54 protein-coding genes (1 of these 54 running past the window's edge) are annotated in these 57,671 nt (G+C 53.0%); 7 read left to right on the top strand and 47 right to left on the bottom strand.

All coding sequences use genetic code 11. The annotated features are described in order from the left end of the window. The 40 genes from MCM46_17535 to radC all read right to left on the bottom strand — a co-directional run. Positions 1-575, bottom strand: partial view of an NTP transferase domain-containing protein gene (locus tag MCM46_17535; GenBank protein ID MCG3113614.1) — the 5' portion only. Its footprint begins 139 nt before the window's first position; the window shows 575 of its 714 coding nt (coding positions 1-575); it begins with the start codon at positions 573-575; its stop codon lies beyond the left edge, outside the window. Positions 576-588: 13 nt separating this feature from the next. Continuing rightward, complete coding sequence (locus MCM46_17530) at positions 589-1,587, bottom strand: NAD-dependent 4,6-dehydratase LegB (protein ID MCG3113613.1); 999 nt, start codon at positions 1,585-1,587, stop codon at positions 589-591. A gap of 15 nt (positions 1,588-1,602) precedes the next feature. Further along, positions 1,603-4,491 carry a discoidin domain-containing protein gene (locus tag MCM46_17525; GenBank protein MCG3113612.1) on the bottom strand — a complete coding sequence of 963 codons (2,889 nt, stop codon included), beginning with the start codon at positions 4,489-4,491 and terminating at the stop codon, positions 1,603-1,605. 64 nt (positions 4,492-4,555) lie between these two features. Further along, on the bottom strand, positions 4,556-6,880 hold the full coding sequence (locus MCM46_17520; protein MCG3113611.1) for a methyltransferase domain-containing protein: 2,325 nt from the start codon (positions 6,878-6,880) through the stop codon (positions 4,556-4,558). Then, complete coding sequence (locus MCM46_17515; protein MCG3113610.1) at positions 6,874-8,316, bottom strand: ABC transporter ATP-binding protein; 1,443 nt, start codon at positions 8,314-8,316, stop codon at positions 6,874-6,876. The genes MCM46_17520 and MCM46_17515 overlap by 7 nt, the downstream gene beginning before the upstream one ends. Further along, positions 8,270-9,100 (bottom strand): ABC transporter permease, encoded by an 831-nt coding sequence (locus tag MCM46_17510; GenBank protein ID MCG3113609.1) that lies wholly within the window; start codon positions 9,098-9,100, stop codon positions 8,270-8,272. The genes MCM46_17515 and MCM46_17510 overlap by 47 nt, the downstream gene beginning before the upstream one ends. Positions 9,101-9,133: 33 nt before the next feature. Beyond that, positions 9,134-11,134, bottom strand: coding sequence for a hypothetical protein (locus MCM46_17505; protein ID MCG3113608.1), 2,001 nt, complete (start codon positions 11,132-11,134; stop codon positions 9,134-9,136). A gap of 134 nt (positions 11,135-11,268) precedes the next feature. Next, positions 11,269-12,252 (bottom strand): GDP-L-fucose synthase, encoded by a 984-nt coding sequence (locus tag MCM46_17500; protein MCG3113607.1) that lies wholly within the window; start codon positions 12,250-12,252, stop codon positions 11,269-11,271. A 155-nt stretch (positions 12,253-12,407) separates the two neighbouring features. Beyond that, on the bottom strand, positions 12,408-13,400 hold the full coding sequence (locus tag MCM46_17495) for a GDP-mannose 4,6-dehydratase (protein MCG3113606.1): 993 nt from the start codon (positions 13,398-13,400) through the stop codon (positions 12,408-12,410). Further along, a complete protein-coding gene (gene gmd, locus MCM46_17490; protein MCG3113605.1) occupies positions 13,366-14,340 on the bottom strand; it encodes a GDP-mannose 4,6-dehydratase in 975 nt (324 codons plus the stop codon). The genes MCM46_17495 and gmd overlap by 35 nt, the downstream gene beginning before the upstream one ends. A 28-nt stretch (positions 14,341-14,368) precedes the next feature. Further along, a complete protein-coding gene (locus tag MCM46_17485) occupies positions 14,369-15,712 on the bottom strand; it encodes a phosphomannomutase/phosphoglucomutase (GenBank protein MCG3113604.1) in 1,344 nt (447 codons plus the stop codon). Between the two features lie 2 nt (positions 15,713-15,714). Then, on the bottom strand, positions 15,715-17,136 hold the full coding sequence (locus tag MCM46_17480; GenBank protein MCG3113603.1) for a mannose-1-phosphate guanylyltransferase/mannose-6-phosphate isomerase: 1,422 nt from the start codon (positions 17,134-17,136) through the stop codon (positions 15,715-15,717). Between the two features lie 363 nt (positions 17,137-17,499). Further along, on the bottom strand, positions 17,500-18,162 hold the full coding sequence (locus MCM46_17475; protein ID MCG3113602.1) for a class I SAM-dependent methyltransferase: 663 nt from the start codon (positions 18,160-18,162) through the stop codon (positions 17,500-17,502). Continuing rightward, complete coding sequence (locus MCM46_17470) at positions 18,147-19,034, bottom strand: lipopolysaccharide kinase InaA family protein (GenBank protein MCG3113601.1); 888 nt, start codon at positions 19,032-19,034, stop codon at positions 18,147-18,149. Before MCM46_17470 ends, MCM46_17475 begins: the two co-directional genes overlap by 16 nt. 20 nt (positions 19,035-19,054) lie before the next feature. Beyond that, complete coding sequence (locus tag MCM46_17465; protein MCG3113600.1) at positions 19,055-19,600, bottom strand: isoprenylcysteine carboxylmethyltransferase family protein; 546 nt, start codon at positions 19,598-19,600, stop codon at positions 19,055-19,057. Continuing rightward, positions 19,581-20,348, bottom strand: coding sequence for a glycosyltransferase family 2 protein (locus tag MCM46_17460; protein ID MCG3113599.1), 768 nt, complete (start codon positions 20,346-20,348; stop codon positions 19,581-19,583). The genes MCM46_17465 and MCM46_17460 overlap by 20 nt, the downstream gene beginning before the upstream one ends. A gap of 36 nt (positions 20,349-20,384) precedes the next feature. After that, the gene (locus tag MCM46_17455; protein MCG3113598.1) at positions 20,385-21,548 is read right to left on the bottom strand and encodes a glycosyltransferase; all 1,164 of its coding nucleotides are present in this window, start codon (positions 21,546-21,548) and stop codon (positions 20,385-20,387) included. Continuing rightward, entirely contained in the window at positions 21,541-22,527 is a 987-nt protein-coding gene (locus MCM46_17450) for a glycosyltransferase (protein ID MCG3113597.1), read from the bottom strand. The genes MCM46_17455 and MCM46_17450 overlap by 8 nt, the downstream gene beginning before the upstream one ends. Before the next feature lie 24 nt (positions 22,528-22,551). Beyond that, positions 22,552-23,904: an O-antigen ligase family protein gene (locus tag MCM46_17445; protein ID MCG3113596.1), complete on the bottom strand. Its 1,353-nt coding sequence runs from the start codon at positions 23,902-23,904 to the stop codon at positions 22,552-22,554. 74 nt (positions 23,905-23,978) lie between these two features. Beyond that, complete coding sequence (locus MCM46_17440; protein MCG3113595.1) at positions 23,979-24,701, bottom strand: class I SAM-dependent methyltransferase; 723 nt, start codon at positions 24,699-24,701, stop codon at positions 23,979-23,981. A gap of 9 nt (positions 24,702-24,710) precedes the next feature. Next, complete coding sequence (locus MCM46_17435) at positions 24,711-25,844, bottom strand: glycosyltransferase family 4 protein (GenBank protein ID MCG3113594.1); 1,134 nt, start codon at positions 25,842-25,844, stop codon at positions 24,711-24,713. Between the two features lie 8 nt (positions 25,845-25,852). After that, entirely contained in the window at positions 25,853-26,569 is a 717-nt protein-coding gene (locus tag MCM46_17430; GenBank protein ID MCG3113593.1) for a lipopolysaccharide kinase InaA family protein, read from the bottom strand. Between the two features lie 125 nt (positions 26,570-26,694). Next, a complete protein-coding gene (gene rfaQ / locus MCM46_17425; GenBank protein ID MCG3113592.1) occupies positions 26,695-27,864 on the bottom strand; it encodes a putative lipopolysaccharide heptosyltransferase III in 1,170 nt (389 codons plus the stop codon). A gap of 151 nt (positions 27,865-28,015) precedes the next feature. Continuing rightward, the gene (locus MCM46_17420; GenBank protein MCG3113591.1) at positions 28,016-28,183 is read right to left on the bottom strand and encodes a Trm112 family protein; all 168 of its coding nucleotides are present in this window, start codon (positions 28,181-28,183) and stop codon (positions 28,016-28,018) included. Continuing rightward, complete coding sequence (gene waaF / locus MCM46_17415; protein MCG3113590.1) at positions 28,170-29,219, bottom strand: lipopolysaccharide heptosyltransferase II; 1,050 nt, start codon at positions 29,217-29,219, stop codon at positions 28,170-28,172. Before waaF (MCM46_17415) ends, MCM46_17420 begins: the two co-directional genes overlap by 14 nt. Beyond that, complete coding sequence (gene waaF, locus MCM46_17410; GenBank protein ID MCG3113589.1) at positions 29,216-30,817, bottom strand: lipopolysaccharide heptosyltransferase II; 1,602 nt, start codon at positions 30,815-30,817, stop codon at positions 29,216-29,218. Before waaF (MCM46_17410) ends, waaF (MCM46_17415) begins: the two co-directional genes overlap by 4 nt. Before the next feature lie 97 nt (positions 30,818-30,914). After that, positions 30,915-31,793 (bottom strand): lysophospholipid acyltransferase family protein, encoded by an 879-nt coding sequence (locus tag MCM46_17405; GenBank protein ID MCG3113588.1) that lies wholly within the window; start codon positions 31,791-31,793, stop codon positions 30,915-30,917. Between the two features lie 8 nt (positions 31,794-31,801). Further along, positions 31,802-32,938, bottom strand: coding sequence for a tetraacyldisaccharide 4'-kinase (lpxK, locus tag MCM46_17400; GenBank protein ID MCG3113587.1), 1,137 nt, complete (start codon positions 32,936-32,938; stop codon positions 31,802-31,804). Next, positions 32,923-34,218: a 3-deoxy-D-manno-octulosonic acid transferase gene (locus MCM46_17395; GenBank protein MCG3113586.1), complete on the bottom strand. Its 1,296-nt coding sequence runs from the start codon at positions 34,216-34,218 to the stop codon at positions 32,923-32,925. The genes lpxK and MCM46_17395 overlap by 16 nt, the downstream gene beginning before the upstream one ends. 20 nt (positions 34,219-34,238) lie before the next feature. Continuing rightward, the gene (locus MCM46_17390) at positions 34,239-35,972 is read right to left on the bottom strand and encodes an ABC transporter ATP-binding protein/permease (GenBank protein ID MCG3113585.1); all 1,734 of its coding nucleotides are present in this window, start codon (positions 35,970-35,972) and stop codon (positions 34,239-34,241) included. 76 nt (positions 35,973-36,048) lie between these two features. Then, positions 36,049-37,209, bottom strand: a complete 1,161-nt coding sequence (gene lpxB / locus MCM46_17385; GenBank protein ID MCG3113584.1) for a lipid-A-disaccharide synthase — start codon at positions 37,207-37,209, stop codon at positions 36,049-36,051. 11 nt (positions 37,210-37,220) lie between these two features. Next, on the bottom strand, positions 37,221-38,168 hold the full coding sequence (locus MCM46_17380; GenBank protein MCG3113583.1) for a Gfo/Idh/MocA family oxidoreductase: 948 nt from the start codon (positions 38,166-38,168) through the stop codon (positions 37,221-37,223). A gap of 80 nt (positions 38,169-38,248) precedes the next feature. Beyond that, a complete protein-coding gene (gene lpxI / locus MCM46_17375; protein ID MCG3113582.1) occupies positions 38,249-39,070 on the bottom strand; it encodes a UDP-2,3-diacylglucosamine diphosphatase LpxI in 822 nt (273 codons plus the stop codon). Positions 39,071-39,129: 59 nt separating this feature from the next. Then, complete coding sequence (gene lpxA / locus MCM46_17370) at positions 39,130-39,903, bottom strand: acyl-ACP--UDP-N-acetylglucosamine O-acyltransferase (protein ID MCG3113581.1); 774 nt, start codon at positions 39,901-39,903, stop codon at positions 39,130-39,132. Further along, positions 39,900-40,370 (bottom strand): 3-hydroxyacyl-ACP dehydratase FabZ, encoded by a 471-nt coding sequence (gene fabZ, locus MCM46_17365; protein MCG3113580.1) that lies wholly within the window; start codon positions 40,368-40,370, stop codon positions 39,900-39,902. The genes lpxA and fabZ overlap by 4 nt, the downstream gene beginning before the upstream one ends. Beyond that, positions 40,370-41,419, bottom strand: coding sequence for a UDP-3-O-(3-hydroxymyristoyl)glucosamine N-acyltransferase (gene lpxD, locus MCM46_17360; protein ID MCG3113579.1), 1,050 nt, complete (start codon positions 41,417-41,419; stop codon positions 40,370-40,372). The genes fabZ and lpxD overlap by 1 nt, the downstream gene beginning before the upstream one ends. Positions 41,420-41,528: 109 nt before the next feature. Then, the gene (locus MCM46_17355; protein MCG3113578.1) at positions 41,529-42,062 is read right to left on the bottom strand and encodes an OmpH family outer membrane protein; all 534 of its coding nucleotides are present in this window, start codon (positions 42,060-42,062) and stop codon (positions 41,529-41,531) included. Between the two features lie 63 nt (positions 42,063-42,125). After that, positions 42,126-44,456, bottom strand: coding sequence for an outer membrane protein assembly factor BamA (bamA, locus tag MCM46_17350; protein MCG3113577.1), 2,331 nt, complete (start codon positions 44,454-44,456; stop codon positions 42,126-42,128). Between the two features lie 273 nt (positions 44,457-44,729). Beyond that, positions 44,730-46,451 (bottom strand): DNA polymerase/3'-5' exonuclease PolX, encoded by a 1,722-nt coding sequence (polX, locus tag MCM46_17345; protein MCG3113576.1) that lies wholly within the window; start codon positions 46,449-46,451, stop codon positions 44,730-44,732. A 223-nt stretch (positions 46,452-46,674) separates the two neighbouring features. After that, positions 46,675-47,394, bottom strand: coding sequence for a DNA repair protein RadC (gene radC / locus MCM46_17340; GenBank protein ID MCG3113575.1), 720 nt, complete (start codon positions 47,392-47,394; stop codon positions 46,675-46,677). Between the two features lie 200 nt (positions 47,395-47,594). Between radC and MCM46_17335 the strand changes: the two genes are divergently transcribed. Then, positions 47,595-47,777 carry a hypothetical protein gene (locus tag MCM46_17335; protein ID MCG3113574.1) on the top strand — a complete coding sequence of 61 codons (183 nt, stop codon included), beginning with the start codon at positions 47,595-47,597 and terminating at the stop codon, positions 47,775-47,777. Between the two features lie 32 nt (positions 47,778-47,809). On the opposite strand, the gene MCM46_17330 is transcribed toward MCM46_17335, so the two are convergent. Next, the gene (locus tag MCM46_17330) at positions 47,810-48,394 is read right to left on the bottom strand and encodes a hypothetical protein (protein ID MCG3113573.1); all 585 of its coding nucleotides are present in this window, start codon (positions 48,392-48,394) and stop codon (positions 47,810-47,812) included. A gap of 78 nt (positions 48,395-48,472) precedes the next feature. Here MCM46_17330 and rsmD point away from each other — a divergent pair, with 78 nt between their 5' ends. The 4 genes from rsmD (at position 48,473) to MCM46_17310 (ending at position 51,175) form a co-directional block, all read left to right on the top strand. Beyond that, positions 48,473-49,060 carry a 16S rRNA (guanine(966)-N(2))-methyltransferase RsmD gene (gene rsmD / locus MCM46_17325; GenBank protein MCG3113572.1) on the top strand — a complete coding sequence of 196 codons (588 nt, stop codon included), beginning with the start codon at positions 48,473-48,475 and terminating at the stop codon, positions 49,058-49,060. After that, on the top strand, positions 49,047-49,571 hold the full coding sequence (coaD, locus tag MCM46_17320) for a pantetheine-phosphate adenylyltransferase (GenBank protein MCG3113571.1): 525 nt from the start codon (positions 49,047-49,049) through the stop codon (positions 49,569-49,571). Before rsmD ends, coaD begins: the two co-directional genes overlap by 14 nt. Positions 49,572-49,582: 11 nt before the next feature. Next, a complete protein-coding gene (locus tag MCM46_17315) occupies positions 49,583-50,776 on the top strand; it encodes a pyridoxal phosphate-dependent aminotransferase (protein MCG3113570.1) in 1,194 nt (397 codons plus the stop codon). Between the two features lie 75 nt (positions 50,777-50,851). Then, on the top strand, positions 50,852-51,175 hold the full coding sequence (locus MCM46_17310; protein ID MCG3113569.1) for a transcriptional regulator: 324 nt from the start codon (positions 50,852-50,854) through the stop codon (positions 51,173-51,175). A 51-nt stretch (positions 51,176-51,226) separates the two neighbouring features. On the opposite strand, the gene MCM46_17305 is transcribed toward MCM46_17310, so the two are convergent. The 6 genes from MCM46_17305 to tpx all read right to left on the bottom strand — a co-directional run bounded on the left by MCM46_17305 (position 51,227) and on the right by tpx (position 56,557). After that, a complete protein-coding gene (locus MCM46_17305) occupies positions 51,227-51,700 on the bottom strand; it encodes a DUF5666 domain-containing protein (protein MCG3113568.1) in 474 nt (157 codons plus the stop codon). Between the two features lie 77 nt (positions 51,701-51,777). Then, a complete protein-coding gene (locus MCM46_17300) occupies positions 51,778-53,190 on the bottom strand; it encodes a sigma-54 dependent transcriptional regulator (GenBank protein MCG3113567.1) in 1,413 nt (470 codons plus the stop codon). Beyond that, a complete protein-coding gene (locus tag MCM46_17295) occupies positions 53,187-54,674 on the bottom strand; it encodes an ATP-binding protein (GenBank protein ID MCG3113566.1) in 1,488 nt (495 codons plus the stop codon). Before MCM46_17295 ends, MCM46_17300 begins: the two co-directional genes overlap by 4 nt. A 2-nt stretch (positions 54,675-54,676) precedes the next feature. Further along, complete coding sequence (locus tag MCM46_17290) at positions 54,677-55,312, bottom strand: threonylcarbamoyl-AMP synthase (GenBank protein MCG3113565.1); 636 nt, start codon at positions 55,310-55,312, stop codon at positions 54,677-54,679. Next, positions 55,290-55,799, bottom strand: coding sequence for a 5-(carboxyamino)imidazole ribonucleotide mutase (gene purE, locus MCM46_17285; protein MCG3113564.1), 510 nt, complete (start codon positions 55,797-55,799; stop codon positions 55,290-55,292). Before purE ends, MCM46_17290 begins: the two co-directional genes overlap by 23 nt. 149 nt (positions 55,800-55,948) lie before the next feature. Continuing rightward, on the bottom strand, positions 55,949-56,557 hold the full coding sequence (gene tpx / locus MCM46_17280) for a thiol peroxidase (protein ID MCG3113563.1): 609 nt from the start codon (positions 56,555-56,557) through the stop codon (positions 55,949-55,951). 369 nt (positions 56,558-56,926) lie between these two features. Between tpx and MCM46_17275 the strand changes: the two genes are divergently transcribed. Both MCM46_17275 and MCM46_17270 read left to right on the top strand, forming a co-directional pair. Next, positions 56,927-57,316 (top strand): CBS domain-containing protein, encoded by a 390-nt coding sequence (locus tag MCM46_17275; protein ID MCG3113562.1) that lies wholly within the window; start codon positions 56,927-56,929, stop codon positions 57,314-57,316. Between the two features lie 26 nt (positions 57,317-57,342). Further along, a complete protein-coding gene (locus MCM46_17270) occupies positions 57,343-57,624 on the top strand; it encodes a hypothetical protein (GenBank protein ID MCG3113561.1) in 282 nt (93 codons plus the stop codon). Positions 57,625-57,671 lie beyond the last annotated feature (47 nt).

Here is a 57,671-nt window from a genome sequence, read left to right as displayed (position 1 = left end):
ACCATCAAATTATCAAAACCATATGGTTTCCCTCGCGGCAAAATATCAATCACGGAGCGGTTCATGCAATAGATCCCCATACTGACATCAAAATCAAATTTCGGTTTCTCCTGAAACTCGGTCAAATGCCCCGCTTGATCGTATTTCAATACGCCGAAATCGATTTTAACCTGTCTATGATATGCAGAGACGGAAATCTGATTTCCTTTCCGAACGTGCGTTTCAAAAAATGACCGGTAATTAAGGTCGCACAAGATATCCCCATTCATTACGAGGAAACTCTCCGGCAGATCCTTCACCAGGGTTAGTGGGCCGATCGTGCTCAGTTCGCCCTCTTCAAGCGAGTAATCAAGCTTCACGCCTAGACGTGATCCGTCACCAAAATAAGCCATAATCAGATTAGACAGGTGATTCACGGCAAGCGTAACGTGGGTAAATCCCGAACGGGCCAGCTGCATGATTACAATTTCCAGAATGGAGTACTTTCCACCCAATGGCACAAGCGGCTTAGGAATAAGTGCCGTATAAGGGCGCAGTCGGGTTCCCTTTCCACCAGCCAGGATGATCGCTCTCATGATCGTTTCCTCTTTAAATGTTGTACAGCCAAGCCTTATAACGAGTGAGATTGTCGGGTTGTTTGAACCAACGAATGGTGTCTCTCAATCCCGCCTTCAGGTCATGGCCCGGCCGCCACGAGGTAAGCGTGGTAATCCGGGTGTTATCGCCCATGAGTCGGTATACTTCAGAGGCTTCCGGGCGGAGCCTCTCCTCGTCGGCAACAATTTTTGCTTCGGGGTTCAGATCGGCAATCAAGATCTGCGCCACATCGCCGATTGAATGCTCTTCACCGGTCGCGATATTGATTTCCTGTCCGATTGCGGCGTCCGCCCCGGCCAATGCGATGAACCCTTGGACCGTATCCTTAACATAGTTGAAATCACGGGTGGGCGTCAGATTTCCAAGCCGCAATTCGATTTGTCCCGATAGCAATTGGGTAATCACGGTCGGAATGACCGCTCTTGCGGACTGACGGGGTCCATACGTATTAAACGGGCGGACGATCACAACGGGCGTTTCAAAGGAACGATAGAACGACTCGGCCAAGCGGTCGGCGCCGATCTTGGTGGCGCTGTATGGCGATTGGCCTTGGAACGGGTGTTTTTCATCTATGGGAGCGTATTGTGCGGTGCCGTAAACCTCGGAGGTGGAAGTTACCAAGACGCGCTCGGTCCCTTGCTGACGCGCCGCTTGCAGCACATTCAGCGTCCCCTTGATGTTGGTATCGACGTATGAATCGGGCGAATGATACGAAAAGGGTATAGCGATCAGGGCCGCCAGGTGAAAGACGACGTCGTACCCTTTCATCGCTTGCGAAACGCCATTTGGATCGCGAATGTCCCCGGAGAAAACATCGAGAGACTTTAACTTCTCCGCTGACAATGTATCCAGCCAACCCCAGCTATTGAAAGAGTTATAAAAAACAAATGCCCTGACATCACAGCCGCGATCCAGCAACGCCTCCACTAAATGGCTGCCGATGAATCCATCAGCCCCGGTCACCAGTACTTTTTTGTTCTTGAGCTCCATTACACCCCCAATGACTCAGCTTATTTCTCCCGGCCGACTTTCCATTGACCGAGGCCACCGTAACTTTCGCCAGACGCCGGTCCGGAATTCAGTCGGCATTAAGGCCCACAGGAAAATCAGCCCGTATATGGTATAAAGAATCCAGAATCCAGTCAAGGGCCAGTGCCGGTATCTGATCTCAAGCAGATTGCGTCCGGCGGGGACTGAAAGGGTGCGTAATCCATCCTGCTCGACCCATTTCACCCGTTTTCCGTTTAGATAATATCTGAGTCTTGGATTATGCCAAAACAGGTACTGTACAGTGGTCGGCGAGGATGATTCGAGGTCGAGGCGTAGATAGCTCGCATGATCGGTTGCAAATTCCCTCACTTTCAAGTCGGATAGTTTTACGGAAGCGGGCACAGAAGCCGCGACCGGCACCTGAGCAGAACGAAAAACCTCCACCTCCGCAAGGCTCAGGAAGCCTTGGTCGGTAGACGTCCCACTCAGTTGAACGCGAATATATCTGCCGCGCACTCCCCCTGTCTTTATCGTGCCCTTAGGATTGGGGGTAAAATTCACTTTGCTCCAGGTTGCTGGCCTCGTCCGCAGTTCGGAGGCTGTATCGCTCGGTAAAAAGGGGATTTCCGAAATAAATATCCAGTAATTGTTGAGCCGAAATCCGCAACAATCGGTTCTATTCCAAACTCGTATGCTGTCGATTGGCTCGACAGCGCCTAAGTCGATTTCAAGCCAGGAATGAGATTCACCTCCGGTATGGGTAACCGAGCCGAGGTTATAGTCCCCATTCGTATTACCGTCGACCGCCAGCCTTGCCTCCCCTCCGCCATTGCTACTCTGCCTGGCAGGTTTCCCCAGAGCGATATTTTCCAGCTTATTCGGTTCATTTCCGTTTGGAAAAGCCCTGAAATATCCGTTGTCGAAAATGATGGAGTCAGATGACGCCACTTTTACCGCCCGGGTGTGCAGAGGGAGGACCACGGCGTCGTTCGGGAGCCTGTACAATTCATCGGTTTTTATATTTGTAAACAGAGCGCCTAAAGCGCCGATCCCAAGGTCCGACTCGCGCGCAACGACAAAATCGGCGCCCGAATTCTCTATGACTTCCCAATCCGGGCTGACGGCGACCTCTCCCATAACCGGCATTCTTCGCATGTAGTCGGCCCGGGCGGAAAGATAGAAGGTAAAACCGCCGTAGGACGACAGTCGCAGATCTTTCAATACATAATAGGGGAAGACCTTTGGAAATGTCTCCACCCCGCCTTTGGTCCACATGGGGGTGATGTCGACATACTTTATGACCTCCTTGTCGTCAAAGCGTTTGAGGTATGAGACGAACCGCGCTTTCTCCCCTTCATCTAAAATAACTCCTTGCCGTTTCCGTTGTTCCTCGAAGGTACTTCCGCCGACAGAGAAGTCATACATGCGGTCGAGGGGGGGAAGACAAAATAGCACAATTGCGACGCCGTAGACGAACGCTTCGTCGGGGATTAAAAGCGTAAAAGCGAATAAACACGCCAGAAGCAGCTCAAAGATCAGATAGTTGTTCAGCCCCATTTCCTTCGCCAAGACAGGATTACGGCTCACGATGTATGCAGCCACGAGGGTGGCAACCACAAGGATGGTCAGAACAACTCTTAACGCAACCGGAGGGCGCACTTGGACTAACGCTTTAAGCATCAGGGCAACCATCACAGCAAATAGCAGATACGTGGGGAGCAAAAAGCGCTGATAAATATGCATCTTCCCCACCTGGGGAACCAGATAATAAACCAAGTCGCTAACCACGCTGTAATGACCGAAGATCGCCAAAACAGCCGCAAAGTAAACGAAAGCGGAAACTTTGAATATTTTCCAATCCCGCGCGGTCAGCGCGGTCATTGTCTTGGGACTGAGAATAAAAATAGCGGCGGTCGTGATGGCAATAAGACCCCAGGCCAAAGAAAACTCATAGCTCGGTCCCGGAACGTCAAAATGAGAGGAAATGAGCCTCAGAAAAGTTTGCGGCAGCTCCGCCAGTTGATACGCACTATAAAAAAGCGATACTACATTAACACTCGTTGTTTCCTTATGAAATTTATAAACTGCATATAAATAAGGCGACACGATCAGCGATGCGCAAAGATAGGGAGTAGCGGCAAAAAATAACGCACGCACCCGTTCATCAAGTGAGATTGAATCATCGATCACAAGTAGCTTCGCCGCGACCAAACCGGCCGACAGAGCCAGACAGGCAACGCCGAGAGGCATATACCCTCCCATAAAACCGATCACGACAGGCAAACAGGCGAATACGAGCCGCCGGAGATTGGGTCCCTCACTATAGGCCAAAGCACTGTATGCGGCCCAGGGAATAATCGTTGCACAAAGGAGAAACGATGGTTGTGTAAGCGAATTCATCATGTATAGGCTGAATGCGAATATGGCGGCAATCAGTGCGGCGGGGCCGAATTCAAAAGAAAAGAAACGGGTGAACAGTTTTAAAGAAAAATAGCACGCAAGAAAGGAATGTGCCGCAAACATCAACACCAAAAAGCGGCCGAGATCTTGCCGCGTCGTTGTTTCCGGCGCCGCCAGCAAACTGTAGATCACGACAAATGGATGATAGGCGAAGAAGTTGGGGCTCAGAAAAAAGTCGGAACTGCCGTTATATGAGGAGAAGTCGATCGCCGTGAAATTAAATGAATGGATCAGCATCTGTGTTTTGGCCAATGCCGGTAAATACCAACCGAGGGTGTCTCCCCCATAGAGAAACCCAGCGTCGACCGACCCGTTCCTTAATGCTGGCAGGTAAAAAATTGCCGTCATTGCAATGGCAAGCGCAAAACTTCTGTTCCGCTTAATGAGCGCAATGAGCGCAGTCACTGCGGCGATTGACATTTCAACGGCTGCATGTTTGATCAAAGCAAATCCTTGTTATTATTCTGATACCCATCTATTGGGCCCATGCCTGGAACTTTATAGTCCATTACAGCTTATTAAAAAATATTTTCAACTTATTTTTGATTCTATAGCGGAAAGAATTCCGTATCTCTTCGAGCATCTTGCTGCGGTCGACCAGGGTTTGCCGCGTTTCAACCAATTCCCGCGTCAGATCCGACACCCCTTTGCTGCTCTGTTCCAGCAGCGCAGTTCGTTCCAAGAGAATCTCCCGCGTCTCGACCAGTTCCCGCGTCCGTTCCACCAGTTGCCGACGGCATTCAATCAAATCCTGGGTGACGACGGAATACTCCGTCTGGAAACAGTTTTCCAAAGCGGCAGGATCCAGTTCTCCTCCCCGTCGAAGAAGATGCAGCCCGTTGGCACAGCGGGCGATGTTGTCCCATGCCACGGTGTACTCACGAACCCCATCCCCATGGTTAAACCGGTTCGGAAATGATCGATTGATTAAAATGTCATCAAGAGATGCGGACAATAAAATGTTCCCGCAATCAACGCCGCGCTCCCAATACGATCGAGCTTCTTCTTTATCGCTCAGTGAGTATGCAATCTTTCCGGCATTGAACCAAGCCTCCGTGGTCTTGGTGGCCAAATGGATTCCAAATCCACGCACATCCAAGCCGGCGCATTTCACGAATGTAGCCTTTGCCCGCTCCAGATGGCCCCCCCTCTGGAGAAGCTTCGCTTTAACAAAAAGAAGAGAGACCTGCCAACGCAACCCCATGGGGCCTTCCGGCGGATCGGCGACAACGACATCGATGCAGCCGATGATCTCTCGTACCGCAAGCGCCTCCGCAAAACACCGCTCAAGAACGCGATACGCCTTTACGGAAAGCGCTGCGGCATAATCGCTCGAATTCTTCGGCGAAACCGACATCACTTCAGAGGCCAGTTTTTCCAGGGCATCCACACGCTTCAATCGATACCCTACATTCACCATGGCGTGCATCAACCATGGATTTTGGTATGACTCAGCGTAACGAATCGACGCATGTCCGGCATGAGCAATATTATGAAACATACGCTCTTGGTAATCTTGAGTTGTACCCAACGGCGATTTCATTGCCACCATCAACCACCATTCGCAATCCGCTGGAACCTGCTCGGTAATGGCCACCTTTCGAAATGATCTAGGCCGTGTCTCCCACTGATTCCCGTTGTGGGAGTTTTTACACCGGCTTGCCGTCTGGGCAAAAGCTTCCTCCAAAACAAAATGCGACGCAAGTTCACCCTGTAATCTCGTCCAGTCATACACGTGAAGGTGATAAGGGTTCGGATCTCTTCCGGTTTCATCACTCCAATTGTTGGGAACGCTTACGATAATTCGGCCACCAGGAGAAAGGAGGCGGTGGAATTCCTTCAAAAGGGCTGGAGGATCTGCGACGTGTTCTAGTGTCTCAAAAGATACGATGACATCGAAGGAACCATCCTTATAAGATGAAAGAGCATCGGGCAATATGCCCCAGAGATACTCCACTTGTCCGTTCTCATATGCAAACGATTGGGTCGCGTAGTTGACTGCGTATTCACTACCATCAAACCCCACAATCTTTTCGGCTTGTGTCATATACTGAATAACATGGCTGCCATAGCCGAGACCGCATGCCGCATCCAGGACACGATCACCAGGTTTAATGTAGTCACATGCCCACTGATATCGAATTACGTGAGCATCCGAACGCTCCCCGGAATCGCGCAACATGTCCATATGCAAGCCACGCTCTTCATTTAGGGATGCCAACGGATAGCTTATTAAAACCTTTTCTGGAGTTTTTTCTAAAGGAATTACAATCTGCCATCCATCTTGATTCAGTGACTCATAGTCGTTAATCCTGTAATAACCGGGATGCTTACGAAAGCCGGCTTCAAAACACCTCGCCTCCCACCACGCTCGTTTCTCAACCGTTAAATGCCAATGATCATCCCGATCCCGGATCGTCGCAAGCTTAAGAAAAACATAGCGCCCTGCAACACGGCGAATTTCCTGAAGTGCTTTCGGCACATCCTCAGGCGTAAGGTGCTCCATACAATCAGTGGTTACCACAGTATGAAAGGAGCTATCTCTAAATGGGATATAGAGAACTGATCCAAGACTAAATCGTCCAGGCATCCTTTTTTGGCAACGCGACACGACAACCCTCGATACATCCAGACCATACGCGTCTAGACCACGACGCAACAGTGCAGCTACTAAAGCCCCTTCTCCTGAACCAATATCAAGAATGCTGCCGAAACCACAAATCATGACAATTTGATCTGCTGTTAGTTCAAGATTGCCACTGGATTCACCGATACGATCCCTCCGGGTCCAGTAATTATCATACTCTGCGCTATAATTAGGTTCAGTCACCATGTCGCCTTCATTTTGAGGTCAACCACACCGCCGAAAAAATGCTCATTCTTCTTCATTAGAACTTGAAAGAAAGCTGCTTCATCCACCCAATGTAACACGCGCTGTGATATATAATCCGGCGTTTCTTCAAATGAAACTGCAGCCTGCACCTCGTAAAGATTGGTTCCCAGGCTACAGGCGCATTCGAATAAAACGTTAAATTGCTCGCACGCTTTGATTTGTCGGCTCCAAAAAACTGGCTCTACCGAATTGGCCGCCAGAATACTTATATCCTGATTGAGTGTGCCCCACGAGTAAATCTTGACTCCTTCTTTATTGCGGAGTCTTATGGCGATATTCAATTTATCAATGTCCGCCTGCGCTTCGCATACGATTCTGATGCGCAATCGCTCTCCTGGGTAATATACTAAGCACGGATTACCTTCGGAATCTAGTGTTTCCACTCGTATGATCTTCACTATGCCTTCGCCAAATGAAAGACGATCAGGTCGCGCACCAATTGCATTTTGTATTGAACAGGGATCAACTGCGACTGACGCCTGCGAAGCGCTGCCCACCTCTAAAGATTCTGTGGCTTTTACAGCGCGCCTTCGTGCCGCTATATCCTTTACGGCGGCGCTGAAATACACGGACTCCTCATCGTGTAATAGCCGACGATATTCAAGTATCACCTCCGAAGATAGCCCCCATTCGACGGCTACCCCCCTATTCAAGAGGAGTGCACGACTGGTCAATGTTCTGACGCTTTCCTGATCGTGAGACACAAATAATAATGTCGTACCATTATTGACCAATTTTTCAAGTTGTTGAAAACACCGCTTCTGGAATAACGCGTCACCAACTGCAAGCGCCTCGTCGACGATCAAGATGTCAGGTTCAACCTGCACTTGAACGGCAAAGGCAAGACGAACAAGCATGCCGCTGGAATAAGTCTTGACCGGCTGATCCAAATGCTCACCAATATCCGCAAATGCGGCAATCGCGTCAAATTTAATGTCCATTTGCTCTTTGCTGAATCCAAGCAACGCACCATTGAGATAAACATTCTCACGCCCGGAGAATTCGGGATTAAAGCCGGAACCCAATTCCAGCAAGGCGGCAATTCGTCCATTCGTCGTCACTGTACCCGTTGTCGGCGCAAGTGTCCCCGTAATGATTTGCAGTAACGTGCTTTTCCCGCTGCCGTTTCGTCCGATGATGCCGACGGACTCTCCCTTCCTGACCTCAAAAGAGATGTTCTTGAGCGCCCAGAATTCACGGAAATACCGTTTCGGATCCATTCCGATGAAATGTTGAAGCTTGGGAAAGATAAACTGTTTTAGCTGATCGCGAGGAGAATCGTAGAGTTCAAAGCGCTTGGAAATTTCTTCTACTCGGATGACGACATCATTAAAGGACATTGGCAAATCCCTTTCTGGTTTTTTGGAACCAGGCATACCCCATCCAAGCCACGAGGATCGAAATCAAGCTGTAAACTGTCAAACCGGCCCAATTCGGTAATTGGCCAAAAATAAGAACCGAGCGGGCCTGCTCAATGATAAATGTGAGCGGGTTAATCATCAGCCAGGGACGCAAGTCTTCAGGCAAAGCCGAAGTCGGGTAAAAAACAGGGGAAAAGAATATCATAACCGTCATTGCAAATCCAATCGCTTGCCCTACATCCCGCAAAAATACGCTCAAAGATGCAAGGACCCAAGCGAAACCTAATGTGAGCGCGACGAAGGGAAGTAACACCAACGGCATGAAAATAGCTGTCCAGTAAAAGGAACCATTGAGGATGATGAGAGCGATAGACAGTACAAATAGATTGACCAGACTATGGAATAACGCAGCTCCCATGCTGATAACCGGCAGGATTTCCAGGGGAAAGACAATCTTTTTGACGTAGCTGACATTATTAAGAATCAATCCCGGAGCGCGGTTGAGAACTTCAGAAAACAGACTATGCACGATCATGCCCACAAACAGCACTACGGCGAACTTAGTTTTTGTTTCTTCCCCACCGATACCCCAACGGGCTTTGAACACAACAGAGAAAACAAATGTGTACATCACCAGCATGAATATCGGATTAAAAAGGGACCACAGCAGTCCAATGGCAGAACCTTTGTAGCGACCGACCACTTCACGTTTTATCATTTGAAAAATGAGCTGACGATTACGCTGTAAACTGCTGACCAATGAAATTAGAGAAATAGGGGGTGCAACGTGGGGATTCATGTATTTTCCATTACAAGATCTAAACCACCGGCTTTACTCAGTCAACTTCTTTCTGAGCTTCCTTTTCAAAACAATGAGCCGTGCCGCCAGGCCCTCCCTGCGTAGTATTCGAGCCTGAGCGATAACCAAGCGTAGCAGTTGCGCGAGGCCCCGTCTGCGCTGTGCGCGTGCCTGAGCTACGATCAAACGCAATAATTGCATGATGCGCCAAGATACGCTAACCGGAGGGGGTAAAGGCGGCAGGATCGTCTCATAACCGGTGTATGTAGCGAAAGCGGATGGTGAGAAATCGCTGATGACGGCATTCTCTTGCCCCTCATTCCAAGGACCGGAAGGAAACTCATCCTCGAGATCAATAACGACGGTTGATGGGACTTCCTGGCTGATTACGCTCTCACCCACTAAAACAGCAAGCGTCTTTCTATCCAGATGAGGCAGCGCCAGACCCAAATCTTTTGGGAACCCTAGAACCCTGAAAATGAAACGTGCATAACCATTCGGTGCAGATGGATTAAGATGCCGGAAATCAATCCTCTCGTGGACGCTATGAATCGGTTGATCTCCATGTTTCAAAATGGCAGCCGTTGCTGCACAGTTCTTGTCCGGGTTCCGTGCCAAACTTCCCGCAAGGACTTGAAGATGATTGGAAAATATTTTCTCATTCGGCGCGACGAATACCACGGCATCCGTTTGTGGGGTCCGCTTCAAGACCTCGCCGATGATCTCGCCGACTCTGCGTCTCGATCTAATCTCCCGACTACGATCATAGGTAAAGAAATCGACCTCCAGCACATCAATCGGCATTCTCAATTTTGAAAGAACCGCTTTAATGCAAGACTGGTTTTCGCTCGCCGCAGTTTTGTCGATAATTAGGATTGGAGAAAAATCGGTGTATTCCTGAGTAACCACGCTGGCGATATGCGCATTAAGAATGGCATCCGAATATTCCGGCATTAGAAGGTTTAAACGAACGTTGATTCTCCTCTCCTCTGGACATTGACGATTAAGGAGCTTAAGCTTCCGATCTGAAAATCCGAGATACAGATCCTTCAGATTTTTCTTAAAAGTGAACTTCGTTCTAAATATATCCTGTGCTTTCGCTACCATTCCGAGGGCTTCATCGTGATTCTTTTTTGCCCAAGCAAGATGTTTTAATATGTCATCGCAGATTCTGTCGGCGGACCATCGGGTGTCAATGTATAGCAAAGAGTCGCCGAAAAACTTCTTAGAGAAGTTATTTTCATCGCAAATGACAAGCGCTCCGGCAGCCACGCTCTCGAACAAACGGCTCGACATCAGCTCGGAGTCCTTGTGCGCTTGCGATGACAAAACCAGCGCGATACCAGCTTTGGCGATTTCATCCATCATCGAAACACCGTCAAATGGAATCTCCCGGACATAGCTGTCATATCCGTCCCAGACCTTCACGCCCTGGAATATCCTCGGGCCGTAAATCCGGAGAACGCCAGTATGATCTAAGGATTTTAGCAAATCCTGATGGCGGGATCTCCCGCCACCGAGAGCCTCCCAGTTTATTCCAGCATAGAAAAGTTTATGGTCTCCCAGTGACGGCGGATGAACAATATCCGCGACTGAATGATATAGGTTGAAGAGAGGGGACAGATGCGTTGCGGCCCTTCGCACCATACGGCCGACATGGTCGTCGGCAGCAGGAGAACCGCAGCTTACAAAATCATCATGTGTCAGCAGATTCCGCGAGCAGCGTTGATAACCCCATTCGTGATAAAACTGGATGGGATTCCACAGTGCCACAAATGAAAAAACATCATAGAGTTTTGGCGTGTCATAATGAAGATGAAAAACGAAATCGACATCTTTTTTTGTTATAACGTTGGCTGGAGTCTCCAAGAGACGACCATCTGCATAAATCTCAATGCATTCCAGGCCGAGAGCGGCCGCCGCGATTTTCAGACGCGCGATTACCTCATCTTCCGCAGTCTTGATCTCAGGCCACAGCTTTACTACCGCGAAGCGCCCAACGAGCCCCGCAGGCAAAACAAAATCCTCAACCATGCTTTATGTACCGCCAATGATTATTCAAGAAACCCACTCGCCATCAATAACGAGCGCAGTCGCAGTCCTTCCGCATGCTTTGTGCGGGCATGCAACGTGACTGGGGCAACAGATTAGTGTTAAGAGGATCGGTGTTAGAGTCGCCCACCAAGCTGAGGAGTTTCGAGCCGTGCCAGAAAATCATTATAGGCATTCTGCAATCCGGTCTTTTCGTCGACCTTGGGGCGCCAGCCGAGTGCCTGGATGCGGGAACTGTCAAGGAGCTTTCTCATCGTTCCGTTCGGCTTCGACTTATCATAGACAATGCGCCCCTCAAAACCGATCACTTCGGCAATCAAATGGGCCAATTCCGCAATGGATAGATCATGACCGCATCCCACATTGAACACATCGTCCTTCACCGAGGCGGCCATCAGGCATTTCATAGCGTCGGCCAAATCGTCCACATACAATACTTCCCGTCTCGGTGTTCCGTCGCCCCAGACAACCAATTCTTTTTTTCCGGCCAGTTTCGCCTCATGGGCCCGGCGGAGGATGCCGGCAACGACATGGCCATGCTGGGGATGATAATTGTCACCCGGACCGTATAAATTGGGGGGGATCACTGAAATGAAGTTGCATCCGTACTGCTTGCGATATGCCCGGCAGAGCTCTATTCCCGCAATTTTGGCAATCGCATACGAACGAATGTTCTCCTCCAGTGGACCGGTCATCAGCGCCTCCTCGGAGATGGGCTGGGCCGCGATGGTCGGATAGGTACAATTCGATGCAACGAAAACCAGCTTCTCGGCTCCAAAGTGGTGCGCGGCGTGAATCACATTCGTTTGGATCATCAAATTACTGTATAGAAAATCAGCGGGAAAAGTGGTATTCGCATAAATACCCCCAACCTTCGCCCCGACATGAAAAATGAGCTCCGGTCGATTCTTGTCCATCCAATCGTAAACGGATTTTTGGCTGCATAAATCAAGTTCTTGACGCGAGGCGAGCAATAAATGAGCTCCCTCTTTGCTAAAATTTCGAGCCAGAGCAGACCCAAGCATCCCACGATGGCCCGTAATCCACACTCTTTTTCCACTAAATGGGAATATACCATTTCCAGTATATATTTCAGGCATTAATTCACCTTTTTCAATTTATGGCACCTGAAGATCACTGCGACTTGCATTCGAAATGTGTATCGAGTAAACATGAAGCGACAATGGAACCAGACACAGATATTGATAAGCCGACTCTCATCTGAGCCTCTATCGATGCGTAAAGTAAATCAATTTCACACACGGATTTTTTCTCTCCAATAGTCCAATAAATCCCGAAGCGTCTGCTCCATTGGAATCTCGGATTTCCAGCCAAACTCCTTTTTCAATTTTGAGGCGTCGCAAAGCATAAAGGGGATATCATTCGGGCGGACACGAACCTGCTGTTGTTGCAGCTCAATCCCTTTGACCCTGCTTTCACCAATCAAGATCTTCACCAGCTCCCCGATCTTCCATGCCTTATTACTGCCGATATTGTATACCTCTCCGCCCCTGGCATTTTCAAGAATAATCCGATAAGCCCTTACTACATCGCGTACATCGGTGAAATCCCGCCGTGTTTCAAGATCACCGACATGAAGGACCGGCTTACAAAGCCCCTTTTCGATTTCGACGATCTGCTTTGCAAAGCTCGAGCATACAAACTGCTCGGATTGTCGCGGACCGATGTGATTGAACGGACGGACACGGATCACATCCATTTGATAGGTGGTCGCGTACTGGTATGCCAACAGGTCTGAACAAGCCTTTGTCACACCATAGGGACTGATCGGTTTGAGGGGATATTCTTCAATTACAGGCAAACGATCTTCCGGCACATGGCCGTATACCTCACCTGATCCAACAATTAAAATCTTCGGAGTCAACCCCGTCGACCGAACGGCCTCGAGCAGATTCAATGTTCCACAAAAATTTACTTCATAAACCGATCTCGGATTAGTGTCGGCATCTGGAACAAAAGCTGATCCGGCCAGGTGATAAAGATATTTTGGTTTAACCCCAAGTAGGATTTGTTCAACAGTTCTAGAATTTCGGATATCCCCAGGCAAAACCTCGATTTGCGATTCGATTCGTAAGAGATTCGACACCTCTCGCGTTAAGGCAATCCCGGAGACTTGATACCCCTCGTCTACCAGCAAGTCGGAAAGATGACTTCCAACAAATCCGTTAATACCGGTAACAAGAACGCTGGACCTACCTCCGGGCGACCTGTCTTTTGACTTTTTCAAGATCGGCCTCGACCATCATCCGAATCATTTCTTCAAAAGAAACTTTCGGCTCCCATCCTAATTGGGTCCGGGCTTTTGTCGCCCCACCCAATAGATGGTTCACCTCTGCTGGTCTGAATAAGGTCTTGTCGATTACGACAAAATCATTGTAGTCCAGACCGACATGGGTAAACGCCAACTGGGCGAGTTTTCTCACCGAATGCTTGATCCCGGTAGCAACAACATAATCATCCGCCTTCTCCTGCTGAAGCATTCTCCACATGGCCTCAACATAATCACCGGCAAACCCCCAATCCCGCTCTGCATCCAGATTGCCCATTTGAAGTTCTTTGACCATCCCCAGTTTTATTTTTGCAACTGTATTCGTCACTTTTCGCGTCACAAACTCCAGTCCCCTGCGAGGGGATTCATGATTAAATAAGATTCCCGAACAGGCAAAAATATTATAGCTCTCACGATAGTTCACTGTGATCCAATGGCCATAGACCTTCGCCACACCGTAAGGACTTCTGGGGTAAAAAGGGGTTTTTTCCGTTTGTGGTATCTCTTGAACCTTTCCGAACATCTCCGATGAAGAAGCCTGATAAAACTTTGCGTCGGGTTTATTTTTTCGAATCGCTTCTAGAATACGCGTCACTCCAACACCTGTAATTTCAGTAGTTAAAACAGGCTGGTTCCAGGAGGTTGGAACAAATGATTGTGCAGCAAGATTGTAAACCTCATCCGGCATAATGCCTTTAATTGCTTCATCGAGAGAGGATTGATCGGTCAGGTCTCCCTGTACAAAATGAAGTTGATCGCGGATGTGCTCCACGCGTTCGTAATTTTCGACGCTAGAACGTCGAACCATTCCGTAGACCTTGTACCCCTTTTGTAAGAGCAACTCTGCTAGATATGATCCATCTTGTCCAGTAATTCCTGTAATTAATGCTTTTTTCATTATTTTTCCTAATAACAGATTAATTCTTTTAGTTGTTGACCTTTGCTAAAATCCCATCAATATATTCTTGCATTTTGGTCAATCGGGCTTGACTGCTCGCCTCAAATCGGAGTACCAATGCCGGCTGGGTATTTGAAGCCCGGATGAGGCCCCATCCATCCTCAAACAAAATCCGGATGCCATCGATATCAACCGTTTTGTATTTGCCGGAGAAATATTCTCGGCACTTTTCGACCACTGCAAACTTCCGGTCATCCGGACAATCAACACGGATCTCCGGCGTCGCATATGTCTTTGGCAGATCCGAAAAATAAGAAGACAGCGTCTGTTCACTATTCACAAGAATCTCCACCAATCGACATCCCGCATAAATCGCATCATCATACCCAAAATACCGATCCGCAAAGAAGAGATGGCCGCTCATCTCCCCGGCCAACAGCGCCCCGGTTTCCTTCATTTTGGATTTGATCAAAGAGTGCCCGGTTTTCCACATGATCCCGTTTCCGCCGAGCCGCGCAATTTCATCATAGAGGACTTGAGAAGCCTTGACTTCGGAGATAATGATCGCGCCCGGACTTCTTTTGAGAATATCCGTCGCGAAGAGAAGCGTAAGCTTATCCCCCCAGATAATCTCACCCTTCTCATCGACCGCACCCAACCGGTCGCCATCTCCATCAAACGCAATCCCGACATCCGCCCGTTCCTTTCGAACGCATGCAATAAGATCGGCAATGTTCTCGGGAACGGTCGGATCGGGATGATGGTTCGGAAATCGTCCATCCGGCTCGCAATAAAGCGGAATTACTTCGCATCCCAGCTGTTCAAATATCTGAGGAGCAATCAGGGCCGCCGCCGCATTTCCGCAGTCAACCACCACTTTTTTTGATCGGAGGGAACCGAAGTGCTTCACGAAATAGCGGAGGTAAGTAGCCAGAAAATCAGGCTCGAAGGTCAATTCCCCCTTCCCCCGGTCGAAATCGCCGCTCTCCGCCATCGTGCGGACTTGCTGGATCTCGGCGCCGTAGAGGGTTCCCTTTCCGCGGCAGAGTTTGAATCCGTTAAATTCGGCTGGATTGTGGCTGGCGGTGATCATGACCCCGCCGTCGACTTGCAAGTTGAAGAGAGAAAAATAGAGGACCGGTGTCGGACAGGCGCCGATATCGACGACATCGATACCGGTCGAGAGGAGTCCCGCCAACAATGCTTCCCGAAGCGAAGGGCTGCTGAGCCGAATATCATAGCCGAGCGAGATCTTTTTTCCGCCGGATCGGCGGATCAGCGTGCCAAAGGCCTTCCCGATCTCTTCGGCCACCTTCTCGGTCAGGACAGTTCCGTAAACCCCTCGGATGTCATACTCTCTAAAGATCGACATGGTTAGCCCTTTTTGGCCTCCACTCGCCCGTAATCATCCTGATACCGGACGATGTCGTCTTCTCCGAGATAATTCCCGCTCTGCACCTCGATGATCTGGAGCGGCTCATCGCCCGGATTCTCCAGCCGATGCTTCACCCCCATCGGGACAAAGGTGCTCTGGTTGGCCTGAATGGTATAAACACTCTCCCCGCAGGTGACCCGCGCCGTTCCCGCGACCACAACCCAATGCTCGCTCCGCTTATGATGCATTTGAAGGGAAAGACGCGCCCGAGGATTGACCAGAATCCGCTTGATTTTGTAATCGCGTCCCTCTTCCAGAACGGTGTAGCTCCCCCAGGCGCGGATGACCGTTCTGTGAACGCGGTGTTCATCGCCGTTGCGGCCTTTCAGCGCCTCAACGACCTTCTTGACCTCCTGCGCCTTATCCTTCGAGCAGATGAGGGTTGCATCCTCCGTATCGGCCACGACAATGTCTTTCAGGCCGACCACCGCAATAACCCGCTTTTGTCCGTAGATGATGCTGTTGGAGCTGTCGATGTTGACGACATTTCCCGTGAGGATGTTCCCATTGCCGTCTCGTTGGATCACTTCATCGAGCGCGCTCCAGGAGCCGACATCTTCCCACCCCATGTCGGTGGAGATCACGGCGAGGCGATCCGACTTCTCCAAAACGGCATAGTCGATCGAGATGGAGGGAAGCGTCGGATAAACGCGTGCAAGCACTTCCGCTTCCTCCGCCGTTCCGATCTTCTCTTCAATTTCCTTCAAACCCTCCGACAGCTCAGGAACAAACTGCTTGATCTCCGCCAAAATCGTTGAGATCTTCCAGAGGAAGATCCCCGTATTCCAGAAGTGATCTTCTCTTTTTAAATACTGTTCGGCGGTTTCACGGTTCGGTTTTTCAACGAAGCGCTGTACGGTCGATGCACCGGGATGATTCGGAAAAGGTTTTCCCTTTTGGATATAGCCATAGCCGGTCTCGGGGCGGGTCGGCTTGGCGCCCAAGGTCACGAGATAGCCTTCGTTGGCAAGACCTTCTCCCAAACGAAGCGCCTCAACGAAAATGTGCGGCTCCCTGATAAAGTGATCCGCGGAGAGGACCACCATGACGCCATCTTCAAAGCGTTTGCGTAAATAAGTTGCCGCCAGACCGATCGCCGCCGCCGTGTTCCTCCCCATCGGCTCATAGATAAAGTGAGGCCCCTCTTGGGAAGGGTTCAGCTGAAATTTGATCTGCTCCGCCTGGGAAGGGTTGGTGGCAATATATGTCTGATTGGAAGGGATCAGGTCGGTAATCCGGGCCAGGGTGGCCTGAATAAGACTATGATTGCCGAAGATCTTTAAGAGCTGCTTTGGGTATTCTTCCCGGCTGAGCGGCCAAAAGCGCGTTCCACTACCCCCTGCCAGTATCACTCCGTACATGTTGCCCTCAATCTCAAGAAACGAATATAAATCGAATGTGACCTAACCCAGCCTTGCAATCTTAAAAATAATAAAAGATATATCTGTAAAAAGAGAGGATCTCGTTGGTATTGAATCTAATTTATGCCCTGGAGAAATAGATGGGGCTTTAGAGAAATCTAAGTCATATACGTATATCAAAATGAGATGAACAATGCAAGGATATCTTACAGTTCGGGATAAATTTTGACGGGCGTGGCCGGTCGCTTGAAACAACGATTTCAGACGTTGCAACAGGAGGGTAACAGTCGATTCTTTTCAGAACTACGTAGGGATAAATGGCCCAAGAGGGTATCCATGCGTCCGAAGACAAATTCTAAGTCGCTAGATTTTGCTGCAAAGCAACAACATATTATCAGAGAAAAGACGGGAAACGGGAAAAACCCGATGGATCCGAAGCCCGGCCCGCTCGATCTCTTGAAAGACCTCCTCCTTCGTCAGTCGCTTCTTTCCGCCGCTCCCGACACCGATCTTGGTTCCGATGTTCCGCCAAAATGCCTTATAGGGGTTTCGATAGGTGTGGTCGATGATCAACCATTGCCGACTGACTCTCGCCATCTCTTTCAAGGCATTCTGTTTCACATCGGGGGGGAGGTGGGGCAGAAAGCGGATCGAGAGGAAACAATCGACACTTTTATCCCTGAACGGAAGGATCTCCGCATCGGATCGGATGTGGCCGAGGACCCTGTCATTCCCCTTCACCTTCTCCTGCGACTTCGCCATCATCTGCGCCGAAATATCGGAGCCGATCCAACGGAACCCCAATCCGGAGAGAAAGGAGCCGAACCGGCCGGTCCCACAGGGGAGATCGATAATGGTGCTCCCGGGCTCGAGAAAGGCAAGCGCTTTCATGAGCGTTTGGTGCGTCTGTTTATTTTTGAACTGCGCCCAGAGCGTCTGATACCGGGCGCCGTCATAATGACCGGCATAGGCCGCATCCTGGTAACGCATTTTTGCCGGATATCTTTTATCTACCTCTCTCTGCATATTTCTCCTTTCCGATTCCTTCTCTCCCCTCTCTTCCTTCTTTCGACGGCGCACCGATAAATTGCACTCATCAATGACCTTTTGTCGATGTGGAGACCGGGTGAAGCATTTAAATAATGGTTGATAAAATAAATCGCATCCCGCATCGATAGGATCTCCAAAACCGATCCAAAGATGCTCCCAAGATCGTCGACCCGGGCGCTCGCCGCCAAGGAGCTTTTTCTCAAACGGACCGACTCTAGATCGACAAAAAACAAGCTTTCATTTTCCCCTTCAGGGACAATGAGAACGTTGCTCGCCTTCAGGTCTCCATATGAAACCCCTCGCTCATGAATCGACGCCAAGAGGGAGGCCAGTCGGATGATCAGCCCCCTCCGCTTCGTTGAACCCTGAATATCCGAGGGATTCTTGCTTGGATCCCGCGAGAGGTATCTTTTCTGAAGGGGCTCTGCGGAACCGATGAACCTCACCAATAGATACGATTGAAGCAGAAAACCGTATCTTCTCTTTTCCAAAAAAGCAATCGGGAAGGGGGTTGGAAACCCTTGTTCGAGAAAATAGTGGGCCGCCTCCCATGATTTCCTGGCGCGGGACCGGACGAACCAATTCCGTATCCACTTTTTAAATCTGATTTTCCGTGTGAAATCATCTACCTTAACAAAAAGAGACTCCTTCGTCCCGCCGCGTTCAATCTCGGCAATCAGATAGAGCCGATCTTCCCGCTCTTTTAAGATGGGAAAGCGCCGCTCAACCACCGCTTCGGGTAAATCATTTAAGAAGGCAATAAAATCACTCTGAAAGTAATTTGTGTCGACCGCTCCCCGTAGCAGGCCGTTTTCGAAGGAGATGGGAGTTCCCCTCAGTAAACTCACTTCTCTTTTTTCTTCTCCCTTTAGACTTTATAAGTCATCAGCAGCAAAAGAAGGAGGATCCCCAACCAGGTCCGATGCTCGCGGTGCTTCAGCACCAGTTTCCAATCGAAATCGATTTCGGACTTTCTCCAACCGGTCCAACGGGGGAAAAAACGGGGAACGGCTGCAACATATTCCGCAAAGCGTTCTCCAAATTTTGCCGAGAGTCTTGCCTCTTCCCGCTGAATCGTCGACCGGTAGATCAGTGTAAAAAAGACGAAGAAAAAGAAAATAAGGCTCAAATCGCGCCCCATTAAGACAAAACCGAATCCCATGATTCCATTTCCAAGATAGAGCGGGTTTCGGGTCAAGGCGTACGGCCCCGTCGTCGCCAATTCTTCATTCTTTCGGATGTAACCCGACGACCAAATCCGAATCGCCTCCCCGAGGAGGACGAAAGGAACCCCCGCTGCAATGGAAAGGAACGTCGGTTTCGACAGAAACCAAAAGGCCCCTCCAATGAGTAGACTGACGACAATCCGATTCCGGCCGAGGATCGTTCCGACTTCACCGATTCTGTTTTTCACGTACTCCCATCTTGTAAAGTTTTGCGTATTTTGAAAACGTATAAACGCTGTAAAGACGCCCCAAGAGCAGGCCGTCTATCCCATCCCGAAAACCCTGCCGGAGGAAAACCATCTTTATGAAAGTGGCCCAAGGACGAAGAAAGAGATCAATGCCGTTGGCCCGCTTTCCCTGCTCGAACATCTCTTCCGCGGCCAATGTCGAATAGCGGTCCATCCGATCGAAATAATCCTCCATCGAGCGATAGGTATAATGCTCCAGAGGGGATTCAAGGGTGCCGACCGGTCCAGTGAGACGGATAGACTCATGCACCTTTCTTTCACCGAAACGTCCGCTTTCCCTTTTGAAAAGCCGGAGCACATGGTCGGGAGACCACCCCCCATGCCGAATCCAACGTCCCAAAAAGAAATTCTTTCTTGGAATCAAATAACCGGCATAGGGAGCGGACGCGCCAAGCGCGTGTTTGATTTCCTCCTGAAGCGCCTTAGGAACCCGCTCGTCGGCATCGACGCTCAAGATCCACCGATGGCTCGCTTGATCGATCGCCCAGTTCTTTTGAGCCGCATATCCGGACCACGCATGATGGAAGACCTTTTCGGTGTATTTCCGCGCAATTTCAACCGTTCGATCGGTGCTCCCGGAGTCGACCACCACGATCTCATCGGCCCAGGCAAGGCTCTGGAGGCAGGCATCGATCTCTCCCTCTTCATCTCGCGTGATTACTGTAACAGATACTTTTTCCCGATCCATCGCCCCGCTTCGATCATTCCGTCCTCTCTCCGCTTCTCATGAAAAAACGAAGCCCTTCGCCGACAGGAGTTCCTTATAAAGGGTTTCATACTCCTGAACAATCCGTTGAACCGAAAGCTGACCGACCACCCTCCGGCGGGCCGCCTTCCCCAGAGATTGGCTGAGCGTTCCATCTCGCAAGAGCTGAACCATTCCCTCTTTCAACGCCTTCGGATCGTCCGATCTGACAAGAAGCGCCTCGACCCGATCGGTGATGATTTCCCGGACCCCTTCATAATCGGTCGAGACAATCGGCAGTCCGGCCGCCATCGCCTCGATGACAGCGGCCGGTTGCCCTTCCCACAGAGAGGAGAAAACAAAAAGATCAAATGCCCTGAGACAATCCGGAACATCCCGGCGGGTTCCCAGAAAGAGAACCGCCTTTTCCAATCCCCACTTCCGAACCGTCTGCTCCAGGCTCTCTCGGAGAGGACCCTCTCCGACCAGGACCAATCGAAGATCGGGCCATCCCCCCTCATCCAAAAGAAGTTGGAAAGCATTCAAGAGGTTTTGGTGTCCCTTTGCAATCGATAAACGCCCCACCGTTCCGATGACCACCGTTTGCTCCGGGAGGGAGAGCTTCCTCCGGGCCTCCTCCTTTGAAATCTGATTTTCAAAGAGAAGCGGATCAACCCCATTTGGAATCACCTTGACCTTGGCCGGCGGGATACGATCGAAGCGAAGGAGGTCTTCCTTCACCCGTTCGGAAATCGCGATAACCCGATCGGACCAGCGAGCCAAGAAGCGATTGATCCAGAAGCGATGATGAAGCTTTCTCCGATAGACATTGTGAACCGAAGCGATTACCACAGGAACCTTCGCCCACCGGGCGGCGATCCGGCCGTAGAGGCTCGCATGGTACTCATGCATCCGGACGATGTCGATCCTTCGCTCCTTCATCAACCGGTAAAGCTTCCAAACAAGGATCGGATCAAACCGGTGGCCGCGCATCCGATCGAGCTCGATTACTTCGATGTCGTATTGCTCGATCTCTCTTCCGACGACATTCTTATCGCGAAGGCAGCAGACGATCGGCCGGAACTCCTCCTTGGAGTAGCGGATGACCAGCTCTTTGAGGCGCTGTTCGATTCCCCCCACCGGAAGGGTCACAATAAGATGTAATATGTTGAGCGGTCTTTTAAGAGGCTTCCGATCAGACATGAGATGTTCCCCTGATGATTTGAAACATCTGTTCGAGCCGCTTCTGGTAAGTATGTTCTCGCCGCACACGGGCTTGACCGGCGCGCGCAATCGCCTCTCTCTCCGACGCCCTGGGAAGGTAGTAACGGATTTTGTCGATCATCTCCTCCTCCCCCCGGAAGGTGACGATCTCCTTATCGGGAATCAAGACCGTCTCGATCCCCTCGACCGCTTCACAGAGATAAAATGCGCCGCAACCGACCGCGGTATACATTCTGGCACTCATCGAAAGGCGAACATCAAGATCCCGATCAAAGGCGAGTAAGATCTTAGAGGAGCGGGCCACTTTCGCGAACTCCGGTCCGTAGACAAAACGCCCCCCATAGGCACGGCCCAACTGGGAAAGGAAAATCGGGAGATTCACCCACTTGCGTCCCAGTTTTGGGCCCCACCACTTCAGGTGGAATCCTTCCCGAAGGACCCGCTTCAATCTGTATCGCCGGGGGAGATAATTGTTCGACGAATCGATATTCCCCACAAAAGCAACATCGGCCCCGTAAAATCGACGGTCCGACTCGTTTATTTCGCCGACCTCGAAAAAAGAGGGCTCAAACCCTTGAGAGAGCCAGGCGACCTGCCGAGCCCCCTTCTCTTTCCATTTTGGAATCAGCCCCTCTGCCATCGTAAAACAGAAATCGACCGAACGAATCAGGGGGAACAGCCAATCGGGCATATCGATATCGGGATGCCAAAGAATCGTATAGATCCCTCTTTTCTTAAGCGCCTCGATCCATTCGACGTTGAAGCCGGTTCCTTTCAAGATCAACGCCGATTTCGGCTTTTCCTCGTCGATCTTCCTAAGAAATGCCGCTTCCGAAGCCCCTTCCTGACGGGGATCGAAAGATGATGCCGCAAAACCGATCTTCCCCGCCGCATGAAGAAGGTAATGGGCGGTATTCCATGGTTTTCTAAAACTCCCGATGATGATGACACGTTCCATGTTCTTATTCTCAATACCGAGGCGCTACTTCATCTCCGGTAGGTCGTGCAAGGCAACCTGAGAAGGGGAGGTCTTGGAGGTAAGACCCCCGGTTCGATAAAGAATGGCCATGGCGATAGCGATCATGGCCCATAATGGAAGGGCCCAATTTCCGACATTGTTTCTATCCAGCATGGCATGAACAAAATACTCACCCACCATCCCGCTCATCAGGATGATCAAAATTTCCCGATCCCACCCTGCCGCCATCGAATAAATGGCCCGTATGATTAGGACCAATGTTCCAATAAAGATCCAGAGAAACAAGAGCGTTCCGACAAGACCTGTTTGGATCAAGAGCGAGAGGAAGAGATTGTGCTCGTGCTGCACCGTCGGTTCGTCTTCCGGCGGATGCTCCCGGCCCTCCTCATAAACCTTCGTGAAGATATTTAGGCCATATCCATATCCCAAAAGGGGGCGTTCCTTGATCTGTTTAATCGCTACATCCCAGATCGGTGTCCGACCGCTCATTGTATTTATCTGTGTCTCAAGTCGAGCAAAGCGCTCCGCCACTGGGTCCGGCCCAAAAGTAAAGAGAGAAAAGAGAAACAAAACCAAGGCGGAAAAGGTCAACTTCCGGTTCTGATGCATCCCCCAAATGAGGAATGCCACCACCGCTCCCGCCCAGGTGGCCCTGGAGAGGGTCATAAAAATGCCGAAGAGCCCCAAAATAATGAGAAGGAACGTCACCCCTTTCCAAATCTGTTTCTTTGCCATGGAAAAGGTTAAGAGGAGGAAGGGAAAAGATCCTCCGAGAATCTTCCCCATGATATTGTGATGCTCATTGGCAAAGGCCGTAATTCCCCCTGCGACGTTGTATTCGCCCAGTTGATAATTATAGAATCCAATCCCGATTGTGATCAGAAAAGAAGCGGCAAAGGCAACAGCCAACCGTCTTGTTTTCTGGATCGTCTGAAAATTATTCAAGATCACCAAATAGAGGACGGCCGCTTTGATGAATGATCCTCGAATCCCCGAGACCGTCTCCATTCGATCAATCGAATAAAGAACGGAGGCGACGACCACAACCGCATAAAGAAAAAGCGGCCGATCGATCGGGGTGCGGACCAACGAAAAATCACGCCGAACCAGCATCTTGAGAAGCCACAACATCAGCGGAATATAAAGGGCCATCCACTTCAGAATGGAAATCGTGCTCGTCGGAACGATAAAAGACTTGATCGGAAACAAAAGAATAAAGAGAAGGATCCCCCCTTCGATGAAAAGATCGAGCCAGTAGATCCATCCCTCTTCCGCTACCGCCGACGATCTGGCAAGGCGATCCATTTGGATCCGCTCCGGCGCGCTCTTGAAGGAATCCTCCCCGTTCAGGTACATCTACTATTCCCCTCTCTTAATCGGAAACGCCGGGCTCGATCCAAGTTCTCTCGAGCTGGAGATAAAAAACCGGATCAGACATGAAGCATTTTTCCATATTTATTGTAGATACGAAACAGCATCTTGTGTTTGTTCAGATCAAGGAGGTTTCCCAAATCGGCCTCCTTGCTTCCAACCCAGATCCCCCCTGATCGCCGATAATCGGTCAGCAGGATTTGGTGTTTGAATAGGCTGAAGGGAGCATGATAGTGCCTTCGATTCGCGTCGTGTAGAATGACCACCCCGTTTTCCTCGAGAAGCTGTTCCGCCTTCTTCAGGCAATGGGCCCTTGCCCTTCCATCGACCAAGATGAAATCAAATTTCCCAAGCGTCGCAGGGAATTCGACGTAATCTTTCAGATCGTCGTAGGCGCCGTCCTTTTCAGGATCGGTCCAAGGAAAGCGATTCGGGGCGACATGATGGATTTCAATGTTCTTATTTTGATTGAGCCGACCGATATGGCTCGACCAATCCTTCTCATGCTCTATCGACACCCACTTCGTCTCCTCCGTGAGGAATTTCGAAAAATAAAGGGTGCTGAAGCCGGTGCCCCACTCCAGACATTTTTTCGGCCGCAGACTCCGAAGGACCTCTTCGATAATATCGATTTCCCGATACCGTCCCCAAGGCTTGATGATCGACTTCCGGAAAATCTTTCGGAGAAATTTATATCGGTACTCTTTAGAAATTTGTTTCAAAAAGCAGCCGACCACCCGGGCGGAGAGCGCCTCTTTTTCATTCACTTGATTCAAAACCATCCCCTTTCCTTATCCGGCACGAACATCGAGCTCTCGATAGAGCGCCTCCCATTGCCCTAAGATTCGATCGGGATGGAAGGCCTCCGCCGCGCGGCGGGCCGCCCTCCGGAGGGTTTCCGGATCGGGGTGTTCGATGAGCCGCCTGATCTTGGAAGAAATCTCCTCGGGATCGGTCGGATCATCGAGCAGATCCCCGTTGACCCCGCATTCAATCGCCTCCGCACCGCCGCAACGCCGATGGGTGATCACCGGCAAACCGCTCGCCAGCGCCTCTAAATGAACCTGGCCGAACGGCTCATAGAGGGTCGGAAAAACAAACAGGTCGGCCGCGGCATAAAAGGGATCGACCGGGGCGACCGGCCCGAAGAAACAAACCTGATCCTGAAGGTGAAGGTGATCGACCCGGCGTTGATATTTCCCAATGTCTCCTTTACCCACGATCCATAATTTCACCGGAAGATCCCTGAGCCGGGCGACGGCCTCGATCAGAGGGCCGACCCCTTTGCGCTCAAAACCCGATCCGACAAAGAGAATGACTTTTTCCTGCTCCTTGATCTCTTTTTCAACCCGCAGCGATCGCCCGGTTGTCTCGCGTCGTTTGGGATGAAACCGCTCCAGATCGACCGAATTGTAAATCACCGTGACCCTCTCCGGGGGAACCCCATAGTGCCGGAGAATCTCCTCCCGTACCCCCTTCGAGATCGCCACAATCTTCTTCGAATGCTTCATCAGCCGCCCCTCGATCCAGAGCATCAACCAATGAAAGGGGTTGAATGCGATGGAGAGCCTCTTGAAAAAGGAGGCCCCCTTTTTTCGGCGCAGAAGCCATTCACGATGGCATCCATCCCCGGCGCGATAGAGATCGTGGGAAAGGGTCCGTTCGTGACTCTGCACCAAGTCGAATCGATTCCGCCGGCAGACCCGGGAAACACCGAGGGTAAAGGTCAATGTGCTGAAAAACGAACCGAAACGCAACATCGGAACCGGGTGAAAAAAAATCTTCGGATCTCTCTCTCCGATCCACTCCGCCGCGATGAGATGCACCTCGAAACCGCGCGCCACCAAATGGTTGATGAAGTCTCCCGTGAAGCGCTCCGCCCCGCCATGCGAGACATACCTTTTTCGAATGATCGCGATTCTCACGCTTCACCTCATCGCAAAAACGCGACATTCCTTCCGGGAAGCTTTCTCTGCCTCTGAAGCGAGGCCCTTTGCAACGAGGCGACGAGCGTCCTTCGGATCGGAAACAAACCCGGATTCTCTCCAAGATAGGCCTTGAAAAAATAGGCCCGATCCCTCGAAGAAATCGATCCAAGACGGAGATCGTTCAGATCCCTCAGATCATGCAGGCGCCGCGAGTTTGGGAGCGACTGAAACCGTCGCGCTCCCTCATTGTCCAAGAGATAGAAACCCCACTTCGCATTTGACGATGGTCCCCAAAGTAAGAGATTGCCTAAATGAAGATCGCCGTGGTAAATCCCCTTGGCATGTAATGACCCAATCAGACGCCCCAGCCGCGTAAAAAAATCTCTCCTGGAAACACCGAGGCTCTCCAATGATACATCAAACGGCTCCTTCAAAAACATCTTCAGCGAAACCGCCTCGACCCCCTCTGTGACGAAGAACGATTTCTGAATGAAGCCGAAGGAGCGTTTCTCTCCCACGATCACCACAGGGGGGGTTTGAAATCCCTCCTCCAGAAGCATCTCGGCGTTCTCCCAGGCAAACTTGGCCTTCGCCTTGAGAAACGGGGATTTCAACAGATGCCGCCAGCGGTTGTAAAGAAAGAATTTGATAAAGAGATCCCTCTCCCCGCCATGGAGCCTGAAGACCGCCGTCCCTGGGGCGGTCGGAACCCTTTCTGCCACGGGATCGCGCTCGAGACGTTGGAGATCAAGTCGCTCGAGCAATTCGATTCTGTCGTAATCCTCGCGGACCCACAACCGGGTTCCATCGCTCTTTTTTTCGACATATGTGAGGCCGGATCGCATTTTTAGTGAAGCAGGTGGAGCGCCCTTTGATGCGATCTCCCTCGCTCCTCCAGAGCTGCTTCGATCTCCGAAATCACTTCCGCCGGGAGCAACTCCTCCAAACAGAGGCTCCGCTTTAAGCCGGGACATCCGGCCAGGCCGCATGGGAGACACGGTTTTGCCTTTGCAATCACCCGATGCCCCTCTCCCCACGGTCCCCACAATTCATAATAGGTCGGCCCGAAGAGGGCCACCACGGGGGTTCCGACCGCCGCCGCAAGATGCATCACGGAGGAATCGATCCCGAAGAAAAGGGTCGCAACCCGGCTGATCGCCGCCGCCTCTCTTAAGGTCGTCCGCCCCGATAAATCGATCGGGGGACGGCGCATCAGAGAGACGATCTTTTCCGCCCGTTCCCGCTCCTCCCGGCCCGGTCCCCCGGTGAGAACAATGTCCATTCCCCGCTCTGAAAAATAATCGAGCACCTCGCCCACCGCTTCGTCCCGCCAGCATTTATATGCCGCGTGGGAGGTCGGGTGGACATGAAGCAGCGGACGGGAAGGATCTCTTCCCGCTTTCTCGAGCCGATCTTGGACCGATCGAACCTCCTCCTCCCGCAGGACCATCTCCAGCGCGCTCAACTTCGGCTGGAATCCGATCCGCCGGACGGCGTCGAGGTCCCTCTCCACCATATGAGTGTGTGGGTTGTTCAACAGGTAAGTATGGGTATAGAAGACCGATTTTCCCCAAAACTGCTTTGATCGATTTCTCAGCGGCAACGGACCGACACGATATCGCGCGCGGCTCAAAAACGACAAAACCCCGCCGCGCATTCCGGTCCCCAAATGAACCGCCAGATTGTACCCCCCCTCCTGCACCTCTCTGATGTATTGTCGCTCGCGGCGGAGTCGAGCCCCCCCTCGTTGATCCTTCCATTCCTTAAGGTAAGGGTGGAAGCGATCGATATTCGGGTTTGCCTCCAAAACCGGCAGGGTTTCTGAAAACCCCGCCACGCCGATCTGCGCGTCCGGAAAGGCATCCCTCAGCGCCCGGATCGCCGGCGTCGCCAAGATCATATCCCCAATCTGCTTGAACTTAATGACCAGAATCCTCCGGACCGTGCCCCTGAGCCGGAAGAATTCCTCCTGCAAGGAGGAATCAAAAAGTCCTTGGACAGATGATTGCTTGCTCATTCGTAAAGGGATCCCCACTGGGACCTGGATAAACAGAGGCACAATATAACAGGCCCCCGATGAGAGATCAAGAAATATCCGGCGTTAATCTAAGATGAAACACCTAAGACAGGCGCTTCGGAAATGGGTGAGCTTCTTGGCTCCGCTTAGATCAAAGCTTAACCGCTTCATCAATCAGCATCACCGGAATCTCCTCCCGGATCGGATAGAGAAGCTTGCACTTCGGACAGATCAAGCCGTCCCCTTTATCGTTTAACTGAACATCCCCCTTGCATTTGGGGCAGGCCAAGATTTCAAGCAGCTCTTTATTGATTCCCATCTCTTCCTCCTCTATTCTCAATCGCTTGGACGACCTCATCCACAGAGATCGCCTTCATACACTCGTTCCCGCGGACACAGTGGTTCCGACGGCAGCCGGCGCAGCCGACTTCTTTTCGGATCACCGTGTGCCCTGCGCCATAGGGGCCGATCTTCCTCGGGTCGGTCGGACCGAAGAGGGCCACCACCGGTGTTCCAACGGCCGCCGCAAGGTGCATCGGACCGGAATCATTGCAGACGAAGAATCGCGCCTGCCGAATCAGTTCGGCCAGTTCCGGCAGGGTTGTCTTTCCGGCCAGGTTCATCGCCGGCTGTTTCATCTGTTGAAGAATCAGATCGACCTCTTCTCGCTCTCCTTTGCTCCCGACAAAAACAACCGGAATTTTCTTTTCCCGAATCAACCAGTCGGCCAGCGCTGCAAAACGGGTCGGCTCCCACTTTTTGCTTTCCCATCGCGCCGTGGGATGGATCAATGCGAAAGAGGTCTGTTCCGAAAGAGCACCCTCGGACAAAAGCCGCCGGACATTCGCCGCAAACTCGGTCGAAGAGGGGATGTCGAAGTGAACCCCCTCTACGTCGCATCCCAACGCCTTCGCCACCCTCCGGTAACGATCGACCGCATGGACGACTCCTTCCGGAACCGGCACCCGGTCGGTATAAAACCAAGGGGCCCCTTCCCGCGCGGCGGAAAAACCGATCCGGACCGGAGCCCCGGTCGCAGAACCCAAGAGCGCGCTTCTCAGAAGCCCTTGGAGATCGACCACCAGATCGAATGGATGCTTCCGGACCGCCTGGATCAATTGTCGAACCTCACCCCATCGAAAGGGAACGGCAATCACCTCATCGATCGCGGAATGCCCCTTCAAAATCCCCGCCCATTCCGGCTTCACCAGCCAGGAGATCCGCGCCGACGGGAACCGCTTCCGAATCGCCCCCACGGCGGGAAGGGCATCGATGACATCTCCCAACGAGCTCGGCTTGATGATGAGGATCTCCCGGAAGCCCCCCCGCGCTTTGTCAGATCCCGCGCCCGTCATTCGGCGATCCACCCTCGTCTCTGCAGATCTTCCAGAATCCACTCGACCGCCGCGGGGAGGTCGGCGGCGACATGATCGGGCCGTGTTCCCGCTTGCACCATCTCCTGCAGCGATGCCTCGCCGTGCCCGGTGCGGACCAATACCCCCTTCATTCCTCCGCGCGCCAGCCCCATATCGAGCGGCTTGTCGCCGACCACATACGATCCGGAAAGATCGATCGGATGCTCTGAAATCGCCCGCTCGATCATTCCCATCTGCGGCTTCCGGCAGGTACAGGGGATGATCTCTGGATGATGCGGACAATAATAGATTCCGTCCAGATGCGCCCCGGCTTCGGCCAAAACTGTTTTGAGGTGATGATGCACCTGACCGATCATCTCCTCATCGAAAATTCCTCTCGCCACGCCGGACTGATTCGTCACGATGATCACCGAAATGCCGCGCCGGTTGAGTCGCGCGATCGCTTCGGCGGCCCCCGGGATCATCGAATACTTATGGATCGCATCCATGTGGCCGACATCGTGATTGATCGTCCCGTCCCGATCGAGAAAAACGGCAATCTTCCTTCTTCCGAGGCGCGCCATCTGCCGCTCCGCCGACTCTGCCACCGCCTCGACCGACACCCCGGTCATGCAGCGATGATCGATGGGACATTCCCGGTGGGTGCAGGGAGCGCAATCGACCTTGTTCCGAACGATCAGATCGTCCGCTCCGGCCGGGGAGGTCGCATCGGGATTCGTCGGACCGAAAACCGCCACGACCGACACCCCCAACGCCGAGGCGATATGCATCGGCCCCGAATCGTTGGTGATGAAAAGGCGGCAGCGGGAGAGCAACGCCATCATCATCCGGACGGTTGTCTTCCCCGCCATGACCACGGCCGGATGTTTCATATTCCGGCGGACCTCCTCCGCAATGGCAATTTCGGCCGGACCGCCGAAAATGACCACCCTCGCCGAATGCCGCGCCGCCAGCCGGTCGGCCGCCGCCGCAAACCGGGCCGGGTCCCAGCGTTTCGAAGAGCCGTAGGCCGCCCCGGGATTGATGCCGATCACCTGCTCCCAGCGGGCGATCCCCTCGGCGAGAAGAAGGTCCGACGCCGATTGCTTCTCTTTCTCGGAGATCACCAGAAAGGGGCGCCGTTCAAATTCACTCGCCGATCCCACCGAACTCATCAAATGGAGATAGGCCTCCCGCTGATGAAAGGGGGACGATTTTTTATCGAGCGACTTCGTCAAAAGAAATCGTCGGCCGTCGGCGGCATAACCGACCCGTTCCGGAATGCCGGCGGCCGCGGTGATCAAGGCCGCCTCGAACGCATTCTGAAGAAGAAAGGCAAGATCGAACCGACCCTCGCGGATCGAACGAACCAATCGCCACAGCCCCGCGAAGCCGGCGTGCCGTCCGGGAGATTCGTAGACCAACAGCCGATCAATCGCCGGATGATGCTCGAAGAGAGCCGCCACCGGCGGCTTCGCCAGAAGGGTGATCCGGCTCTCCGGAAAACGGGCGCGCAGCGCCGAGAGGGTCGGAATCGCCATGACGGCATCCCCGATCCAATTCGGCGCCCGAATTAAGATTTTTTGATACATATTCATTTAATGTAGGGGCGATCCTTGTGATCGCCCTCCCAATCCAAAATCAGGGCAAATACACGGTGGAACAGTGCAGGCAAGATTCGCCCCTACTGATCGTTTATTTCGGTTTTGTTTTCCATCTCCGATGAACCCACAGCCAGTGATCGGGATAGCGCCGAACGGCCGATTCGATGGTTCGGGTAAAAAGCGCCGTCGTCTCTCGGAGATCCCTTTCCAGATCCCCCGTCCGTACAAGATCCAACGGCTTCTCGATGACGACCCGATGCCGATCTCTCTCACGAATCGTAAAGGTCGGCAAAATGGCGGCGCCGGTTCGAAGGGCCAGGACCGCCAACCCTTTGTGGGTCGCCGCGGGATACCCGAAGTAATCGACGAAAACCGCTTCGCTCGCCGCCGTGTTCTGATCGAGGAGAATGCCGACCAACTCCCCCGCCCTGAGGAGCTTCAAAAGCTCGGCCGCCGAGGTTCTTTTGTTCAGAACTCGGTTCCCGTATCGCTCGCGCCAGGCATTGATCATGACGTTCAGATCGGGATTGTCGAGCGGACGCGCCACGACATTCATCCGTTTTCCTAACAGAGAAATGGCGGTCCCCATCCACTCCCAGTTGCCGAAGTGGGCCGTTAAAATCACCGTCCCTTTTTTTGCGCGCATCGCGGCTTCATAATGCTCAAGCCCTTCGAACGTGGTCCGGTCCACCAACTCGGACGCCGGCTTCCCTTGGATCCAGGCAAACTCGACGACCGACCGTCCTATATTTTCGAAAACCCCCACGGCGATTCGCTTTCGCTCGCGCTCGCTCTTTTCCTTTCCGAATGCCGCTTTGAGGTTTTCAAGGGTGATCGATCGGTGGCGGCGGTCGGCGAGATAAAAAAGCCGTCCGAGCAGCGCGCCGCCCCACACCGCAATCCGGTAAGGAAGGACTCGAAAGAGATGAATAAAAAAACGGGCTAAAAGATATTCGAACTTCTCTTTCATCGGACTGCCTACACCGATCGCAGCGTCGGTTTTGAATGAAACAGGAGCGACTCCCACTTGGCCGGATCTTCCCAGAAGACAATATCGACCCGGAGAGCCCACACGACAAAATCTTTTGGGAGAAGCGCTTTTATTTTCACCGCATCTTTCTCGGTCGTGACCACCCATTTGGCCCCGAGTTGATCGGCCTTCTTTCGGATCTTCTCCAGGTCGGAGGGTTGGTAAGAATGGTGATCCCGAAAGACCACCTGTTCACGAAGATCGACCCCCAGCCGCTTGAGGAGCATCCCGAAGGAGTCTGGATTTCCGATCCCGCAGAAACTCAGGACCGGCTCCTTCACCAGTGTGCCGGCGGGCAGTGCCGTCCCGTTCCGCACATCAATCAGCCGCGACGGTTGGAATGACGTTCGAACGCAGGGCTTTCCGAAGCGCTCGATCTCGCCGATCCACTCGGAGGCATCGGCCTGGTCCTCGGAACGGGTAAAGATCACCACATCGGCCCGCCGGACCTCGGAGAGCGGCTCTCGCAGCGCCCCTCTGGGAAGAAGCGCCCCGTTCCCGAATGGGTTCGTCGCATCCACGAGAAGAATGTTCAGATCCCGATGAAGCCGGATGTGCTGAAAGCCGTCGTCCAAAAGAATAACGTCGAGATGAAACCGCTCCAAGAGCCATTGGCAGCCTTTATAACGATCCGAGGAGACAAGGATCGGGATCCCTTTAAGCCGCTGCGCCATCAGATAAGGTTCATCTCCGGCCGTCTCGGGCCTTTCCAAGATTTCTTGACCGTCGGAAACCAAACGAAGCGGGCCTTTGTACGTTCCTCGATAGCCCCGGCTGACAATCCCGACCGTGTATCCCCGCTCTTGCCACTTCTTCGCCAGGAAGATCGTAAAGGGGGTTTTCCCGGTCCCCCCGACCGTAAGGTTTCCGATGCTCACGACAAGACAGTCGACCTTCTTGCGCGGCAGCATTCCCTTTTCGTAGAGCAAGATCCGAAGGCGGCACGAAAGGCCATAGAGCGACGCCAGGATCGTGAAGGGAAAGAGGATCGTCTCGGACGCGCCCCTCCCCTTGTTCCAGACCCATTTCCACAATGGAGCCCTTTTTCGGGCTCCGTTTTGATTCGGTTTTAGTTTTCTAGCCACCGCGCAACCTGCTCTAAGTTTCGCATGACCGCACCCCGGTTTGCCAGAACGACTTGATACGCGCTCTCGCCCCGCTTCTTCATCTCGTCGGAATGTTGCATCAGCCAGACCATCTGCAGCCCCATCTCTTTTCCGCCGGAAACCTCCATCCCCCCTCCCGACCCTTTGAGCTGATCGGCGATCTCTTTAAAGTTGGACATATAAGGACCAAAGAAAACCGGCCTCCGATGGGCGGCGACTTCGAGGACATTATGCCCTCCGATCGGGACCAGACTCCCTCCGACAAAGACCAGATCGGCCAGCGCATAATATTGATCGAGCTCCCCCAGCGTGTCGAGAAGAATGACCCTTTCATTCCTCATTCGATTCAGCGCCGTCTTCCTGACACAAGCCATTCCTCTTTGGGTCAGGAGTTCCTCTACCCGGCCGAGCCGGTCCAGATGGCGGGGAGCGATCAGGAGCTTCATCGGGCCGATCGCATCGGCGATGATCCGATACGCATCAAGAACCGATTCCTCTTCCCCCTCGTGGGTGCTCCCGGCGATCATCAGCCGCTCACCCGGCGCGAGGCCGATCTCGGTCCGCAAGGTCTCCGCTTCTTTGGGCACGCCTCGTGACGCCGCTTGATCATATTTCATATTTCCCGTCCGGATCACCCGATCAGAGGGGGCCCCGAGCGTCCGGATCTTTTCCGCATCCTGCTCCGTCTGCATCAGAAAAAGAGAAACCTCTTCCAGGACGGAGGATAAAAAGAAACGGACCCGGCGATAGCGGCGGAATCCACGCTCCGAGATCCGGCCGTTGATCAGGATTGAAGGGATTCCTTTTTTCGAAAGGGTCCGAAGAAAATTCGGCCAGAGCTCCGTCTCCAGGAAAATAAAAAGGGCCGGAGAAATCCGCTCGACCACCGACCGGGTCACCCAGGGCAAATCAAACGGGAAGTAGATAAACTGATCGACCCCTTTCAAACGCTGGCGGGCCGCCGCTTGGCCGGTCGGCGTCGTCGTCGAGAAAACGATTCCCGCTTCAGGGTACCGCCGGCGGAGGGACTGAATAAAGAGCTCCGAAGAGATCACCTCCCCCACCGAAACCGCATGGACCCAAATCACCTGTCGTCCCTCGATCGCCTTGAAGAAATCGCGGGGATACCGGCCCAAACGCTGCATCACCCCCTCACGGTAGGCCGGGCGGCCGACGAGACGCCGGAGAAGATAAAGGGAGAGGGGGGGGAGCAACAACAAGATCATTGCCTGATAGACCCCGAAGAGCAATCTTTTCATTCCCGTATCCTGATTCCGCTTTATCCGTTTCGCCCTTCGGAAAGGGGCTCGATGACCTCTCCGTCCGGCGCCTCTCCCCCTTCTGTGTGCAGAAACTGCATCTGGTATACCTTTCGATAGGGGCCGTCGCGCTGCATTAAATCCTCATGCCGGCCCATCTCGACGATCCGCCCCTGATCGACCACGATAATACAGGTCGCCCGCTGGACGGTCGAGAGACGATGGGCGATGACGAACGTCGTCCGGTTCTTCATTAAATTGACGAGCGCCTTCTGAACAATAAACTCCGATTCGGCATCGAGCGCGGAGGTTGCTTCATCCAAAATTAAAATCGGGGGATTCTTCAGAAGGGCCCGCGCAATGGCCAGGCGCTGGCGCTCCCCGCCCGAGAGATTCGCCCCCCCTTTCTCCAAAACCGTATCGTACCCTTTCGGCATCTTTCCGATAAAGAGATGGGCGTAAGCCGCCTCTGCCGCTCGGACGATTTCCTCATCGGAGACATGATCGAGACCGTAGGCGATGTTCCATCGGACCGTATCATCGAAAAGGACCACTTCCTGGCTCACAATTCCGATCTGGCTTCGAAGCGAGCCGAGGTTGATCTCTTGAATCGGAATGCCGTCGATCAAAATCGTCCCCCCCTGAGGCTCATAAAATCGGGGGATCATATTCACCAGCGTCGTTTTGCCGGCGCCGCTGCTCCCGACCAGCGCGATCACCTCTCCCGGTCTGGCCTTCAGGCTGATGTTCGAGAGAGCGGCCGACCGGATGCCGTCATACTGAAAGGAGACCTCCCTGAATTCAATCTCCCCATACAGGCTCGGCACCAGCCGGCGGCCGGGGTCAAGCTCCCGCTCATTTTTTTGATCCAAGATCGTAAAGACCCGCTCCGCCGCAGCCAACGCCTGCTGTAGGATATTGTTCGCCGAGCTCAGCCCTTTCATGGGGGCATACATCAGCATGGCGGCGGTCATAAATGAGAAAAACGCCCCCGCATCCATCTGACCGGTAATCACTTGATAGCCGCCGTACCAGATGATGGCCGCGGCGCCGAAGCTTCCGAGCGTTTCCATCATCGGACTGGTCAGCTCGGAGACGGAGGTCGCCCGCATGACATTCTTAAAATAATTCATGTTCTTCTTGTCAAAACGCTCTGCCTCAAAATCTTCGCGCCCGAACGCCTTGACGATCCGGATGCCGGAAAAAGTTTCCTGAAGAATGCTGGTGAGGTCGCCGATTTTCTCTTGTCCCGCCCGGGCCACCTTCCGAAGCCGTCTTCCGACCCGGATGAGGGGATAGGTCGCCAAGGGCATCGCCAGGATCGCCATCAGACCGAGTTGCCAGTTTTGATAGAAGATCACGCCGGTCAATGCAACCATCGTCAACGATTGTTGAAAAAGATCCTTGACCACGGTCGAAACGGCCGTCTGCATGATGCCGACATCATTGATGACGCGAGACATCAGTTTTCCGGTCGCATTTTTCGCATGGAAGCCGATCGGCAGAAGGACGATGTGATGGTAGAGATCTTTCCGGATGCCGGCGATGATTCTGCTCCCGACGTAACGGACCAGGTAGGCTTGGCCGTAATTGAAGAGTCCTTTGAGGAGAGCGACCAGGATGATCGCCACCGGAAGAATCTTCAACATGAAACCGTCCTTGCGAATGAACACATCGTTCACCACCGGCTGCACCAGCCAAGCGTAGGCCGCTGTGAGCAGCGACACCATCGCGCTGCAAAAGAAGGCCGCCACCAGGGTCCCACGGTGAGGCTTTACAAATTTTAATAATCGAAGGTAGAGTTTCATAAGTTCGAGAACATGTCAGGCGTCATTTTAATTTCTCTAAAATGATCCCGGCGGCGCGGCTCGACGCCCCGGCGGCGCCGAGGCGATCGGCCACCTCTTTCAATGCCTGCTTCATCCGCTCACGGGCGCCGTCATCCTTCAGCAGACGGCCGACCTCCGCTTGAATCCGCTCGGCAGTCGCCCCCTCTTGAAGCAGCTCCGGCACAATCGGCGCGCCGGCGACGATATTGACCAGACCAAACGATTTGAGACGAACCAGCCGCCGCGCGATCCAAAACGTAAGGGGCGAGACCTTGTAGACGATCACCATCGGCGTCCGGGCCAGCGCCGTCTGCAATGTCGCGGTCCCCGATGCGACGACGACCACCTCCGACGCCCTCAAGACCTCCTGAAACTCCCCCTCGACACACCGGACCGGAATGGCATAGGGCCGCGCCAGATCGGCGATCCATTCCTTCGAAAGCGAGGGGGCGACCGGAATCAGCAGCTGAAGGTTCGGAAAGTCCTTAGATAAGGATACCATCGCTTGGAGCATCTCGGGAAGGAGAGAAGAGACCTCCCGCATCCGGCTCCCCGGAAGAATACCGACGGTGATCCCGGAAGGTGAAAACCCGATCCCCTCAAGATACGCCGTTTTTGATGGATACTTCAACCGAACCGATGCCGCTTCATCGACCAACGGATGGCCGACGAATTCGCAGGGGACCCCCGCCTTCGCATAGATCTCCTTTTCGAAGGGGAAGAGGACCAGCATCAGATCGACCCGCTCGGCGATCGTCTTGATCCGGCCGGAACGCCATGCCCAAATTTGGGGGCTGATATAGTAGACCACCGGGATGCCGAGCCGCTTGGCCGCTTTCGCAAGACGGAGATTGAAGTCGGGATAGTCGACCAGCACCAGCAGATCGACCCCGCTCCTGAGCGTTTGAACTGCGAGGCGATATGCTTCCCAGACCGATCTTAGGTGGAGGAGAACTTCGAAGATCCCGACGACGCCGAGTCGTGAGACATCAAAAAGAATCTCGACCCCGGCGCACCGCATCGCGCTTCCGCCGAATCCGATCAGTTGAAGCGAAGGCGCTTTCTTCAAGAGCGCTTCGGCCAGCGCGCCGCCGTGCAGATCGCCAGAGGCCTCTCCGGCCACGATCATCACACGAGGCGGTTTGGAAGAGGGGTCCGACATAAGATCATCCGTCAATTATTGGGCTGGTGTTTTATGAGATCGACGACCTGAAGCGCCACGGCCAGCGCCCGCCTCCCATCCTCTCCGGAAACCTTCGGCACCGATCTCGTCCGAACCGCCTGGATAAAGGCGCTCAATTCGGCCTTCAACGGCTCTTCTTTTTCAATCTGGACCTTGTCGATCGTGACCTCCGGTCGCGATCCACCCGGCGCGGCCACCCGGCGGCAAATCACCAGCTCTTGAAGAAGGTAATCGAGCGAAAGATAGGTCTCCGGTTGAAAGATGCGGATCTTGCGTAATCTCTCCCGCGAAACGCGGCTCGCCGTTACATTGGCCACGCAGCCGTTCGCAAAGGCAAGACGGACATTGGCAATATCGATCTGGGGGGTCAGGACCGGCACACCGGTGGCGCGAACCTCGACCAGTTCGGAGGAGACCAGCGAGAGGATAATATCGATGTCGTGGATCATCAAGTCGAGAATCACATGAACGTCGGTCCCCCGCTCGACAAAGGGCCCCATCCGATGGCATTCAATAAAGCGCGGTTGAATCAGTCCTTCTTTGAGCTTTCGAACACCAGCGTTGAACCGCTCGACATGGCCGACCTGAAGCATCCGTCCCTTCTGATCGGCGAGGGCGAGCAGTTCATCGGCCTCCTGCAGCGTCGCCGTCATCGGCTTCTCAAGAAGAAGATCAACCCCATTCTCAAGGAGCGCCTTGGAGACTTTGAAATGAACCGGCGTCGGAACGACCACACTCGCCGCATCGACCTTTCCGAATAGAGCCGACACATCGGTGAACGCTTCGCATTGGCGGTCGGCGGCGATCTTTTCCGCCCGTTCCACATTCAGATCGACCACACCGACCAGCTCGACACCGGGCAGCTCCGAGTAAATCCGCGCATGATGCTCGCCGAGATAGCCGACCCCGACGACCGCCACTTTGATCTTTTTATCCATCGAACGATCCATTCCGTAGGGCGCGATTTATCGCGCCCGGTTTTGATCATACCCATGAGAGGGCGCAATAAATTGCGCCCCTATGTTCCCTTAACCCCGACCACGGCAATTCCCGCGGACGCCGCCTCCCGAAGGAGTTTCTCTTTTTCCAGCAAAAGGGTCTTGCCCGCCTCCACGGCGAGGACGGAAGCGGCCACCTCGATCATCGCTTGAATCGTCCCCGGCCCGATCGCCGGGATATCAAAACGAAGGTCCTGCTGCGGTTTGCAGATTTTGATGACGACCGCTTTCTCTTTGCCGAGGGCGCCTCCCCGGCGGATCGTCGCGTCGGTCCCCTCGATCGCCTCGACCGCCAAAACGACCCCATCCCTTACGACAATACACTGGCCGATATCAAGCCCGCCGATCTGCTTGGCAAGCGGCCATCCCCACGCGATATCTTCCCGTTCCACTTTTGTCAGCGGCCGGGTCATTTCCCCCTCGGCCGCCAGGATCGAGGAGAGATAAAGGGTCGACGCTCGAATGCGGATCTCTTCCCGCTCCAGCTCCCCGGCAAAGGCCCGGAGCAGCGCATCGTCCTTCTTCTCCTTGAGCCGCGCAAGGAGCGTGAGCGCCCGAAAATCGGGACGCATTTCGAAGAGACGGGTCTTTCGAATCCCTCCCGCCATCACCGCATCGGTCACGCCGGCTTTTTTGAAAAAAGAGATCAGCTTTCCAATCTGCCCCACGCGAATCCAGAGGATCTCATCCACTTTGTCGGAGAGCTCCGGCGGGGTCTCCCCGGTGTGGGCCACCGCGATGACCGAAAGACCGGCCCGTCTGGCATTCTCGGCGAAAATCAACGGGAACTGGCCGTTGCCGGCGATAAGACCGATCTTCTGTGGAACCGATTGTTCTGCCATTTCGCCTTTGTAGGGGCGACGCATGCGTCGCCCCTACGCAACCATTGCCACCGAAAACGCTATCGACCGATCCCCCGCTCCGATTGCTCGACGAACGAGACGAGCGATTCCACGTCGGCGATCTCTTTCCATTTCTCCCGCGCCTGCTTTGCCGCCTCCCGCAGTGTCAACCCCGATCGGAAGAGAAGTTTATAGGCCCCCTTCAACGCTTCGATCCGCTCCTTGGAGAAGCCGTGCCGTTTCAACCCGATTAAATTAAGGCCGTACAGTTTGGCCCGATTTCCGGCCACGCTGACATAGGGAGGAACGTCTTGCGCGACGGCCGAGCAGCCTCCGATCATTGCATAGGCCCCGATCTTCACGAACTGATGAATTCCTGAGAGCCCGCCGAGAATCGCGTGATCGCCGATGGTGATATGTCCGGCGAGGGTCGCGGCATTCGCGAGGATCACCTGGTTTCCGACGATGCAGTCATGCGCCACATGGACATAGGCCATGAAGAAGTTTCGATCGCCGATGACCGTCTCTCCCCGCCCCCCTTGGGTTCCCCGATTGAGCGTCACATACTCCCGAAAGGTATTCTGCTTCCCGATCTTGAGCCGGGTCGGCTCTCCTTTGTATTTTAAATCCTGAGGAGGCTGCCCGACGGAAACAAAAGGATAAAAGGTGCACTCCTCGCCGATTTCGGTCCATCCGTCGATCACAACATGCGCTGCCACTTTCGTCCCCCTGGCGATCTTGACATGCTCGCCGATGATCGAAAAGGGACCGACCTCCACCGAGGGGTCGAGCTCCGCTTTCGGATGGACGATGGCGCTTGGATGAATGCTCACTTCTCCAGACCTCCCTTGTTTCCTTGGCCCAGCATCGCTTTGAATTCCGCTTCCGCCGCCAGCTTGCCGTCAACGTAGGCCATGCCTTTCAATCTCCAGAACGGGGGACGCTCCTGGATCACCTCGACCTCGATCCGCAATTGATCTCCGGGATAGACCGGTTTTCGGAACTTGGCCTTATCGATCCCGAGAAAAAAGACCAGCTGTCCCTCGTTCCCCTTGGTCGACTTGAACGCGAGAACCCCTCCGACCTGCGCCATCGACTCGATGATCAAGACCCCCGGCATGATCGGATGCTTCGGGAAATGTCCCTGGAAAAAGGGCTCATTGATCGTCACATTCTTGAAACCGACGATTCTCTTTCCCGGCTCGATTTCGAGAATGCGGTCCACCAGTAAAAAAGGATAACGATGCGGCAATATCTCCTGAATCTCTCCGATATCGATAATCTGCTCCTTGATGTCCATCAGCCGTTCCTCTCGTCGCGTTGGGCAATCCGTTCTCGCAGTGATTCGACTTCCTTCTCAAGTGCTTTGATTCTCTCCCGCATTTCGGGCAGATGGGGAAAAGTGGCCTGGGCCTTTAACCAGGTCTTGTGGGGAAGGGGGGGGAAACCGGAGACATTCTCCCCCGCCGGGATATCTTTGGTGACCCCCGACTTTCCGCCGACGACCACATTGTCGCCGATCGTCAGGTGGCCTGCCACGCCGACCTGTCCCGCCAGGGTCACGCGCCGTCCGATCTTGGCGCTTCCCGAAATACCGACCTGCGCCACCAGGATGGAATCGGCTCCGACCACCACGTTATGGCCGATCTGAACGAGATTATCGACCTTGGTTCCTGCGCCGATGATCGTATTTCCGAGTGTTGCCCGATCGACCGTGACGTTCGCGCCAAGCTCCACGTCATCCTCGATGATCACCCCCCCGACCTGGGGAATCTTATGATATTTCCCTTTGTAGGGAGCAAACCCGAACCCGTCGCTGCCGATGACCGTCCCGCTGTGGATGATGACCCGCTTGCCGATCTTCACTCCTTCCCGGAGGGTGACGTTCGGATAGATCAAGCTGTCCTCCCCGATCTCGCTCCCCTCCCCAACGAAAACGCCGGCGCCGAGCCGGACCCGGTCGCCGATCTTCGCCCGATCCTCCACGGTCGCAAACGGGCCGATCGACACCCCGGCCCCAAGGATAACCTCTTTGCCGACGGCGGCACGCGGATCGACTTCCGCGGGGTAGCGGCGAGGAGGATGAAAGTGGGAGAGGAGCCGGGTGAAGGCAAAGTAGGGGTCCTCCACCATCAAGAGAGCGCAGGAGACTCCGTCGATTTTCGATCGAACCAGGATGGCCGAGGCACGCGTCTGCATCGCCTTCGACGCATACTTCGGATTCGCGAGGAAGGTGATCTCTCCCGGCTTCGCTTCCTCGATCGAAGCGATCCCTCGAATGCGAAGATGCGGATCACCGACGACCTTCCCTTCGACCCATTCCGCAATTTTGTCCAACGATACTTCCATGGGAACAATCCTGGCGTTCATCGTTAAACGCGAATCGTTAAACGTAGAATATAAAACCGAACTTCGCCTGATTTCGACGGTTAACGGATAACGAGTAAACGAATCACGTTTACTTCCCTGCGTTTTTATCGACCTGCTCGATCACCTTGGAGGTGATGTCGAAATTCTCCTTCGCGTAGATGACCGAGCCGCCTCCTTCGGCATTCCGATCGAGAACGAAAGTATATCCGTCTTTGTCGGCAATCTGCTTGACCGCTTCTTCCAGCTTCTTGTTGAAGTCCCGGAGGGTATCAAACTTTTTACCCTGTACCTCTTTGTTCAAGTCGGTCGCCTTTTTCTGATACTCCATCAATTTCTTCTGGAAGTCGTCCTGCTTGACTTTTTTGGCCTCCGGGGAGAGAAGGGCCCCCTGCCGGACGAGATCCTCCTCCAACTGTTTGAGCTCTTGCTCTTCCAGATCGATAATTTTCTGCCGGCTCTTGACGAACTCTTCCATATTCGCCTTGACCCGCTTCCCCTCTTTTGAACCCTCCAGAACCTTCTGTGCATCGACAAAGCCGATCTTCACATTTTGAGCATAGCCGGTGGTCCCCAAGATCATCACGAATGAAACCAATCCGAGACAAAGTAGCAATTTCCTCATTGTTCCTCCTTACAAAAAGCAGCCGTCGAGGTCGAAGGTGACCTCCACCTCACCGCGTTCTATCTAAAATAGGGTGCCGATTGAAAACTCCGGAATAAATCCGGTTGCCTCTCCCCTCTGGGGGTCGAGATTCGCTCCCATCTCGAGCCGGAGAGGACCGACCGGAGAGATCCAGCGGATGCCGAACCCGGCCCCTTGCCTCAACTCCGAAAATCGGATCGCTTCGGAATCATCGAAGGCGCGTCCGATATCGTAAAAAAAGAGCCATTTAATTTTCGCTTCAGGAACCAGCGGAATCAGGTATTCTACGTTGATGTAAAGCTCTTTATTTCCCCCTATGATTTCACCGGTGCTGGTGATCGGGCCCGCTTTTCCGAATTTAAACCCTCGCACCGTATTGATCCCCCCGACATAAAACCGCTCCCCCACCGGAAGTTCTTTATCACCAATCCCAATCGCATATCCGACCCGCCCATGGACCGAAAGAACATGCTCTCTCCAAAGGGGGAAAAAGCGGCTGGAATCAAAGATCACTTTATAGTAATCATTGTCTCCCGCCAAGAAGGTTCCAGCATATTCGAGCGAAATGGAATTGCGGCTTCCACTGGTCGGATCGAAAATAAAATCGCGCGTATCTCTGGAGAGGGAAAAACCAAGGGCGCTTGTTAAGGTCTTTCCTAACTCCGCCTGGCGCACGACTTGTTCGGGAATATCGGGATCAGGGACGATGGCGCCGGTTAGGTTACCCGCGGCATCGACCTCCGGAACACGACGCAGATCGAAAATATTGAGCGTCTCTAACGTATAACTGACACTCCCATTCACGTATTCGCCGAAGGAGCGCCCCAGCACGATATCACCGCCGACCCGCTTTTCCTGATAAGAGCTGAAGTCCCGCACGCTGTTGAAGAGATCCGTGGTGCCGGAAATATTCGAATCAAAAAGATAGGGCTCTCTAAAGGTGAGGCTGTAGGTCCTTCGTCTTCCCCCCAGTTCCGCCTTGGCCCGCAAAAGCTGTCCTCTTCCGAAAAGATTTCCTTGGGTCACTTCGGTCATGGCGATGAAACGGTCGACCGAACTGTATCCGCCGCCAATGCTGAACGTGCCGGTCGGCTTCTCTTGGACCTTCACTTCCAGATCGACCCATCCCGGCTCGACCTGCTCCGGCACGATTTCAATATTCTCAAAAAAGTTCAGATTGTTCAGCCGCTGGAAGCTCCGCCGGAGCAGCCTTGTATTGATCAGTTCCTGTTCATTGACACGGATCTCTCTCCGGATGACTTTGTCGCGGGTCTTGTCATTTCCGGTAATATGAATCTCTCTTACCTTGACCGGGTCGTCTTCGGTCACTTGAAAGGAAACATCGACCGTTTTATCTTCAATATTCGGCGATAACTGCGGAACCACATTGGCGAAGATATAGCCTCGCTCGCCGTAGAGATCGACCATGCTCATAATATCCTGCCGAATTTGGCCGCGATTGAAGATCTCCCCCTCTTTGCTCTTTGTTAGATTGACCAATCGCCCCGTCTCGAAGAGCTCGTTTCCCTCATAACGGATTTCACGAATCCGAAATTGATCTCCCTCCACAATGGGGATGATGATGTCAAACCACTCTTTGTCCTCGCTTAGGGTGACCTTCGGCGCGGCCACCTGTACCTCTAGGTACCCGTGGTTAAGATAATGCTCGCGCAGCCGGTCGAGGTCGGCCTCGATGGTTTCTTCTTTGTACCGCCCCGATTCGGTCAGCCAGGAGGTCAACCAGAAATATTTTGACGTCTCGATCTGTTTTTTTAACTCTTTGTCGGCGAACGCTTTATTTCCCGCCATTCGGACGCGGCGGACATAAGCGCGCTCCCCCTCTTTGATCAAGAAGGTCAGCACCGCTTGATCTTCCGAGATGAGTTGAATCACCGGGGTCACTTCCGCGCTGTAGTAGGCATCCGCCTCATAGACTTTTTTGATTTTATCGACGTAGGAACTGATCTCCTCCATATCAAGAAAGGTGTCGGTTTTGACAGGCACCTTTTCCGTCAATTTATCTTTGTCGATATTCTCATTCCCCTCATAGACGACATCGATGAGGAAAGGCTTTTCATGGACCCTGAAGGTCAATGCCACCCCCCCCTCGAATCCTTCCGATTCGACCTCGACCCGATCGAAGTAGCCCATTCGGTAGAGCGTTTTGACGTCCTCCCGAACCTGCTCCGGCGAGAAGAGATCTCCCTCTTTGAGCGAAATTTTGGAGAGGATCATCGCCGTGTCGATTTTTCGGTTTCCGGCGACCTCGATCAGCTTGATTCGGATCTCATTGTCCTCTGCAAAGCCCGGGGAGGAAAAACCAGTCAGAATAAAGATAAGTAGAAGGAAAACAGGACCGAACCGCTTCAGCAATGGGGCAACCTTTCCTCCAGGTTCAAAATCTCAGTAATTTAACATTTTTGTCGTAAACTGTAAATAAAAATACGTTTTTTCCGTCGGTCGTAGAGAGAGGTATAACGGGATGACGTCGGATGAAGCGATCGAGAAGAAAAACTGAGAATGAACACGCACGCGCGTCGCATTCCTCGCAGCTTGCTGCGAAGGTTAGACGCGCGAATACAAATAGAGTCTTTCCATCCTTTCGGGTCGAAGATTCCCCGCAGCTTGCTGCGGGGAGCTTCAATGCTACTTTCTTTTGTTCATCAAAAAAGGTTTGATTTGATCGAGTGGGAGAGTATTAATGATGTCTTCCTTGGAGAGCCATCCTTTTCGGGCGATTCCGACACCGAAGAAAGTATCCGAGATCCCCTCGACACCATGTGCGTCGGGATTGATGCTCAATCGGACGCCGGCTTCTTTGGCCAGCTTACAATAACGCCAATCGAGATCGAGCCGGTACGGGCTTGAATTCAGCTCAAGAATGACACCATACCGTTGCGCCGCTTCAATGACCTCCGGTATGGCAAGCGGATACCCTTGACGGGAAAGAAGGATTCGGCCGGTGGGATGCCCCAAAAAGGTCACCTTCGGGTGGCTCATGGCACGGACCACCCGGTCTGTCATTTCTCTTTCGGACATGTTGAAACGGGAATGAACGGAGGCGATCACGAAATCAAATGCCGATAAGATACGATCGTCATAATCGATGCTGCCGTCGGGAAGGATATCGGCTTCGATTCCTTTGAAAATGTGAATTCCCTTAAAACGCCGGCGGAGCTGCTCGATCTCTTCATGCTGCTTTTTGATGCGGTCTTCCTTCAACCCGTTCGCATAAAAAGCCGATTGGCTGTGATCGGAAATGCCGATATACTCCAGCCCGGCCCGCTCGGCCGCCTCGATCATCTCGGAGAGAGATCCCGAACCGTCGCTGTAGGTGCTGTGAACATGGAAAATGCCGCGGAGATCGTCTTCCATAACAAGAGGGGGAAGACGATGTTGCGAGGCGGCTTCAATCTCCCCCCGGTTTTCCCGCAGCTCAGGCTCGATATAATCGAGCTCCAATGTAGAAAAAATCTCCCGCTCTTCCTGGCAGGGTAAGATATGATCGTCCAGAAAAAGGCCATATTCGCTGATCCGAATCCCAAACTGCTTGGCGCGCTCTTCCAGTGCCGCGTGGTAATCCTTGCTCCCTGTGTAGTAATGCAAAAGATACGGAAACCGCTCCTCCGTGGCCACATAAAGATCGACCGCTATTCCCGACTTCAAAATCACCCTTGCTTTATTTTCGGCCCGGGCGACTTCACGCTCCACCTCCGGCAACCCGCAAAAGAAGGAGATGAGGTCGGCGGGATGATCGCTGCTGACAATCAGATCGATATCCTGAACGATCTCGTTTCTCCTTCGAACGCTCCCCCCAAACGCCGCACGAACGACCTCTTTCCTCTCGCGTAACTTCGATAAAAGCGCTTCCCCTTCTCTCCGCGCGGTATGGCAATGATGGAATCCCAACTGCTTCTTGCGATAGGAGATTCCTTCTAATATTTTGTCTTGGGTTTTCTTTCCAAAGCTGGGAAGGTCGACCAAACGATTTTCTATGCAGGCATATTCCAGCTCAACAACATCTTGGATCCCGAGCTGCTCGTGGAGGATCTTGATCTTTTTCGGACCGAGCCCCTTTATCTTTAACATCTCCAGGAGTCCGGAAGGGACGGCCGCTCTCAACTCTTCATAAGACCCCAGCCGGCCGGTCTCAATGGCATTTGAGATCTTCTCAAACATCGCCTTGCCGATCCCGTTGCGTTCCAGCAGCGTTCGATTCCGGACGGCTTCATGCAAATCGACATCGAGTTCCGCAATGGCTCTTGCCGCATTGGTATAGGCGCGGCACTTAAAGGGATTCTCTCCCTGCAATTCCAACAATACCGCCGAGGCTTCAAGCTGTTCGATGAGCGATTCTTTCGTAATCATTGACCCTTATGCCGGCGGCTTCCGATTACGCCGAACAAGCCATTGCACCAGAATATACAGGCCGTACGAACCGAAAAATGCCCCGATCAGGAAATAGAAGTTCCCGAGGATGTGGGAGTAATTCTCGGCCATGAAGAAGATGCCCGATAATATAATGGTGCTCGATAAAACCAATAACCAGAGTGTTAGAAGTGGGTTCATATTCCCTTTCTCAGATTATATTTTATGTCCGTTTCTCGGAAACCGCAACCCGGGGAGACGGGCTTCGGATATAACCGGCATCGGAGAAACTAAAGTATTGATCTTCCCCGATGATCAGATGATCGAGAACCTGAATTCCCATCAAATCCCCCGCCGCAACCAATCTCCTTGTCAGCTCCCTATCTTCAGAGCTGGGTGTCGGATCGCCGCTCGGATGGTTATGCAAGAAAACCACCGACGCGGCCGAATCCCGAACCGCGGGGTTGAACACCTCTCTCGGATGGACTACCGTCAACGTCAGACTTCCCTCCGAAACAAGCACATCTCGGATAATTTTATTTTTTTGATCCAACAAAACGATCTTGAATATCTCTTTCTTAAGATGTCTGAAGGTCGGCGAAAAATGCCGGAATATATCCTGGCTTGAATGAATCTTGGTTCGTTGAGAAACAGAAGGGACAAGGGACCTGCGTCCCAACTCAAACGCGGCTTTCAATTGGGCCGCCTTGGCTGGACCGATCCCACGAATGGAGCAGAGCTCTTTGATGCTCAAGTTCGCAAAGTTGTTTAATTCACGGAACTGATCCAAGAGGCCGATCGCAAGTTGCACCGCATTCGCCTGATCCGATCCTGTTCGAAGGAGGATGGCCAAAAGCTGGGCATCGGAGAGAACCTGCGGACCTTCCTTAATCAGGCGCTCCCGAGGTCTCTCCCCTGCAGGCCAATCCTTGATCTTGGCCATTAAGCGATCCTCTTGTTGGAAATTTTCGGTAGAATCTTACCCAAGAAACTGACAATTTTTGTCACTAATGAGGGGCTCTGCCTGCTTTGATTTGAAAGACGCCTTATTAAATACTCAAAATATCAATAGGATATAACAACTCAAATTCGCGGCATATCAATTGCTAAAAAAAGGCATATCACCCTATAGAGGAGCGAAAAATGAAATGTCCTAAGTGTGAAGGCCTGATGTACCTGGAGCGACTCTCCGATTTCTTCATCGTCTTCCATGCCTGGAAATGCATCAACTGCGGTACTCTGATGGACAAAACGATTTTGGATAACCAGAAAAAGAGCCTGCCCTTCCTTGAACCGGTCGGCACGGCAGCAGCGAGTGAGGAATAGCCACCGCTCCTCGATGAAATCGTCACTCTCAATTAGCTCTTATTCGCACAGGAGAAGGGAAATGAGAATTCCTTCCTTTCTCCGCTTTCACTGACGTCAACATCCAGTTCGAGTGCAATTTCTTTGCAATGCTCAGGGCTCACTTTTTTAAAAAAGATGAGCCCTTCTTTTTGTCCTCCCGGTGCAATGGTCGCATTCTTTAATCTGGCCTGGAGGATTCTCTTCGTCTCTGCTTCAATAATCGCCTTTGATTTCGGAAGAAGCGTCACGACCGTATCACCGCCGCCATTCATGTAATACCGGATCGTCCCTTTTTCATCCAGAGCCTGAATGACCTGGCCGCTTCCGTTCACTAAGCGCGCTTGCGTCGGCTCAAAGATAACTTCTTCGTTTGTTTTGTTGATAATTTGAACTTCGAACGCGGTATAGTAGGCCGAAAGATCCACCCCCCACTTTTGTTCATCCTCCGATTTAATTCCGCTCGTGACGATCGGCTTCACAATGACCTGAATAATTTCCGGTCCTTCAGCAGCCGGTGGAGGATCGAGCGGCGACAACACGGGTGAAAGGGGGGCGCACGCCCCCAATAAAAAAAGTAAAAAGATAAAAAACTTCATAAGGCTCTCCAGGCGTGCTATTATAGTTTAACTTTGAATCAAAGTCAAAGAACTGAATCGAAAGACAAAACCGGGCGAGTGACCGACTCGCCCTTACATTATTCATTAATAAAGACCCCATTGAGAATCATCTCCGGCTCCCATAAAGGAAGAAGATTATATGCCCCGTCGGGGTTGGATGTTCGCCCGACGTCCGATAAGGTCAAAGAAGCTTTGTTCAATATTTTATCGGACCGGATCGAGGGCGCCTCTTTTCTCGATCTCTACGCCGGCATCGGCTCGGTCGGAATAGAAGCCTTGAGCCGCGGCGCAAAAGAGGTCGTCTTCGTCGAGAAAAGCAAAAAACATGTCGGGTTCTTAAAAAAAAATCTTTCTTTATCTCCTTTCGAAGGCCGGTTCGACCTCTTTTGTATGGATGCGGTCGACTTCTTAAAAAAGAAGAAAGCCGGTCCCTTTCACTTGGTTTTTATCGATCCCCCCTACGAGGGGGAAGAAATTGAAAAAACATTGCCATTGCTGGGAGAGGGTGATATGATAGCCGACGACGGAACGGTGATCATACAACATTTTCACAAGAAAATCCTGGCCGAGCAGACCGGCCGACTCCGTTTCATAAAACGGTATAAATACGGCGAAACGGTCCTTTCTTTTTATGGCAAAGGCTGAAAAACTCAAACTCGCAGTTTATCCCGGAACGTTCGATCCGATTACCAATGGGCACATCGATATTATCCGAAGGATCCTTCGAATTTTTCCCAGCGTGCTCGTCGCCGTCGCCCCCAATCCCAAGAAAGCCCCCCTCTTCAGCCTAGAAGAACGCCTCCAGATGATCCGAACCGCAACGGAAGGGTTTCATGATTTGAGTGTGGAACCCTTTCAAGGTCTCCTGATCAACTATTTACGGAAAAAAGGAGCCACGGCGATTGTGAGGGGGGTTCGGGCGATTTCGGACTTTGAGTTCGAATTTCAAATGGCGATGATGAATCGGAAACTCGATCCCAAAATAGAAACCGTCTTTTTAATGCCGAGCGAAGAGTATTCCTATATTACCTCGACATTGATCAAAGAAGTCGCCGGTTACGGAGGAGATGTGACCGCTTTCGTTCCAAAAGGCGTTTCAGAAAAACTCCTTGAAAAATTTCCGAGAGAAGCCGGACCGGATAGAAAAAAAGGATAGGTAGGATAGAGATGAAGTTTGCGAAACGCGTTCAGCAGATAAAACCCTCCCCGACCATGGCGATGGCCGCAAAAGCAAAGGCGATGGCGGCAAAGGGGATCTCGATCACCGATTTTGGATTGGGAGAGCCTGATTTCAACACCCCCGCGGCCGCGGCCGAGGCAGGAATCCGCGCCATTCAGCAGGGATTTACGAAATACACTTCCCCTTCCGGAACGGAGGAGCTGAAAGAAGCCGTCTGCCAGAAACTGAAAAAAGAAAACAACCTTGACTACGAAAAAAAAGAGGTTATTGTCTCTTGTGGGGCGAAGCACACACTCTACAACATCGCCCAGGTTCTCTTCGAGCGGGGAGACGAGGTGATCATCCCGGCCCCTTATTGGGTTTCTTATCCGGACCAAGTTCTTCTAAACGATGCAACGCCGGTCATCGTCGAGACCCGGGAAGAAGACCAGTTTTTGATGACCCCCGAGCAGCTCAAGAGAGCGATCACCCCGAGGACGAAGGCGGTCATTCTTAATTATCCGTCGAATCCGACCGGATCCTCTTACACGGCGAAACACCTGGAAGCGCTCGCCGATGTTCTTTCGGATGCGCCGGTTTGGATCATTTCGGATGAGATTTACGAGAAATTTATTTATGACGGCGTGGCTCACACCAGCATCGCCTCATTGGGCCCGGAGTTAAAGAGAAAAACCATCGTCGTCAACGGCGTCTCCAAAGCCTATGCCATGACCGGCTGGCGGATTGGATATGCGGCGGGTCCGAAGGAAATCATCGATGCGATGGGAACCGTGCAAAGCCAGAGCACATCGAACCCGACTTCTATCTCTCAGAAGGCCGCCGCCGCCGCGCTTCAGGGAAGCGACGAGTTCATTAAGACAATGGTGGCGGAATTCGACCAGCGGCGCCTTTTCGTGGTGGAACGATTGAATCAGATCCGGGGAATTCGTTGTCCCCGCCCGGTCGGCAGCTTTTATGTCTTCCCGAACATCAAAGGATTGATAGGAACCGGCTATAAGGGATATCAGATCAAGGGATCGACAGACCTCGCCTCCTTTCTCCTGGAGGAAGGGGGGATATCGACGATCCCCGGGGAGGCCTTCGGGGCCGAGGGGTATCTGAGACTCTCTTATGCCGTCTCAAGGGAGGTCTTAAGCGAGGGAGTGGAGAAGCTTAAAAATGCGGTTCTCAAACTCTCTTAACGATGACGTTGAGACCCTGCGCTTGATGGAATTTGATTTGAAAGCTAGAATTGAGTAATAAAGGAGGTATTTGGTTTGCCGATCTATGAGTATGAATGTGAGCAGTGCAAGACACGTGTTGAGCTAATACAGCGACTCTCCGATCCTCCTCTGGAAATCTGTTCCTCCTGTGGAGGAAAGGTCCATAAGATGGTCTCTTCCCCGGCAGGTCTGCTCTTTAAAGGGAGCGGTTGGTACATTACTGACTATGCAAAAAAGAATGGGAAAAGCGGCGACGCTCCATCCCCCCCCAAAGGAGAGGGGAAATCGGATTCTTCAAGCGGAAGCGCAAAAGGGGAAACGACTCCCAAAGAATCCCCTTCAAAACCACCTCCCCCTTCATCGAATCAAACGCCGTAAGAGGGTTCCACCCCTGTTTTAGAGATACATTTTATACCTGATGAATCGGTCTTACTCCTGGGCGGCCTCTTCAAGGGACGCCGCTGCAGGCGGTTCCACCGGGGGGGCTTCGGTCGCCGGCGCCTCTTCCTTCGGCGCTTCGGGTGCGGGTGGTTTCTTTTCGCTCCCTTTGCCTACGGTTGCAACACGGATCGACCGGGCGATCTTCTTTCCGTCCTCTTCGGTAAATCTGGCAACAACCTGATCGCCCGCTTTTAGATCGGCCAGCGTTCTTTTGATCTTCCCCGCGGTAATGACGGTGTTGTCGGTTACACTGATTGTGATCTCCTGGTTTTTCTCCTTCACCTTTACGTGACTCCCCGCCGGATCGATCTCCGTAATCTCCCCCTTGATGCTCGTCATTTTACCTTTTTGGGCGGATATCGCCGGCTTTTCACCTCCGGCTGCTTCCTCCGCCATTACGGATACGGTCGCAAAGAGACCGGCGCACAATAACGAGAAAACCACGGCGATTGCTTTACGCATTTCACATCCCTCCTGGTGAATAAACGGCCTGTGACTTCCTCATCTCATTTTAACCGATCCCGGGAGAAATGGGCTTCTTACTTTCCCTTTTGCATGGGAAGGATGCTCCTGACGAGGGGATCTTCTTCTTTTCGGATGTTGAATTTTTCAAGGCGATACTGCAGCGTCCGATAGCTGATCCCCAGAAGTTTGGCCGCCTTTGCAATCACCCCGTTGCTTTTCTCCATCGCCTTCATCAGGAGTTCCTTCTCAAACTCTTCCAAAGAGAATCCCTGCGGGGGAATATCAAAAGCGATCCGGTCGGATGAAAAGCTCTTCAATCGGATCTCTTGGGGAAGGTCTTCCGTCTCGATCGTTTCTCCCTCGCAGAGAAGGACAGCCCGTTCGATCGTCGATTCCAGCTGCCGCACATTCCCGGGCCAGGAATAGTCGAGCAGCAGCCGCAGCGCCGGACGCGAGATCCCTTTAATGCGCTTATCGGAACGTTGATTGTACTTTTCAATAAAATGGTCGGTCAGCGCGGGGATGTCTGTCGCACGCTCGGCCAGGGAGGGAAGACGGATAGAGATCACATTCAACCGATAAAAAAGATCTTCTCGGAAACTTCCCTCCTGAATTTCAGCCTCCAAGTTCTTATTGGTCGCCGCAATCACCCGCACATCGATTTTGATCTCTTCCCTTCCGCCGATCCGTCGAATCTCTCGCTGCTGGATCGTCCGGAGAATCTTGGCCTGCATCGTCAAGGAGAGATCTCCAACCTCATCGAGAAAAAGCGACCCGCCGTCGGCCGCCTCGAACAGCCCGATCCCTCGCCCGGTGGCGCCGGTGAAGGCCCCCTTTTCGTAGCCGAACAGCTCGCTCTCGATCAGGGTATCGGGAATCGCCGCGCAATTGATCGCCAGGAACGGCTTGTCACCCCGAATGCTGTTGTAGTGGATCGCCCGCGCGATCAGCTCCTTTCCCGTTCCGCTTTCTCCGAAGATCAACACCGTCGCGGTGCTGTTTGCGATTTTCCGGACCGTTTTGAAAATCTCCTGCATTTTGACATGATTGCCGATCATGTTGGAGAGGCCGAATCGCTCCGAAAGCTGCTCCTGCAGCATCTTGTTCTGATGGACCAGGTTCAGCTTTTCGAAAGCCCTCGCGACCGAAATAAGGAGCTCCTCCCGGTCGAGCGGCTTGGTCAGATAATCAAAAGCCCCCTTCTTGATCGCCTCGACGGCGGAGTCGATCGTCCCGTGCGCCGTCATGATAATGATGCAGACGGCCGGATTGATCTTGAAGAGACGATCGAGGATGAAGAGTCCGTCGTTATCGGGCATCTTCAGATCGCTTAAGACAAGATCAAACGACTCCTCCTCCGCCATCCGGAGCGCTTCGGTCGCGCTCCCCGCGGCCTGCACACCATACCCTTCCGTTTTGAGGATGACCTTTAAGATCTCGCGCTGAGACTTCTCGTCATCGACGACCAGGATCTGCCCCTTCTTCAAATGGACCTCCTTTGGACCGGCAGATGAATCGTCACCCGGGTCCCCTGTTCAAGCTCACTCTGAACATCTATGTTCCCGCCGTGCACTTGAATAATCCGTTTGGTAATCGCCAGTCCGAGGCCGATTCCCAGTTTTTTAGTCGTAAAATAGGGCTCGAAGATCATCGCTAAATCCTCCTCGTCGATGCCGACGCCGGTATCCCGGAAAGTAAGAACCAGGCTCCCGCGAGAAGGTTCTCCGTCGGCCACGTTCCGCATGGAAGGATCCGCGCGGAGTTGGATTTCCAACTTCCCTCCGTGCGGCATCGCTTGGATGGCGTTTAAAATGATATTGATCATACAGGTCTTCAGCTGTTCCGGATCGGCCGTGACTTTCGGGACGGAAGGGTCGGCATCGAGAATAAACTCAATCTTCTGCTCCCCGGCTTTGTGCCGGGCCAGCCGGAGGACCTCCTGCAGCAGCGCATCGATACAGACCTCGGCAAAATGAAGCCGAAGCGGTTTTCCATACATCAAGAAATTCTCGATCATCTGGTTAAGACGATAAATCTCCACCTTGACGTTGGAGATGATCTCCTCCGCCTCTTTCTGTTTCACTGCATCCCAGTTCGGGAACTGGGCTTTCAGATGATCGATGCTGAGATTAATCAGGTTGAGCGGGTTTCGAATTTCATGCGCGATTCCCGACGCCATCTGCCCCAGGGCCGAGAGCTGCTCCGCCTGCCGAAGCCGCTCCTCCAGCTCCCGCTGCCGGCGAAGTTTATCGACCATTTCATTAAAGCTCTTCGTCAGCTCCCCGATTTCATCGTGGCGTTTCTCCGGCAAGGTTTTCGACAGATCTCCCGATGCGATCTTCTTGGCGGCTTGAACCACTTCCTCGATCGGCTGGGTGTACTTTACGGAGAGGAAAAAGGAGAGGCCGATCCCGACAGTAAAGATGAAGAAGGTCGTGACCAACCGGCGGCGATGATTGTCTTTCAAGAACTGGGTGTAGTCTTCGAGGCGCATGTCGACATGAACGAAACCCATCCGCTCCCCATCGACCACGATCGGGACGAGGAGGTTATACTCCCGGTGGGGACCCGCCGCTTCCGGCTCTTCCCCGATCTTCGCCGTGATGAAGAGATCCTTGTGCTTCGGATCGACTTTGGTGATAATTCTCGCCCCCACCCGTTTGGGATTGGAGCTGGCGATCACCTCCCGCTCGTTGCTGATGATGGAAAGCTCTTTGACCCCTTGGTTTTTCAGACGCCCCACGTAATCGGCCAGGCGCGCCTCGTCGGTTCGCGCCGTGCTGGTCAGCTCTTCGACGCTGATCTTGATGGCGGTCGACAAATCGCCGATATTGTCCTCGACCTTCCGAATAAACTCTTTCTCGCTCCGGACATTATAAACATACGAAGCCATCAAGGAGAGGAGGGTCAAGAGGAGCATCATCAAGACCAGCTTGGTCGTGAGATTAACGCGGTCTAAAAAGTAGCGCAATGTTATTCCTTTGCGATGAAGGGGGCCAGCTCTTCCGCGGAGACCCTTCCCTCCCGCAGAAGATTCGGTTCGGAAGTGGTCACATCTAAAACGGTGGAAGGAAGCGTGGAACAGGGCCCGCCGTCGAGAATGCCGTCGAGCGAGGCCCCGAGCGCCTGCGCCACCTCTTGCGCCGACGCGGGAGAGGGCTCGCCGGATCGATTGGCGCTCGTCGCGGTGATCGGAAACCCGACCCGATCGATCAATCGGACCGGCAGGACCGCCTTCGGAAAGCGGATTCCGATGGTCCCCGTTCCGCCGGTCAAAAGATCGGGAAGGCGCTTCGATGCTTTGAAAATAAGGGTCAGCGGACCGGGCCAAAAACGGGCCATCACCTTTTCCGCCAGGGGCGATATTTCCTCGACCAAAGAGGGAAGCATCTCCAACCTGGAGATGAGAAGAAGGATCGGTTTCGAAGCGTCGCGGCCTTTTATATCGAAGAGGCGGGAGACCACCTGTGAATCAAAGGGATTGGCCGCCAGGCCATAAAAGGTATCGGTCGGAATCGCAACCACGCCTCCTTTTCGGATGAGCGCGGCCGCATCGGAGAGGAGAGAGGAATCGGGATCATCAGGATCAATCGGAATGACCTTTTTCATGGAGCCGCTTCCCCTTTGCTTCCATTTCTTCGGCAAGGGACTTTTTATAGGAGAGTAGACGTTTGGCCGTTTCAGGAGAACGCCTCGCGACGATCTGCGCGGCAAAAATCCCCGCGTTCTTTGCGCCGGCCTTGCCGATCGCCATCGAGGCCACCGGAATCCCGCCCGGCATCTGGACCGTGGAGAGGAGCGAATCGAGTCCGTTGAGCGCGGAGGTGATGGGGACGCCGATCACCGGAAGGATCGTTTCGGCGGCGATCACCCCGGCCAAATGCGCGGCGCCGCCCGCCCCGGCGATGATCACCTGAACCCCCCGCTCCTCGGCTTCATGGATGAGCCTTCTGGTTCGTTCAGGAGACCGATGGGCGGAAGAGACCGTCATCTCGTAACCGACCTCGAACTCCTTCAGCATCTTCGCCGCCTCTTGCATGACTTCCCAATCGGAATCGCTTCCCATCAAAATGAGGACCGACCACTTCTCGCTCATGAAAATCTCCTGTTAAAAAATGAATAGGGCCAAATTAACATAGCCAAAAGAAGAGTGTCAACTGGAGAGACGACCCCCGACTAGGCGCAGGATCTCCCTTTCCAATTTGGAGAGGGCGGGATTTATAGGGGCGGGTCTCAAACCCACCCCTACAATAACCCCTTTGCCGCCTGCATCGCCGCTTCCAAATCGGGAAGCTCGGTGATCTCCGGGACCACTTGCAGGTGCCGGACGATGTTTTCTTTGTCGACGACGAGCACCGCGCGGGAGAGAAGATGGAGCGGCTGGATCAACAATCCATAACTCTTTCCAAACTCGGCTCCCTTATAATCGGAGAGGAAGAGGACATTTCCGATCTTCGCCTCCTTGGAGAACCGCTTCTGGGCGAAGGGAAGATCCATGCTGACGGTGATCAGCTGAACCTCCTTGTCGAGCCCCCCGTTTCGTTCGCTCAAGGCGTGCGTCTGCTCCTCGCAGACGGGGGTGTCGAGCGAGGGGACCACGCTGATGATCCGGACCTTCCCGCCGGTCTCCGCCAAATTGACCGGCGAGAGATCATTCGCGGCCAAGACGGCCGCCGGCAGACGATCGCCGACCTTGATCCCCGTCCCCTCCAGCGCCAACGCCTTTCCCTTGAAGGTGACCGACTGCCCCTCTCCGGCCGACGCGCTCTCTTTTGCAATCGGCATCGTCTGGGAGCGAACGGCGCTGCAACCGACCAGGCTTAAAAGCATCAAAGCGATCCAGATTTTCTTCATGCTCTGCTCCTCCAGGGTTGACTGAGATAAGGGATGATCCGTTCCGAAAGCGATAACACAGACGCGTATGAATTTGCAACGACAATTCTTCGTACCCATCCAGGTTTGAACTGTATAAATTCTACACCATCGCATCGAAGAATAATGGTCCTCTTTTTCTCACTTACTGAGAATCAACGGCGGTTTTACTTTACTTCAATGGTCCTCGTGCTTCTCGTGGGTGGCATCGATTTTGCTGTTTTTATACATAGTGAATGAATTAAATTTTAGGACGATTTGACAGGCTCTCTTTGGTCTATCCCTGGAAGGCCGGAGGAGTCTTGTTCCACGATGAGGATAGCGCCTATGTTGCCTACGATAGAAAAGTTAATGTCGACGAAAATCCATTCGATCGGATCGGAGAAGAATGTCCGAAGCGCGGCGGAGGAGATGGCCCGGAACCAAATCGGGAGTCTCCTGGTGACCCAAGAAGGGAACTATACTGGGATCATCACGGAGGTCGATATCATTCGAAAAGTGGTCGCAAAGGGAATCGATCCGGCCGCGACCACGGTAAGAACCGTCATGACCTCTCCTTTGATTACCATCGAGGCCGATCGGTCGGTGCTCGATGCCAACGATTTGATGGAGCAGAAGAAGATCCGCCACATCGGGGTGACCCGAAACGGAAAGATCATCGGAATGGTCTCCATCCGAGATTTTCTTCATCCCCTCTCTGTTGAACAACCGTCGGCTGAACAGAAAGCGAGCGGGTTTTAAAGTTTCACCGATAGGAGAACGCCGCCATGCAACAAAAGAAATTATCTCGAACACTTCTCTTGACCCTGTCCTTTTTACTTGGAATGAGTCGCTTTGCTGAAACGGCCGAGAAGTATCCGGAGGAATGGGTTTGGGGAGAATATCTTCTGGTGGGGCTCCTCGTTCTGATTGTCGCCGGTTGGCTGACAGGGGCTTATGCTTTGATCTTCAGCAGTCTTCGTCCTTTGGTCAGGCGGTTTTTTCTTTACCCGTTATTTAAGATGAGAGGAACAGAGGGGGATAAGAAGCCGCTGATTACAAAGAAGTAGTAGCATCTTCTTTCCTCTGAAAATCCGACACGATTGCCTAGGCTAAA

This window comes from Candidatus Manganitrophus morganii (assembly GCA_021651055.1).
In the GTDB taxonomy this organism is placed as follows: Bacteria; Nitrospirota; Nitrospiria; order SBBL01; family Manganitrophaceae; genus Manganitrophus; species Manganitrophus morganii.
This window is presented reverse-complemented; position numbering and strand designations above follow the sequence as displayed.

Coding starts and splice junctions, on each gene's coding strand:
- MCM46_17440 (MCG3113595.1), bottom strand. CDS start 24,701: ATGGTTTTGAATCAAGTGAATGAAAAAGAGGCGCTCTCCGCCCGGGTG.
- MCM46_17420 (MCG3113591.1), bottom strand. CDS start 28,183: ATGGGAATCAATAAAGAGCTGCTTGAAATCTTGGCCTGCCCCAAATGC.
- MCM46_17485 (MCG3113604.1), bottom strand. CDS start 15,712: ATGTCGATCTTTAGAGAGTATGACATCCGAGGGGTTTACGGAACTGTC.
- MCM46_17335 (MCG3113574.1), top strand. CDS start 47,595: ATGAAATGTCCTAAGTGTGAAGGCCTGATGTACCTGGAGCGACTCTCC.
- lpxI (MCG3113582.1), bottom strand. CDS start 39,070: ATGGCAGAACAATCGGTTCCACAGAAGATCGGTCTTATCGCCGGCAAC.
- MCM46_17270 (MCG3113561.1), top strand. CDS start 57,343: ATGCAACAAAAGAAATTATCTCGAACACTTCTCTTGACCCTGTCCTTT.
- MCM46_17515 (MCG3113610.1), bottom strand. CDS start 8,316: ATGCCTGGTTCCAAAAAACCAGAAAGGGATTTGCCAATGTCCTTTAAT.
- MCM46_17530 (MCG3113613.1), bottom strand. CDS start 1,587: ATGGAGCTCAAGAACAAAAAAGTACTGGTGACCGGGGCTGATGGATTC.
- MCM46_17445 (MCG3113596.1), bottom strand. CDS start 23,904: ATGTACCTGAACGGGGAGGATTCCTTCAAGAGCGCGCCGGAGCGGATC.
- MCM46_17315 (MCG3113570.1), top strand. CDS start 49,583: ATGAAGTTTGCGAAACGCGTTCAGCAGATAAAACCCTCCCCGACCATG.
- MCM46_17450 (MCG3113597.1), bottom strand. CDS start 22,527: ATGGAACGTGTCATCATCATCGGGAGTTTTAGAAAACCATGGAATACC.
- MCM46_17395 (MCG3113586.1), bottom strand. CDS start 34,218: ATGAAAAGATTGCTCTTCGGGGTCTATCAGGCAATGATCTTGTTGTTG.
- MCM46_17405 (MCG3113588.1), bottom strand. CDS start 31,793: ATGAAAGAGAAGTTCGAATATCTTTTAGCCCGTTTTTTTATTCATCTC.
- MCM46_17455 (MCG3113598.1), bottom strand. CDS start 21,548: ATGTCTGATCGGAAGCCTCTTAAAAGACCGCTCAACATATTACATCTT.
- MCM46_17460 (MCG3113599.1), bottom strand. CDS start 20,348: ATGGATCGGGAAAAAGTATCTGTTACAGTAATCACGCGAGATGAAGAG.
- waaF (MCG3113589.1), bottom strand. CDS start 30,817: ATGAATATGTATCAAAAAATCTTAATTCGGGCGCCGAATTGGATCGGG.
- lpxD (MCG3113579.1), bottom strand. CDS start 41,419: ATGGAAGTATCGTTGGACAAAATTGCGGAATGGGTCGAAGGGAAGGTC.
- MCM46_17380 (MCG3113583.1), bottom strand. CDS start 38,168: ATGGATAAAAAGATCAAAGTGGCGGTCGTCGGGGTCGGCTATCTCGGC.
- MCM46_17500 (MCG3113607.1), bottom strand. CDS start 12,252: ATGCCTGAAATATATACTGGAAATGGTATATTCCCATTTAGTGGAAAA.
- MCM46_17480 (MCG3113603.1), bottom strand. CDS start 17,136: ATGTACGGAGTGATACTGGCAGGGGGTAGTGGAACGCGCTTTTGGCCG.
- MCM46_17275 (MCG3113562.1), top strand. CDS start 56,927: ATGTCGACGAAAATCCATTCGATCGGATCGGAGAAGAATGTCCGAAGC.
- fabZ (MCG3113580.1), bottom strand. CDS start 40,370: ATGGACATCAAGGAGCAGATTATCGATATCGGAGAGATTCAGGAGATA.
- coaD (MCG3113571.1), top strand. CDS start 49,047: ATGGCAAAGGCTGAAAAACTCAAACTCGCAGTTTATCCCGGAACGTTC.
- MCM46_17475 (MCG3113602.1), bottom strand. CDS start 18,162: ATGCAGAGAGAGGTAGATAAAAGATATCCGGCAAAAATGCGTTACCAG.
- gmd (MCG3113605.1), bottom strand. CDS start 14,340: ATGAAAAAAGCATTAATTACAGGAATTACTGGACAAGATGGATCATAT.
- MCM46_17520 (MCG3113611.1), bottom strand. CDS start 6,880: ATGGTGACTGAACCTAATTATAGCGCAGAGTATGATAATTACTGGACC.
- MCM46_17290 (MCG3113565.1), bottom strand. CDS start 55,312: ATGAAAAAGGTCATTCCGATTGATCCTGATGATCCCGATTCCTCTCTC.
- MCM46_17355 (MCG3113578.1), bottom strand. CDS start 42,062: ATGAGGAAATTGCTACTTTGTCTCGGATTGGTTTCATTCGTGATGATC.
- rfaQ (MCG3113592.1), bottom strand. CDS start 27,864: ATGAGCAAGCAATCATCTGTCCAAGGACTTTTTGATTCCTCCTTGCAG.
- MCM46_17330 (MCG3113573.1), bottom strand. CDS start 48,394: ATGAAGTTTTTTATCTTTTTACTTTTTTTATTGGGGGCGTGCGCCCCC.
- tpx (MCG3113563.1), bottom strand. CDS start 56,557: ATGAAGAAAATCTGGATCGCTTTGATGCTTTTAAGCCTGGTCGGTTGC.
- MCM46_17305 (MCG3113568.1), bottom strand. CDS start 51,700: ATGCGTAAAGCAATCGCCGTGGTTTTCTCGTTATTGTGCGCCGGTCTC.
- waaF (MCG3113590.1), bottom strand. CDS start 29,219: ATGACGGGCGCGGGATCTGACAAAGCGCGGGGGGGCTTCCGGGAGATC.
- MCM46_17510 (MCG3113609.1), bottom strand. CDS start 9,100: ATGAATCCCCACGTTGCACCCCCTATTTCTCTAATTTCATTGGTCAGC.
- purE (MCG3113564.1), bottom strand. CDS start 55,799: ATGAGCGAGAAGTGGTCGGTCCTCATTTTGATGGGAAGCGATTCCGAT.
- radC (MCG3113575.1), bottom strand. CDS start 47,394: ATGGCCAAGATCAAGGATTGGCCTGCAGGGGAGAGACCTCGGGAGCGC.
- polX (MCG3113576.1), bottom strand. CDS start 46,451: ATGATTACGAAAGAATCGCTCATCGAACAGCTTGAAGCCTCGGCGGTA.
- MCM46_17505 (MCG3113608.1), bottom strand. CDS start 11,134: ATGGTTGAGGATTTTGTTTTGCCTGCGGGGCTCGTTGGGCGCTTCGCG.
- lpxB (MCG3113584.1), bottom strand. CDS start 37,209: ATGTCGGACCCCTCTTCCAAACCGCCTCGTGTGATGATCGTGGCCGGA.